General features: G+C 56.2%; 46 protein-coding genes and 3 tRNA genes (2 of these 49 cut by a window edge). 35 read left to right on the top strand and 14 right to left on the bottom strand.

The window, feature by feature from the left end; all coding sequences use genetic code 11:
- The 11 genes from ptsP to recD form a co-directional block, all read left to right on the top strand.
- Positions 1 to 799, top strand: the end of a protein-coding gene (gene ptsP, locus EA20_RS0103965) for a phosphoenolpyruvate--protein phosphotransferase (protein ID WP_024965599.1). The gene continues 1,448 nt to the left of window position 1, outside the view; only the last 799 of its 2,247 coding nucleotides appear in the window; its start codon lies beyond the left edge, outside the window; it ends in the stop codon at positions 797 to 799.
- A gap of 141 nt (positions 800 to 940) precedes the next feature.
- Complete coding sequence (gene lgt / locus EA20_RS0103960) at positions 941 to 1,822, top strand: prolipoprotein diacylglyceryl transferase (protein WP_024965598.1); 882 nt, start codon at positions 941 to 943, stop codon at positions 1,820 to 1,822.
- Positions 1,819 to 2,613: a thymidylate synthase gene (gene thyA, locus EA20_RS0103955; protein WP_024965597.1), complete on the top strand. Its 795-nt coding sequence runs from the start codon at positions 1,819 to 1,821 to the stop codon at positions 2,611 to 2,613. The genes lgt and thyA overlap by 4 nt, the downstream gene beginning before the upstream one ends.
- A gap of 423 nt (positions 2,614 to 3,036) precedes the next feature.
- Positions 3,037 to 3,498: a prepilin-type N-terminal cleavage/methylation domain-containing protein gene (locus EA20_RS0103950; protein ID WP_024965596.1), complete on the top strand. Its 462-nt coding sequence runs from the start codon at positions 3,037 to 3,039 to the stop codon at positions 3,496 to 3,498.
- Positions 3,495 to 4,034 carry a prepilin peptidase-dependent protein gene (locus tag EA20_RS0103945; protein ID WP_369699775.1) on the top strand — a complete coding sequence of 180 codons (540 nt, stop codon included), beginning with the start codon at positions 3,495 to 3,497 and terminating at the stop codon, positions 4,032 to 4,034. The genes EA20_RS0103950 and EA20_RS0103945 overlap by 4 nt, the downstream gene beginning before the upstream one ends.
- Complete coding sequence (locus EA20_RS0103940) at positions 4,031 to 4,459, top strand: DUF2509 family protein (RefSeq protein WP_024965594.1); 429 nt, start codon at positions 4,031 to 4,033, stop codon at positions 4,457 to 4,459. The genes EA20_RS0103945 and EA20_RS0103940 overlap by 4 nt, the downstream gene beginning before the upstream one ends.
- Positions 4,452 to 4,760 (top strand): prepilin-type N-terminal cleavage/methylation domain-containing protein, encoded by a 309-nt coding sequence (locus EA20_RS0103935; RefSeq protein WP_038381479.1) that lies wholly within the window; start codon positions 4,452 to 4,454, stop codon positions 4,758 to 4,760. The genes EA20_RS0103940 and EA20_RS0103935 overlap by 8 nt, the downstream gene beginning before the upstream one ends.
- An 85-nt stretch (positions 4,761 to 4,845) precedes the next feature.
- Positions 4,846 to 8,226, top strand: coding sequence for an exodeoxyribonuclease V subunit gamma (recC, locus tag EA20_RS0103930; protein WP_024965592.1), 3,381 nt, complete (start codon positions 4,846 to 4,848; stop codon positions 8,224 to 8,226).
- Between the two features lie 211 nt (positions 8,227 to 8,437).
- Entirely contained in the window at positions 8,438 to 11,326 is a 2,889-nt protein-coding gene (gene ptrA / locus EA20_RS0103925) for a pitrilysin (protein ID WP_024965591.1), read from the top strand.
- Positions 11,323 to 14,859: an exodeoxyribonuclease V subunit beta gene (gene recB / locus EA20_RS0103920; protein WP_024965590.1), complete on the top strand. Its 3,537-nt coding sequence runs from the start codon at positions 11,323 to 11,325 to the stop codon at positions 14,857 to 14,859. Before ptrA ends, recB begins: the two co-directional genes overlap by 4 nt.
- Positions 14,856 to 16,709, top strand: a complete 1,854-nt coding sequence (gene recD / locus EA20_RS0103915; protein ID WP_024965589.1) for an exodeoxyribonuclease V subunit alpha — start codon at positions 14,856 to 14,858, stop codon at positions 16,707 to 16,709. The genes recB and recD overlap by 4 nt, the downstream gene beginning before the upstream one ends.
- A 73-nt stretch (positions 16,710 to 16,782) precedes the next feature.
- Here recD and argA read toward each other — a convergent pair whose 3' ends face one another.
- Positions 16,783 to 18,126 carry an amino-acid N-acetyltransferase gene (gene argA, locus EA20_RS0103910; RefSeq protein ID WP_024965588.1) on the bottom strand — a complete coding sequence of 448 codons (1,344 nt, stop codon included), beginning with the start codon at positions 18,124 to 18,126 and terminating at the stop codon, positions 16,783 to 16,785.
- 227 nt (positions 18,127 to 18,353) lie between these two features.
- Here argA and amiC point away from each other — a divergent pair, with 227 nt between their 5' ends.
- Positions 18,354 to 19,607 carry an N-acetylmuramoyl-L-alanine amidase AmiC gene (amiC, locus tag EA20_RS0103900; protein ID WP_024965587.1) on the top strand — a complete coding sequence of 418 codons (1,254 nt, stop codon included), beginning with the start codon at positions 18,354 to 18,356 and terminating at the stop codon, positions 19,605 to 19,607.
- A 90-nt stretch (positions 19,608 to 19,697) separates the two neighbouring features.
- Here the strand turns inward: amiC and EA20_RS0103895 are convergent.
- The 3 genes from EA20_RS0103895 to EA20_RS0103885 form a co-directional block, all read right to left on the bottom strand.
- Positions 19,698 to 19,774, bottom strand: a tRNA-Met gene (locus tag EA20_RS0103895).
- A 62-nt stretch (positions 19,775 to 19,836) separates the two neighbouring features.
- Positions 19,837 to 19,913: transfer RNA gene (locus tag EA20_RS0103890), tRNA-Met, on the bottom strand.
- 64 nt (positions 19,914 to 19,977) lie between these two features.
- Positions 19,978 to 20,054 (bottom strand) — tRNA-Met (locus tag EA20_RS0103885).
- A 208-nt stretch (positions 20,055 to 20,262) separates the two neighbouring features.
- On the opposite strand from EA20_RS0103885, the gene mltA reads away from it, so the two are divergent.
- Together mltA and tcdA are read left to right on the top strand one after the other, a co-directional pair.
- Positions 20,263 to 21,405, top strand: a complete 1,143-nt coding sequence (gene mltA, locus EA20_RS0103880; protein ID WP_024965586.1) for a murein transglycosylase A — start codon at positions 20,263 to 20,265, stop codon at positions 21,403 to 21,405.
- Between the two features lie 53 nt (positions 21,406 to 21,458).
- A complete protein-coding gene (tcdA, locus tag EA20_RS0103875) occupies positions 21,459 to 22,259 on the top strand; it encodes a tRNA cyclic N6-threonylcarbamoyladenosine(37) synthase TcdA (protein WP_024965585.1) in 801 nt (266 codons plus the stop codon).
- 119 nt (positions 22,260 to 22,378) lie between these two features.
- Here tcdA and csdE read toward each other — a convergent pair whose 3' ends face one another.
- Both csdE and csdA read right to left on the bottom strand, forming a co-directional pair.
- Positions 22,379 to 22,828, bottom strand: a complete 450-nt coding sequence (csdE, locus tag EA20_RS0103870) for a cysteine desulfurase sulfur acceptor subunit CsdE (protein ID WP_369699774.1) — start codon at positions 22,826 to 22,828, stop codon at positions 22,379 to 22,381.
- Positions 22,829 to 22,830: 2 nt separating this feature from the next.
- A complete protein-coding gene (gene csdA / locus EA20_RS0103865; RefSeq protein ID WP_024965583.1) occupies positions 22,831 to 24,036 on the bottom strand; it encodes a cysteine desulfurase CsdA in 1,206 nt (401 codons plus the stop codon).
- A 214-nt stretch (positions 24,037 to 24,250) separates the two neighbouring features.
- On the opposite strand from csdA, the gene EA20_RS0103860 reads away from it, so the two are divergent.
- The 4 genes from EA20_RS0103860 to rlmM all read left to right on the top strand — a co-directional run bounded on the left by EA20_RS0103860 (position 24,251) and on the right by rlmM (position 27,280).
- Entirely contained in the window at positions 24,251 to 24,475 is a 225-nt protein-coding gene (locus EA20_RS0103860; RefSeq protein ID WP_024965582.1) for a YgdI/YgdR family lipoprotein, read from the top strand.
- A 341-nt stretch (positions 24,476 to 24,816) separates the two neighbouring features.
- Positions 24,817 to 25,734, top strand: coding sequence for a glycine cleavage system transcriptional regulator GcvA (gene gcvA, locus EA20_RS0103855; RefSeq protein WP_024965581.1), 918 nt, complete (start codon positions 24,817 to 24,819; stop codon positions 25,732 to 25,734).
- 57 nt (positions 25,735 to 25,791) lie between these two features.
- Complete coding sequence (locus tag EA20_RS0103850; RefSeq protein ID WP_024965580.1) at positions 25,792 to 26,187, top strand: DUF423 domain-containing protein; 396 nt, start codon at positions 25,792 to 25,794, stop codon at positions 26,185 to 26,187.
- Positions 26,180 to 27,280 carry a 23S rRNA (cytidine(2498)-2'-O)-methyltransferase RlmM gene (rlmM, locus tag EA20_RS0103845; RefSeq protein WP_024965579.1) on the top strand — a complete coding sequence of 367 codons (1,101 nt, stop codon included), beginning with the start codon at positions 26,180 to 26,182 and terminating at the stop codon, positions 27,278 to 27,280. The genes EA20_RS0103850 and rlmM overlap by 8 nt, the downstream gene beginning before the upstream one ends.
- Positions 27,281 to 27,348: 68 nt before the next feature.
- Here rlmM and xni read toward each other — a convergent pair whose 3' ends face one another.
- From xni to queF, 3 genes are all read right to left on the bottom strand, one after another.
- Positions 27,349 to 28,140, bottom strand: coding sequence for a flap endonuclease Xni (xni, locus tag EA20_RS0103840; protein ID WP_024965578.1), 792 nt, complete (start codon positions 28,138 to 28,140; stop codon positions 27,349 to 27,351).
- Positions 28,141 to 28,186: 46 nt separating this feature from the next.
- Positions 28,187 to 29,551, bottom strand: a complete 1,365-nt coding sequence (gene ppnN / locus EA20_RS0103835; RefSeq protein ID WP_024965577.1) for a nucleotide 5'-monophosphate nucleosidase PpnN — start codon at positions 29,549 to 29,551, stop codon at positions 28,187 to 28,189.
- A gap of 205 nt (positions 29,552 to 29,756) precedes the next feature.
- On the bottom strand, positions 29,757 to 30,605 hold the full coding sequence (gene queF, locus EA20_RS0103830) for an NADPH-dependent 7-cyano-7-deazaguanine reductase QueF (RefSeq protein ID WP_024965576.1): 849 nt from the start codon (positions 30,603 to 30,605) through the stop codon (positions 29,757 to 29,759).
- A gap of 155 nt (positions 30,606 to 30,760) precedes the next feature.
- Here queF and syd point away from each other — a divergent pair, with 155 nt between their 5' ends.
- The 4 genes from syd to EA20_RS0103810 all read left to right on the top strand — a co-directional run bounded on the left by syd (position 30,761) and on the right by EA20_RS0103810 (position 33,474).
- Positions 30,761 to 31,312 carry a SecY-interacting protein gene (gene syd, locus EA20_RS0103825; protein ID WP_024965575.1) on the top strand — a complete coding sequence of 184 codons (552 nt, stop codon included), beginning with the start codon at positions 30,761 to 30,763 and terminating at the stop codon, positions 31,310 to 31,312.
- 584 nt (positions 31,313 to 31,896) lie between these two features.
- On the top strand, positions 31,897 to 32,223 hold the full coding sequence (locus EA20_RS0103820) for a YqcC family protein (RefSeq protein WP_024965574.1): 327 nt from the start codon (positions 31,897 to 31,899) through the stop codon (positions 32,221 to 32,223).
- Positions 32,223 to 33,002: a tRNA pseudouridine(65) synthase TruC gene (gene truC / locus EA20_RS0103815; RefSeq protein ID WP_024965573.1), complete on the top strand. Its 780-nt coding sequence runs from the start codon at positions 32,223 to 32,225 to the stop codon at positions 33,000 to 33,002. Before EA20_RS0103820 ends, truC begins: the two co-directional genes overlap by 1 nt.
- 22 nt (positions 33,003 to 33,024) lie before the next feature.
- Entirely contained in the window at positions 33,025 to 33,474 is a 450-nt protein-coding gene (locus EA20_RS0103810; RefSeq protein WP_024965572.1) for a flavodoxin, read from the top strand.
- A gap of 45 nt (positions 33,475 to 33,519) precedes the next feature.
- Here the strand turns inward: EA20_RS0103810 and garD are convergent, their stop codons facing one another.
- Positions 33,520 to 35,079: a galactarate dehydratase gene (garD, locus tag EA20_RS0103805; protein WP_024965571.1), complete on the bottom strand. Its 1,560-nt coding sequence runs from the start codon at positions 35,077 to 35,079 to the stop codon at positions 33,520 to 33,522.
- Between the two features lie 533 nt (positions 35,080 to 35,612).
- On the opposite strand from garD, the gene EA20_RS0103800 reads away from it, so the two are divergent.
- The 6 genes from EA20_RS0103800 (at position 35,613) to EA20_RS0103775 (ending at position 42,595) form a co-directional block, all read left to right on the top strand.
- On the top strand, positions 35,613 to 36,959 hold the full coding sequence (locus EA20_RS0103800; RefSeq protein WP_024965570.1) for an MFS transporter: 1,347 nt from the start codon (positions 35,613 to 35,615) through the stop codon (positions 36,957 to 36,959).
- 9 nt (positions 36,960 to 36,968) lie between these two features.
- Positions 36,969 to 38,306 carry an enolase C-terminal domain-like protein gene (locus EA20_RS0103795; RefSeq protein ID WP_024965569.1) on the top strand — a complete coding sequence of 446 codons (1,338 nt, stop codon included), beginning with the start codon at positions 36,969 to 36,971 and terminating at the stop codon, positions 38,304 to 38,306.
- A 26-nt stretch (positions 38,307 to 38,332) separates the two neighbouring features.
- A complete protein-coding gene (gene gudD, locus EA20_RS0103790) occupies positions 38,333 to 39,673 on the top strand; it encodes a glucarate dehydratase (RefSeq protein WP_024965568.1) in 1,341 nt (446 codons plus the stop codon).
- A 20-nt stretch (positions 39,674 to 39,693) separates the two neighbouring features.
- Positions 39,694 to 40,464, top strand: a complete 771-nt coding sequence (garL, locus tag EA20_RS0103785) for a 2-dehydro-3-deoxyglucarate aldolase (RefSeq protein ID WP_024965567.1) — start codon at positions 39,694 to 39,696, stop codon at positions 40,462 to 40,464.
- Positions 40,465 to 40,485: 21 nt separating this feature from the next.
- Entirely contained in the window at positions 40,486 to 41,370 is an 885-nt protein-coding gene (gene garR / locus EA20_RS0103780; RefSeq protein WP_024965566.1) for a 2-hydroxy-3-oxopropionate reductase, read from the top strand.
- 76 nt (positions 41,371 to 41,446) lie between these two features.
- Positions 41,447 to 42,595, top strand: a complete 1,149-nt coding sequence (locus EA20_RS0103775; RefSeq protein WP_024965565.1) for a glycerate kinase — start codon at positions 41,447 to 41,449, stop codon at positions 42,593 to 42,595.
- A gap of 76 nt (positions 42,596 to 42,671) precedes the next feature.
- Here the strand turns inward: EA20_RS0103775 and barA are convergent, their stop codons facing one another.
- The gene (gene barA, locus EA20_RS0103770) at positions 42,672 to 45,404 is read right to left on the bottom strand and encodes a two-component sensor histidine kinase BarA (RefSeq protein WP_024965564.1); all 2,733 of its coding nucleotides are present in this window, start codon (positions 45,402 to 45,404) and stop codon (positions 42,672 to 42,674) included.
- Positions 45,405 to 45,514: 110 nt separating this feature from the next.
- Between barA and rlmD the strand changes: the two genes are divergently transcribed.
- From rlmD to eno, 5 genes are all read left to right on the top strand, one after another.
- Positions 45,515 to 46,831, top strand: a complete 1,317-nt coding sequence (gene rlmD / locus EA20_RS0103765) for a 23S rRNA (uracil(1939)-C(5))-methyltransferase RlmD (protein ID WP_024965563.1) — start codon at positions 45,515 to 45,517, stop codon at positions 46,829 to 46,831.
- Between the two features lie 32 nt (positions 46,832 to 46,863).
- The gene (gene relA / locus EA20_RS0103760; RefSeq protein WP_024965562.1) at positions 46,864 to 49,092 is read left to right on the top strand and encodes a GTP diphosphokinase; all 2,229 of its coding nucleotides are present in this window, start codon (positions 46,864 to 46,866) and stop codon (positions 49,090 to 49,092) included.
- A gap of 312 nt (positions 49,093 to 49,404) precedes the next feature.
- Complete coding sequence (gene mazG, locus EA20_RS0103750) at positions 49,405 to 50,196, top strand: nucleoside triphosphate pyrophosphohydrolase (protein ID WP_024965560.1); 792 nt, start codon at positions 49,405 to 49,407, stop codon at positions 50,194 to 50,196.
- Between the two features lie 337 nt (positions 50,197 to 50,533).
- Complete coding sequence (gene pyrG, locus EA20_RS0103745) at positions 50,534 to 52,171, top strand: glutamine hydrolyzing CTP synthase (RefSeq protein WP_024965559.1); 1,638 nt, start codon at positions 50,534 to 50,536, stop codon at positions 52,169 to 52,171.
- Positions 52,172 to 52,345: 174 nt separating this feature from the next.
- Entirely contained in the window at positions 52,346 to 53,641 is a 1,296-nt protein-coding gene (eno, locus tag EA20_RS0103740; protein WP_024965558.1) for a phosphopyruvate hydratase, read from the top strand.
- A gap of 83 nt (positions 53,642 to 53,724) precedes the next feature.
- Here eno and EA20_RS0103735 read toward each other — a convergent pair whose 3' ends face one another.
- Positions 53,725 to 55,122: an amidohydrolase family protein gene (locus EA20_RS0103735; RefSeq protein ID WP_024965557.1), complete on the bottom strand. Its 1,398-nt coding sequence runs from the start codon at positions 55,120 to 55,122 to the stop codon at positions 53,725 to 53,727.
- A gap of 194 nt (positions 55,123 to 55,316) precedes the next feature.
- Between EA20_RS0103735 and queE the strand changes: the two genes are divergently transcribed.
- Complete coding sequence (gene queE, locus EA20_RS0103730; RefSeq protein ID WP_024965556.1) at positions 55,317 to 55,988, top strand: 7-carboxy-7-deazaguanine synthase QueE; 672 nt, start codon at positions 55,317 to 55,319, stop codon at positions 55,986 to 55,988.
- On the opposite strand, the gene EA20_RS0103725 is transcribed toward queE, so the two are convergent.
- Positions 55,989 to 56,600, bottom strand: coding sequence for an inorganic diphosphatase (locus tag EA20_RS0103725; protein ID WP_024965555.1), 612 nt, complete (start codon positions 56,598 to 56,600; stop codon positions 55,989 to 55,991).
- A 106-nt stretch (positions 56,601 to 56,706) separates the two neighbouring features.
- On the bottom strand, positions 56,707 to 57,066 hold the full coding sequence (queD, locus tag EA20_RS0103720) for a 6-carboxytetrahydropterin synthase QueD (RefSeq protein ID WP_024965554.1): 360 nt from the start codon (positions 57,064 to 57,066) through the stop codon (positions 56,707 to 56,709).
- 308 nt (positions 57,067 to 57,374) lie between these two features.
- On the opposite strand from queD, the gene cysJ reads away from it, so the two are divergent.
- Positions 57,375 to 57,671, top strand: partial view of an NADPH-dependent assimilatory sulfite reductase flavoprotein subunit gene (gene cysJ / locus EA20_RS0103715; RefSeq protein ID WP_024965553.1) — the 5' end (the start) only. Its footprint extends 1,509 nt past the window's final position; only the first 297 of its 1,806 coding nucleotides appear in the window; it begins with the start codon at positions 57,375 to 57,377; its stop codon lies off the right edge, out of view.

Below are 57,671 nucleotides of genomic sequence, written 5' to 3'. Positions count from 1 at the left end.
TCAGGGGATGTTGCAGCTCTTTCTGGATAAGCCCGTCACGCTGCGTACGCTTGATATCGGCGCCGATAAGCAGCTTCCCTATATGCCTATCAGCGAAGAGAATCCCTGCCTTGGCTGGCGCGGCATTCGCCTGACGCTCGATCAGCCAGAGATCTTCCTCGTCCAGCTCAGGGCGATGCTCCGCGCTAACGTGGCCAGTAATAACCTCAGCATTCTCCTGCCGATGATCACCGGTATTGAGGAGATCGATGAGGCTAAACGGCTGATTGCTCGTGCCGCGCTGGAGGTGGAAGAGATGCTGGGATATGCCATTCCCAGGCCGCGTATTGGCGTGATGATTGAAGTGCCGTCGATGATCTTTATGATCGGCCATCTGGCGCAGCGGGTCGATTTTATCTCAGTGGGCACCAACGATCTGACGCAGTATCTGCTTGCGGTCGATCGCAACAATACGCGGGTGGCCAGCCTCTATGACAGCCTGCATCCTGCGGTGCTGCGCGCGCTGCAGATGATAGCGCAGGAAGCGGAGCGCGCGGGCGTTGAACTCTGCCTCTGCGGCGAAATGGCGGGCGATCCGATGTGCGTTCCTCTGCTTATTGGACTGGGATTCCACCATCTCAGCATGAATGGCCGCAACGTGGCGAGGGTAAAGTATTTACTCAATCGCCTCGACTGTGAAGAGGCGCAAAAGCTGGCGGAACAGAGTCTTGAGGCCAGACTGGCAGAGGATGTCCGGCAGCGGGTGGCGGCCTTTATGGAGCAGCGCGGGCTTGGCGGCCTGATTCGGGGAGGCCGCTGAGCCTCTTAATAAAGTTTACAGTTCCGGCAAACTTCGCAGATTTAGGCTGTGCTATCATGCGCGGCTTAATGCAGCGCCTCGCGCGCACTGGTTAACTCCTTGTCGCCTGCAAGTCAGGGCAGACTTAAAAAATGGTGAAAGATGACTAACGGCTATCTGGCTTTTCCTCAGTTTGACCCGGTAATTTTTTCCATCGGGCCGATCTCCCTGCACTGGTACGGCCTGATGTATCTGGTCGGTTTCCTTTTTGCCATGTGGCTCGCCGTGCGTCGTGCCAACAAACCTGGCAGCGGCTGGAAAAAAGAAGAGGTTGAAAATCTGCTCTATGCAGGCTTTCTCGGCGTTTTTCTCGGTGGCCGTATCGGCTACGTGCTGTTCTATAATTTCCCGCTGTTTCTGGATAATCCGCTCTATCTGTTCAAGGTCTGGGATGGCGGCATGTCATTCCACGGCGGTCTGATCGGGGTTATCTGCGTGATGCTCTGGTTCGCACGGCGCACCAAACGTCATTTCTTCCAGGTGGCCGATTTTATTGCGCCGCTGATCCCGTTCGGCCTGGGTGCCGGTCGCCTGGGGAATTTCATTAATGGTGAACTCTGGGGCCGCGTGGCGCCTGATGTCTCCTGGGCGATGCTCTTTCCGGGTTCGCGCGGCGAAGATGTTGCGCTGGTCGCCACCCATCCTGAATGGCAGTCACTGCTCGCCACCTATGGCGTGCTGCCGCGCCATCCGTCACAGCTTTATGAGCTGCTGCTGGAAGGGATCGTGCTGTTTATCATTCTGAATCTTTTTATCCGCAAAAAACGTCCGATGGGGGCCGTGTCCGGTCTGTTCCTGATTGGCTATGGCGCGTTCCGCATCATTGTGGAATTCTTCCGCCAGCCCGATGCGCAACTGGGCCTCTTCGATAACGCCATCAGCATGGGGCAGATCCTCTCTGTGCCCATGATTGTGGCGGGCGTCATTATGATGATTTGGGCCTACCGCCGCCGTCCGGTAGAGCCGCTTAGTGAGGGAAAATGAAACAGTATCTGGAATTAATGCAGAAAGTGCTTAGCGAGGGCACGCCGAAAAATGACCGCACCGGCACCGGCACGCTGTCGATTTTTGGCCATCAGATGCGTTTCAATCTGCAGGAAGGCTTTCCGCTGGTGACCACGAAAAAATGCCATCTGCGTTCGATTATTCATGAACTGCTGTGGTTTCTGAATGGTGACACCAATACCGCTTACCTGAAGGAAAACAAGGTCACTATCTGGGACGAATGGGCCGATGAAAATGGCGATCTCGGCCCGGTTTATGGCAAGCAGTGGCGCAGCTGGGGCGCACCGGACGGTCAGCAGATCGACCAGCTGGCAAAGGTTATTGAGCAGCTGAAAACCGATCCTGACTCGCGCCGTATCATCGTCTCTGCCTGGAATGTGGGCGAGCTTGATCAAATGGCATTAGCGCCTTGCCACGCTTTCTTCCAGTTCTATGTGGCGGACGGTAAGCTTTCCTGCCAGCTCTATCAGCGCTCCTGCGACGTTTTCCTTGGCCTGCCGTTCAATATCGCCAGCTACGCTTTGCTGGTTCATATGATGGCCCAGCAGTGCGATCTGGAAGTGGGGGATTTTGTCTGGACCGGCGGTGATACGCATCTTTACAGCAATCACCTTGAACAGACTCATCTTCAGCTGACGCGTGAACCTCGCTCGCTGCCAAAACTTGTTATCAAGCGCAAACCTGCCTCGCTTTTTGACTATCGTTTTGAAGATTTCGAGATTGAAGGTTACGATCCACACCCGCCGATTAAAGCGCCGGTGGCTATCTGACCGGTGTCGGGAGCGGAAAGCGTCCGCTCCCGCTTTTATGCCCTTAGGCATCTGTTCTGCTGCCAACCCCAAACCCCAAACCCCAAACCCCAAACCCCAAACCCCAAACCCCAAACCCCAAAACCAACGTCAACAGCCCACAGCCAGTCTCAGTTCAAATTTCAAATCGTCTGTGGCTAATGGCTATTTATCTCCAGGCACGATATGGCATTACCTGTTCCGCCATACGCTGTGCAGTTTCCTCCCTGCTCACCAGTTATGCATCGCGCCCTGGCCTGACATCCACCCTTAACACTGTGCTTTGCGAACCCGCTCGCAATGCTTTTGCCTGCCTGATTAAACAGGCCCTTTTTATCTGGAGGCTGTTCGCAACCGGCACTTTCACTGCTGGACGCTGTGCGGGCCACACGGGAGAGTAGCGCCATGAAAAAGATGCAGGGTTTTACGCTCGTGGAGTTACTTATCGTGATGGTGATAGCCGGTATTTTGTCTGTCTCTGCCGTTAGCGGCTGGCAGCGCTGGCAGCAGCAGCAGCGGCTGAATGACGTTGCCCGGCAGGTTCAGCTGTTCCTGCTGCGGCTAAGAAGTGAAGCAAACTGGCACAATGTGCCGCGCCTGTTGTGGTTACGCACGGATGCGGGAGGCTGCCTCGGCAGCGGGCCGGTTGACCGGGGGTGCGATCGCCGAAACCGGCTCTCTTTCCGTGTGCCTGAAGGCGGTATCACGCTGCGCTCGCTGACCCCGGACACCGGATTTTATGGTCGCCGCAGCGTGGCAAAACCGGGCCGGGTAGTGATTACCGGAGTAGCAGGTGAACGACACATCGTTATCTCTTCCCGCGGCAGAGTGCGGATTTGCCGGCCCGAAGAAGCGCTCTGTCAGTGAAGCAGGCCGGATTCAGCCTGGTAGAAACGCTCGTCGCCATGGCGATCGGTAGCATACTGATACTGGGTACGGCGCGTATGTTGCCGCAGATGCAGTATCATAACGTCCGAAGCCTGATGCGATTTCAACTTGTTGAAGAGATGCAGCAAATCATGAGCATACTGGAAAAATCGGTGCGGCGGGCAGGGTACTGTAACGGCACCTGTAACGGAGCTGGCCTCACGCTTCTGCGTACGGCGGCAACCTGTCTGCTGGTCAGGTGGGATGATAACAGTAACGGCAGATGGGAAGAGGCCGGTGAAAGCGAGCAATATGGTTTCCGCCTGCGAGAGGGAAATCTTGAGGCGCAGCGAGGCGTGGAAGATTGCCAGGGTGGCGGATGGGAAAAGCTTAACGACCCCTCGGTCATCGTGGTTGAGGACTTTCAGATCGTTCAGCAAGCGAAACAGTTCCGTCTGACGCTGAAAGGGAGTGCCCGGGCGTTTCCTCATTCTCCCGTTACGCTTGCGCGCTGGGTCACGGCGGTGAACCTGTGAGCCTCCATCAGCAGGGAAGCGGGGCGTTGACGGGCGTAATGATATTGCTGGCGATGTCAGCCGCGCTGTTACATGCCACTCGCGGGCAGCTTGATGCCTCGCTGGCGCTGGTTGCCGATGAGCGTCAGTTTATCCGGCAGTTTAACCTGGCGGAATCCGCGCTCGCCTGGGGAAAGCAGCTGGCGTGGTCAGGGCAGAACGCGGTCAGGGAGTGCAGAACGGAACGCGATTATGGCTGGCGAGCCTGCCTGGAGAGCATAACGGCGCAACGCGCGCTCCTGAGGGGTGACAGCGGTGCCGGGACGCTGGCTCATTATCAGTGGCTGGAAGTGAATGAAGAGACGAAAATCTGGCAAACTGCGCCCCATGGCTGGATCGATTTCTGTCCGCTTACATCCGCTGAAAGGTGTGATAAAGATGACTGAACAGCATGGCTTCAGCCTGCCGGAAATGCTGGTCGCGCTGCTGCTGTTTGCCACCGGTACGACGGCGATGATGCAATATCAGCTGGCGCTGGACAAAGGATTTCAGTTACACGCGGAGCAACGGGAAGCCTGGCGTCAGGCCTGGCAGTACCTTGATGCGCCTTTGTCGTCCGGCTGGCAGGGTACGCTGCGCGTGCAGCCCGGTCCGGCGGGATGTTCGCTGCTGGCGTCTCAGGTAACCGGGCCTGCGGGGCGAAGCGCGGGGCTGACACTGTTACGCTGCGCGCCTGCGGCGCAATAAAAGTGAAGGTTCGTTGTTTTGCAACAACGATGAGAGGGAGTAAAGTGTGCGCCAGCGCGGCACAACGCCAGAAGAAGGAGCAGACATGTTTACCGTATACCACTCAAACCAGCTGGACTTGTTGAAAACGCTGGCGGCCTGGCAGATAGAAAACCAGCCGCTGCGCGATCCCTTCCAGTCTGAGGTGGTGCTGGTACAAAGCCCCGGCATGGCGCAATGGCTGCAGATGTCTCTGGCGACGCAGTTTGGTATCGCCGCCAATATCGACTTTCCGCTGCCAGCAAGCTTTATCTGGGATATGTTTGTTCGCGTTTTGCCCGGCATTCCGAAGGAAAGCGCCTTCAATAAGGCCAGTATGAGCTGGAAGCTGATGGCCATTCTCCCGGAGATGCTGAAGCACCCTGAATTTGCCATGTTACAGCACTATCTCACCGATGATGGCGACGGCCGGAAACTCTTCCAACTGGCTTCCCGCGTAGCCGACCTGTATGACCAGTATCTGGTCTACCGTCCGGACTGGCTGAACGCCTGGGAAAGGGGCGACCGAATCGACGGGCTGGGTGAAGCGCAGCAGTGGCAGGCACCGCTCTGGGCCGCGCTGGTGGCGTACACCCATCGGCTGGGGCAACCGGAGTGGCACCGCGCCAATCTTTACGCCCGTTTTATTTCGACGCTGGAGAAGAGCACCACGCGTCCCCCCGGCCTGCCGGATCGCGTTTTTATCTGCGGCATTTCGGCGCTGCCTCCGGTCTATCTGCAGGCGCTTCAGGCGCTTGGCCGGCACATTGATATTCACCTGCTGTTCACCAATCCGTGCCGCCACTACTGGGGTGATATTCAGGATTATGCCTTTCTGGCAAAATTGCAGAACCGCCGTCGACAGCATTTTGAGCATAAGCGCGAAAGCACGCTGTTCCGTCAGGATGACGCCACCTCCCTGTTTAATGAGGCGGGCGAGCAGCAGCTCAGTAATCCGCTCCTTGCGTCATGGGGCAAGCTGGGCCGGGACAACCTCTTCTTGCTGTCACAGATGGAAAGTCGTGAAATCGATGCCTTTGTGGACATTGAACCGACAACGCTGCTGCAAAGCCTGCAGCGTGACCTGCTTGAGCTGGAAGATAACGCGGTGCTTGGTCTGAAGGCGGAAGAGTGGCAGAACAGCAGGCATAAACGCCTGCTCGATCCTGAGGACAGATCGGTCAGCCTGCATCTCTGCCACAGCCCGCAGCGTGAAGTGGAAGTGTTGCAGGATCGCCTGCTGGAGATTATGGAAAAGGATCCAGCCATCTCGCCACGCGATATTATCGTGATGGTGTCGGACATTGATGCCTATACGCCCTTTATTCAGGCCGTTTTCGGTAACGCGCCCGCTGAACGCTACCTCCCCTTTGCGATTTCCGATCGCCGCGCCAGCCAGGCTCATCCGGCGCTACAGGCCTTTCTCGCCCTGCTAAGCCTGCCGGACAGTCGCTTTCCCTGTGAAGAGGTGCTGGCGCTGCTGGAAGTCCCGGCGGTGGCGGAACGCTTTATGATTGATGAAGAAGGGCTCAAGCGACTGCGTTTCTGGGTGGGTGAAGCGGGCATCCGCTGGGGGCTGGATGATGAAACCGTCCGCAATCTGGAACTGCCGCCTACCGGGCAGCATACCTGGCATTTTGGTCTGACCCGCATGCTGCTGGGCTATGCCATGAACAGCGAGGCCGGTGACTGGCAGGGGGTGCTGCCCTACGACGAATCCAGCGGGTTGATAGCGGAGCTGACGGGGAATCTGGCTGACTTACTGATGCGGATGCGTCGCTGGCGTGAGCAGCTTTCTCTTCCCCGCCCTCTGGAGGAGTGGCTTCCGCTCTGCCGGGAACTGCTGCAGGACTTTTTTGCCGGCGATGCCGATACTGAGGTGGCGCTGGCGCTGATAGAAGAGCAGTGGCAGCAGACAATTAATTACGGTATGCAGTCGGGCTACCAGCAGGCGGTGCCGCTATCACTGTTACGTGACGAATTAACTGCCCGGCTGGATCAGGAGCGGATCAGCCAGCGCTTCCTGGCCGGACCTGTCAACTTCTGTACGCTGATGCCGATGCGCTCCATCCCTTTTAAAGTGGTATGTCTGCTGGGCATGAACGATGGCGTCTATCCGCGTACGCTGGCCCCGCTGGGGTTTGACCTGATGAGCCAGCAGCCGAAAAAAGGCGACAGAAGCCGCCGTGATGACGACCGTTATCTCTTTCTGGAAGCGCTTAATTCGGCACAGCAGCAGCTCTATATCAGCTATATCGGCCGGACAATTCAGGATAATTCGGAACGTTTCCCGTCAGTGCTGGTCAGTGAACTGGTGGAATACATCAGCCAGAGTTTCTGTCTGCCAGAGGATCGCGATCGCGACGTGGACAGCAGCGCCAAAGCGGTGGAAGCCCATCTGAAACATCTTCACAGCCGTACGCCGTTCGCGGCAGAGAACTTCACGCCGGAGGCGGAATACAGAAGCTACGCCGCGGAGTGGCTGCCTGCGGCGAAAGCCAGCGGCGTGGCGCATCCTCCTTTTATGCAGCCGCTGCCACCGCTGTCTGTCGGGGAGCTTAATCTGGAGCAGCTTACGAGTTTCTGGCGGCATCCGGTGCGGGCCTTCTTCAGCCAGCGCCTGGGCGTCAGCTTCCGGCTTGAAGAGACCGAGCTACCGGATGCAGAACCCTTTACCCTGGATAATCTCAGCCGCTACCAGGTCAATACGCTGCTGCTGAACACACTGATTGAGGGCGAGCCAGGCGAACCGCTTTATGCGCGCCAGCGGGCGGCGGGTAACCTGCCCTATGGCGCCTATGGCGAGCTGTTCTGGCAGGAGCAGCTTGAAGAAATGAGCGGGCTGGCTGAACGGGTGCGCGAACAGCGTCGGGAATCAACCAGCCGCGAAATTAATTTGCCCGTGGGCGGCATACAGCTCACGGGCTGGTTATCCCATATTCAGGAAGATGGCCTGCTGCGCTGGCGGCCTGGGCATCTTAACTACACTGACGGCCTGGCGTTATGGCTGGAACATCTGGTTTACTGCTCACTCGGCGGCAGAGGTAGCAGCAGGATGTATGGCCGTAAAGAGAGTCAGTGGTGTTTTCCTGCGCTTCCTGAAGAACAGGCTCTGGGCTGGCTTGAGCGTTATGTTTCTGGCTACCTGCAGGGAATGAGCGCGCCGCTGCTTCTGTTGCCGAAGACGGGCGGTGCCTGGCTTGATACCAGCTACGACGAAAAAAATGATGTGCTGCTGCGTGATGAAGGCACTCAGGCGAAAGCGCGGATAAAAATGATGCTCGCCTGGCAGGGAAATTATCAGATTGAGGGGGAGAGCAGCGATCCCTACCTGGCAAGGCTTTTCCGGACGCTGGATGAGGATTCTCTGCAGGAGATTAGCCGTAATGCCGAGGCCTGGCTGCTGCCGGTACTACAGATGAATGATAAATCTTCGGGTACCGGCTAGTCCGGTCTTCAGAGATGAGGCGCTCTCCGGGTCACGCAGGGACTAGGGAAATCGCCTCCTGTAGTGTTACTTTGTCACACACAGTCAGTTCTGGTTACCTCTGTCCTTCATACAGAGCTGGAAAGTGAAATTTGCAGGGCATTTATCTTTTCTTTATTGCAGAGCATCCCTCTGCACAGAGATAAGAACGTAAGATCGTCAAGGAGTTTGAATGCGTCGTTATGCAGTCTGGTTCACCACGCTTTTTATGTTTTTTTCCCTATGGAGTCCGTTAGGCCAGGCGCAGCAAGGCTGGCAGCCCATAACTGAAACCATTCGCAAAAGTGAAAAAGATCCGCGTCACTATCAGGCTATCAAACTTGATAACGGGATGACGGTATTGCTGGTTTCCGATCCTCTGGCAACGAAGTCGCTCGCTGCCCTGACGCTTCCGGTAGGCTCGCTGGAAAACCCCCGCAATCAGCAGGGCCTGGCGCACTACCTTGAGCATATGGTACTGATGGGATCAAAAAAGTATCCTGAACCGGACAACCTCGCGGAATTCCTGAAAAAACATGGCGGCAGCCACAATGCCAGCACCGCCTCATACCGCACCGCATTCTATCTTGAGGTGGAAAACGCCGCACTTAAGCCAGCGGCAGACCGCCTTGCGGATGCCATTGCTGAGCCGCTGCTGGACCCGGTGAATGCTGATCGTGAGCGGCACGCGGTTAACGCTGAGCTGACGATGGCGCGCTCCCGTGACGGTTTGCGCATGGCGCAAGTTGGCGCGGAAACGCTCAATCCGGATCACCCAAGCTCGCTTTTTGCCGGCGGTAATCTGGAAACCCTGAAGGATAAACCGGACAGCAAACTGCATGATGCACTGAAGGCGTTCTACCAGCGTTACTACTCCGCTAACCTGATGAAAGCGGTGATCTACAGCAGTAAGCCGCTGAATGAACTCCAGGAAATAGCCGTCAGCACCTTTGGGCGCGTGGAGAATCGTCATGCCAGCGTGCCAGCTATCACCGTGCCGGTGGCCACGGATAAACAGAAAGGCGTCATTATTCACTATGTGCCCGCCCAGCCGCGCAAACAGCTACGGATAGAATTCCGGATTGAGAACAACAGCGATAAGTTTCGCAGTAAAACCGATACGCTGATTGCCTATCTGATCGGCAACCGCAGTAAAAATACGCTCGCTGACTGGCTGCAAAACAACGGCCTTGCCGATTCCATTACGGCAGGTGCGGATCCGGTTATTGACCGCAACGGCGGTGTGTTCTCTATTTCCATATCACTGACGGATAAAGGCCAGGCCAGCCGCGATCGGGTTATCGCTGCTGTCTTCAGCTACCTGAACAAACTGCGCAACGATGGCATTGATAAGCGTTACTTTGATGAAGTTGCGCATGTGCTGGATCTGGATTTCCGCTATCCCTCTATCACGCGAGATATGGATTACATCGAATGGCTGGTGGATACCATGCTTCGCGTTCCGGTCGAGCATACCCTGGATGCCTCCTATATCGCTGACCGTTACGATCCGGCTGCGATCAAAGCCCGCCTTGATGGCATGACGCCGGAAGCAGCCCGTATCTGGTTTATCAGCCCGGGCGAGCCACATAATAAAGTGGCCTATTTTGTTGATGCACCCTATCAGGTGGATACCATCACTCCGCAGCGTTTTGCCACCTGGCGCGCTGAAAGCAGCAGAATCGATCTTTCCCTGCCGGTCCTTAATCCCTGGATCCCGGCTGACTTTTCACTTATCCCACCTGAAAAAGCGTACCAGCATCCGCAACAGCTGATCGATCAGCCGGGGCTGCGGGTTTTCTATATGCCGAGCCACTATTATGCCAGCGAGCCGAAAGCGAATATCACGCTTGCCCTGCGCAACGAAGCGGCGATGAGCACGGCCAGGCACCAGGTGCTTTTTGCGATCAACGACTACCTGGCCGGACTGGCGCTGGACGAGCTGAGTTCACAGGCCTCCGTTGGCGGCATCAGCTTCTCCACCCGCGAGGATGATGGCGTGACCTTTAACGCCAGCGGCTTTACCCAGCATCTCCCCGAACTGATGAAGGCGCTGGTGGCGAAGTACGCCTCTTATCAGCCAACCCAGCAGCAGCTGGAGCAGGCTAAATCCTGGTATCTTGAGCGTCTGGATGCTGCTGATAAAGGTAAAGCGTTCGAGCTGGCGATTCAGCCAGCGCAGATGCTTTCTCAGCTTCCCTATACCCAGCGCAGCGAACGTCGAAATCTGGTGCCCAGCCTGACGCTTGGCGAGCTGAACGACTATCGCAAAATGCTGCTGGAGAAATCCCTGCCCGAGCTGATGGTGGTCGGCAACATGACGGCGGAAGAGACAAAAAACCTGGCCCGTTCGCTGAAAGCGCAGCTGAGTTGTGAAGGAGAAAGTACATGGCGTAGCCGCTATATCGCGGTGGATAAGAAAGCTGCTGCAAACCTTCAGGAGAAGGGCAGCAGTACCGACTCTGCGCTGGCCGCCCTTTACGTTCCGCTCGGCTATGCGGAACATGAAAGCATGGCCAACAGCGCATTGCTGAGTCAGATAATTCAGCCCTGGTTCTATAATCAGCTGCGTACCGAAGAGCAGCTTGGCTACGCGGTTTTCTCCTTCCAGATGCCCGTTGGCCGCCAGTGGGGAATCGGTTTTCTGCTGCAAAGTAACGTGAAACAACCAGCCTACCTGCTGAGTCGTTTCCGCGCGTTTTATCCCACGGCGGAAAAACGGCTGCGTGAAATGAAACCGGAAGATTTTGCCCAGTATCAGGCGGCAATGGTCAATGAACTCAAACAGCGGCCTCAGACGCTGGATGAAGAGGCTGGCCGCTTTAACAAGGATTTCGATCGGGGAAATTACCGTTTCGACACGCGCGATAAGGTTATTGCCCAGGTTCAGGCGCTAACGCCAGAGGCGCTGGCAACATTTTTCCATAAGGCGGTTATTGCTCCACAAGGCTTAACGCTGCTATCGCAAATTTCAGGTAGCCAGCACGGTAAGGCGGATTACGCGAAGCCGGAAGGCTTTACCACCTGGCAGGAAGTGTCGAAGTTACAACAATCATTTCCGGTAAAAAGCGATAAGTCATGAAGCAAGTTGTTGCACGTCTGGACCCGCTAAGCCTGCCCTTGCAGGGAGAGAGGTTGATTGAAGCCTCGGCGGGAACAGGCAAAACGTTCACCATCGGATTACTCTATCTGCGGCTTCTGCTGGGCCTTGGCGGTGAGGCGGCTTATCACCGGCCGCTGTCGGTTGAAGAGATTCTGGTGGTGACCTTTACTGAAGCGGCGACCGCAGAACTGCGGGGACGCATCCGGGCAAACATTCACGAGTTACGTATCGCCTGTGTGCGCGGGCACGCTACCGATCCTGTGCTGTCACAGCTTCTGGCGCAGATAGCGGATCTTTCTCAGGCCGCCGCCAGGCTGCTGGCCGCAGAGCGGCAGATGGATGATGCGGGGATTTTCACCATCCACGGTTTCTGTCAGCGGATGCTGAACCTTAACGCATTTGAATCGGGAATGCTGTTTGAGCAGACGCTGATTGAGGATGAATTTCCGTTACGCCGTCAGGCGGCGGCTGATTTCTGGCGCCGGCACTGTTACCCCTTATCGTTACCTTTGGCACGGGTAATGACGCAGATGTGGCAGGGGCCTGAACAGCTGCTGACCACGCTCGCGCCCTGGCTGAACGGTGAATCGCCAGCCCTGAAATATCCTCCTGACCTCAATGAAAGTTTTGAGGAGCGGCATGAGAAACTGTTAGCGCGCCTCGACGCCCTGAAAACGGCATGGCTCGCGGTAGAGGATCTCCACGATCTGATAGCCTCATCCGGTGTGGATAAGCGCAGTTACAGTAGTAAGCACTTACCTAACTGGCTAGAGAAAATCAGTGAGTGGGCCACAGGCCCAACCGAAGATTATGCCTATCCAAAAGAACTGGAGCGGTTTGGCCAGGCGGTGCTGTTGGAGAAAACCAAAAAAGGCGAGCCTCCCCGGCATGCGCTGTTTGAGACTATCGACCGTTTTCTGGCTGAGCCGCTGTCGCTGCGCGATTTGGTGATAGCCCGCGCCCTGAGCGAAATCCGCTTCGCCACGCAAAAACAGAAGCGTCTGAACGCCCTGCTTGGCTTTGACGATCTGCTGGGACGGCTGGATGCGGCGCTGCGGCAGCCGGGAGGCGAAGCGCTGGCTGAGGCGATACGTGGCCGCTATCCGGTCGCGCTGATTGATGAATTTCAGGATACTGACCCGCAGCAATATCGCATCTTCCGCACGCTGTATCATCAGCAGCCGGGGTCGGCGCTACTGCTGATAGGCGATCCGAAGCAGGCGATTTACGCTTTTCGCGGCGCGGATATCTTCACCTATATGAAAGCGCGAAGTGAAGTTAGCGCCCACTATACGCTTGATACAAACTGGCGCTCATCTCCGGCGATGGTGAGCAGCGTAAATCAGCTCTTCTCGCGTCTGGATAACCCTTTTCTGTTCAACCAGATCCCCTTTGTCGATATTAACGCTGCCGGCCCCAATGCTTCGCTGAGTTTTAGCATCGACGGGCAGGAACAACCTGCGCTTTCCCTGTTTCTGCAGCCCGGCGAGGGCGTGGGAGTAAGTGATTACCAGCAGTTTATGGCCCGCCAGTGCGCCACTGATATCTGCCGCTGGCTTACCGCCGGGCAACAGGGTACGGCCCGCCTTGGTAAAGGCGGGCAGCAGAAGCCGGTTGAAGCCTCCGATATTACCGTGCTGGTGCGCAGCCGTGGTGAGGCTGTCATCATACGGGAAGCGCTGAACGCCCTGAATATCCCCTCCGTCTACCTGTCCAATCGTGACAGCGTTTTCGCCACTCAGGAAGCGCGGGAGATGCTCTGGTTGCTGCAGGCTGTGCTGGCGCCGGAGCAGGAGCGTGTTCTGCGCAGCGCGCTCGCCACCAGTATCTTTGGACTGGATGCGCTAACGCTGGATGCATTGAGCCAGGACGAACGGGCATGGGATGCCCTGGTCGATGAATTCGATCGCTATCGTCAGCGCTGGCTGAAGCGGGGGGTCCTGCCGATGCTGCGTGAACTGATGATCGCACGACAGATTGCTGAAAATCTGCTCGCCTCTGAGAATGGCGAACGCAGGTTAACGGATTTGCTGCATCTGGGTGAGCTGTTGCAGGAAGCGTCGGCACAGACTGATAGTGAATTTGCGCTGGTGCGCTGGCTGGCGCAGCAGATTGCCCAGCCGAACGGTCAGGCGGCCAGCCAGCAGCTCAGGCTGGAAAGCGACCGGCATCTGGTACAGATCGTCACCATTCACAAATCCAAAGGGCTTCAGTACCCGCTGGTCTGGCTGCCGTTCATTGCCAATTACCGCGAAGTAAGCCAGGCCATTTATCATGACCGGGAAAGCTTTCAGGCGCTGCTCGATTTACGGGGCGATGAAGAGAGTATTGAACTGGCGGAACAGGAGAGACTGGCCGAAGATCTGCGTCTGCTCTACGTCGCGCTCACCCGCTCGGTCTGGCACTGCAGCCTGGGGATTGCGCCGCTGGTAAAAGGAACCCGTAAAAAAGAGGGGAACAGCGATCTGCATAAAAGTGCGATCGGTTACCTGATCCAGAAAGGCGAAGCTGCCGACGCTGCTGCCCTGCGTGAACAGCTGCTGGCGATGCAAAATGAGACGATGGCGCTGATTATCCCGCAGGCGTCTGAAGCGCAGCCCTGGCAGCCAAAGCCACCGCCAGCGCAGGCGCTGAGCAGCCAGCAGATTGCGAGACAGCTGCGTGATGAATGGCGCGTCACCAGTTATTCCGGCCTTCAGCAACATGGGCATTCCGCCACTCTGGAGCTGCTGCCCCGTCTGGATGTCGATGCGGCAGGTGAAGCGCGGGCAGAGCAGGCAGCCCAGCTTACGCCGCACACGTTCCCGCGCGGCGCTTCCCCGGGTACCTTTCTGCATGGGCTCTTTGAAAACATCGATTTTACCCGGCCAATCGACGAAACCTGGCTGGCAGAGCAGCTGGCGGCTCAAGGGCATGGCGAAGCATGGCTACCGGTAATGACGCAGTGGCTGAACCTTGTGCTGAAAACGCCGCTGAACGAGACCGGCGTCAGCCTAAGCCAGCTGAGTCCCGACAAACGACAGGTTGAGCTGCAGTTTTATCTGCCCATCGCAAAAATGCTGAACGCAGAACGGCTCGATCGGTTGATGCGCCGCCATGATCCGCTCTCTGCCGGCTGTCCGCCGCTGAATTTTCAGCAGGTTCAGGGGATGCTGAAAGGCTTTATCGATCTGGTATTCTGCTGGCAGGATAAGTATTACCTGCTCGACTATAAGTCAAACTGGCTGGGTGAGTCGGGGGAAGCCTACACGCCCGAGGCAATGGCGCAGGCAATGCAGACGCACCGCTACGATTTGCAGTATCAGCTCTATACGCTGGCGCTGCACCGTTATCTGCGCCATCGCCTGGCCGATTATGACTACGAACACCATTTCGGTGGCGTGATTTATCTCTTTTTGCGCGGCGTGGAGGGGACGGCCAGCCACAACGGCATTTATCGCGCACGGCCGCAAGCGGCATTTATCAACGCGCTGGACGCGCTGTTTGCCGGCCAGCCCGGGGAGGAAGTATGAGTAATATATCCCAACTGCTGCTGACCGCATGTCAGCAAAAACTGCTGCGTTCGCTGGATGTCCAGTTCGCGCTGATGGTCGCGACGAATGAGCGTCCCTGGCTGATGCTGGCGGCGGCCTGCGTCAGCGCGGAAGCGGGAGAAGGACACGTCTGCCTGCCGCTGGCCGGGTTTACCGAAGCGTCGCTGTTTGGCGGTCGCCATCCGGAACTGGCACGCCAGCTCTGGCTGGCAGCGGGAGAGCCGGAGTGGGAAAAACGGCTGAGCGCGGAAGAGGCGGTGGGTGACGGCACCACGGCCACGCCGCTGGTGTTGCATCAGCAGCGTCTTTATCTCCACCGGATGTGGCAGTCTGAGGGACTGGTGGCCCAGTTTATCCGGCGTGAAGCCGCGCAAATCCCCTTCGCTGAACAGAAACTGCGGGCCGCGCTGGATCGGCATTTCGGCCTGGAGCCGGATAACTGGCAGAAAATCGCCGCCGCGGTGGCGATTACCCGGCAGATTTCCATTATTTCCGGCGGGCCGGGTACCGGAAAAACCACCACCGTCGCCAAACTGCTGGCCTCGCTGCTTGAGCTTTCAGGCGGAACCCTGCGTATCCGGCTGGCGGCTCCCACCGGCAAGGCGGCTGCCCGCCTGACGGAATCGTTAGGGAAAGCGCTACAGCGCCTTGAGGTTAGTGAGGATGAGAAGCGTCGTTTCCCTGCTGAAGCTACCACGTTGCATCGTCTGCTTGGCGCAGTGCCGGGCAGCCAGCGCCTGCGCTATCACGCCGGTAATCCGCTACACCTGGATTTACTGGTGGTGGATGAGGCGTCGATGGTCGATTTGCCGATGATGGCGAACCTGATTGCTGCACTGCCGTCGCATGCCAAAGTCATCTTCCTTGGCGATCGCGATCAGCTGGCATCGGTTGAAGCGGGCGCGGTGCTGGGTGATATCTGTCGCTGCGCAGAGGCGGGTTACAGCACTATCCGTGCCGCCGAACTGATGCGCCTCACCGGCTGCGAAGTGACGGCAGGTGAGCAGGAAGCGGCTCCTCAGGTCCGCGACAGTCTTTGCCTGCTGCGTAAGAGTTACCGCTTCGACGCCTCTTCGGGCATTGGACAACTGGCGCTTTCGGTTAACGCAGGTGATACGCGACAGGTTGAAAAGGTCTTTAGCGCGGGATTTGCGGATATCAGCCATTTTTCGCTGAGCAGCGGCCAGGAATATCAACAGTTACTTGACGCCTGCGTGGAAGGATACAGCGCCTATTTGCGGCTGATAGCCAGTGGGGCAGCGCCGCAGGCGGTGATTGAGGCGTTTGGTCGTTTTCAGCTGCTTTGTGCCCTGCGCGAGGGGCCATTTGGCGTGACGGGTCTGAACGAACGTATTGAAACCAGCCTTCAGCAGAAAAGGGTTCTGCACCGAGCGCCAGGACCCGCCGGTAAATGGTATGTGGGGCGACCTGTGATGATTGCCCGTAACGACAGCGCGCTGGGGCTGTTTAATGGTGACATCGGTATTGCGATGCGTGATGAAGAGGCGGCGCTCAGGGTCTTTTTCCCGCAGGCTGATGGCACTATCAGAGCCGTTCAGCCCAGCCGCCTGCCGCCTCACGAAACGGCCTTTGCGATGACGGTCCATAAATCCCAGGGTTCGGAGTTTGAGCATACGCTACTGGTTTTACCAAATCAGTTCACGCCGGTATTAACGCGGGAACTGGTCTATACCGCAATTACCCGCGCGAAGCAGCGGCTTTCGCTCTATGCGGAACGCAATGTTTTTCACAGCGCGGTGAAGATGCGCACCAGCAGACGCAGCGGGCTGGTTGAGCGGCTGGGAGAAGGCGCTCTCGCAGCCATCTGACGCGGTCTCTTCTATCCGTTAAAGCAGAATAAGGCAGCGAGGCCGTCGCGATGGCATTTACGGTGGATTGTCGCTACGCCTGTCGGGCATGGCGAAGATCCGCCATCAGCACTTTTGAGCGTCGCTGATAGTTATACATCTGCTTTTTACTTTCCGGCAGCAGTTCAATATCCACCGGCATAAAGCCGCGCTCCTGAAACCAGTGAATGCTGCGGGTCGTCAGGACAAACAGTTTTTTCAGACCCATCTGCCGGGCCTGAAGCGCCACCCGTTCCAGCAACTCTTCCCCACGCGCCGAGCTGCGGTAATCAGGGTGCACCGCCACACAGGCCATCTCCCCAATCTCTTCCTCCGGAAAAGGGTAAAGCGCCGCACAGCCGATGGTCAGATTGTCCCGTTCGATAATAGTGAATTTATCAATTTCCATCTCCAGCTGCTCGCGGGAGCGGCGTACCAGAATACCCTGTTGCTCCAGCGGACGGATCAGCTCAAGGATGCCGCCAATATCATTGATGTTGGCGCGGCGAATTTTCTCCGCGCTTTCCATGACGATTTGCGTACCGATACCATCACGTGAAAACAGCTCCTGCAACAGCGCGCCATCTTCCTGATAGCTAATCAGATGGCTGCGGCGCACGCCGCTGCGACAGGCCTTAACGGCGCCGCGCAGGAAGCGTACCGTGCCGGAGAGGTAATCATCTTCCTGCTCCAGTTCTTCAATACGCTTTTGCGCTTCATCCGGGAAAAGTTCCGAGATAACCTTGCCTTCGCTGTCGTTGACGCCCTGTTCTGAGCAAAAACCGATCATCTTCTCAGCTTTCAGCTTGATCGCCAGCTGCGTGGCCACTTCTTCTGATGTGAGATTGAAACTTTCGCCAGTCACCGAAACCGCAACCGGACCCATTAAGACAATCGCGCCGCTGTCCAGCTGACGATGAATCGCTTCTTCATCAATCCGGCGTATGCGGCCGCTGTGACAGTAGTCCACGCCATCATCCACGCCCAGCGGCTGGGCGATAATAAAGTTACCGCTGACGACATTAATATGTGCGCCCTGCAATGGCGTATTGTTGAGGCTCATCGAGAGGCGGGCAGTAATATCCAGCTGTAAGCGGCCAGCCGCCTGCTTCACCAGTTCCAGCGCCTGAGCATCCGTCACGCGGGTATGCTTATGATACAAAGGTTCCAGCTGCTGGGTGGCGAGGCTGGCATCAATCTGCGGCCTGGCGCCGTAGACAACGACCAGGCGGATGCCAAGACTATGCAGCAGGCCAATATCATTGACGATGCTGGAGAAATTCTCATGCTCTATGGCTTCCCCGCCAAGCATGATGACAAAGGTCTTACCACGGTGGGCGTTGATGTAGGGGACGGTATGACGAAACCCCTGAACCAGCTCGGTACTCCGTTCCTTCACGGCTAACCCCTATGAATGATTATTCGATAAAAATGTATTTTTATTCTTTTGGCGATCTTGTGCAAGCGGCAATTGGTGCCTTTTTTGCGGGTCTGCTGCGCTAAACCCTGAGCGACAGGCAACCTTGTTTTGCTTTAAGGGGTGACACCGCCAGAGGGATTCGTTAAAGTTTTTCACCTTGGTAGTCATTTGGCTTTTTTTTATACAGTACAGCAGACTGGAGTGGCATGACCGATTTACATTCCCCCGGCCGCCGCCGGTGGTTAAAAAGCGCCGGAGCGGTCTGGCTCCTCAGCGTCAGCAAAATTGGCCTGGCCGCCAGCAGCCACATGGTGGCCATCCGCATCTGGCCTTCTTCGACCTACTCCCGCGTGACGCTGGAGTCCAGCACTCCCCTGAAATACAGGCAATTTGCGCTGAGTAACCCGGAACGCGTGGTGGTGGATATCGATAATATCCATCTCAATCCCGTGTTGAAGTCAGTGGGCAACCTGGTCCGCAGCGACGATCCTTATATCAGAAACGCCCGCGTTGGCCAGTTTGATAAAAATACCGTGCGGCTGGTGCTTGAGCTAAAACAGAACGTCACGCCAAAGGTCTTTACTCTCGATCCCGTTGCCGGGATCAGGAATCGGCTGGTACTGGATCTCTATCCTGCCAGCGCCAGCAGCAAGCAGTATGAGGACGACCCGTTGCTGGCGCTGCTGGAAGATTACAATAAGGGAAACCTGGAAGAGAATCAGCCCGCCGCCGCACCCCGACCCGGCAAAGCAGGAAAGGATCGTCCCATTGTGGTGATGCTCGACCCTGGGCATGGCGGTGAGGATCCTGGCGCGATCGGCAAGCATAAAACGCGTGAGAAGGATATTGTGCTGAAGATTGCGCGCCGGCTGAAAGCGCTGATCGACAAAGAGCCTAATATGCGCGCCTATATGACCCGGAATGAGGATGTTTTTATTCCGCTAAAGGTGAGGGTGGCGAAAGCCCGCAAGCAGCGCGCCGATCTGTTTATCTCTATACATGCCGATGCCTTTACCAGCCGTGCGGCGCGCGGCTCCTCCGTCTTCGCGCTCTCAACCCGTGGCGCAACCAGTACGGCTGCCCGTTATCTTGCCCGAACGCAAAACGAGTCCGATCTGATCGGCGGCGTCAGCAAAAGCGGCGATCGCTATCTCGATCACACCATGTTCGATATGGTGCAGAGCCTGACCATCAACGACAGCCTGAAGTTTGGCGGCGAAGTGCTTGCGCGCATGGGGAAAATTAATCATTTGCATAAAAAGACGGTAGACCAGGCGGGGTTTGCGGTACTGAAAGCGCCCGATATCCCTTCGATACTGGTTGAAACGGCGTTTATCAGTAATCTGGAAGAGGAGCGAAAGCTGCGCACCAGCAAGTTTCAGCAGCAGGTAGCAAACTCAATCCTGGCGGGTATCAAAGCCTATTTCGCCAATGGCGCGCCGCTGGCACCGAGAAAATAATTGCAGAAAAGCGGGTGGCAAGGCCATCCGTGGTTACTCAGAGGAAAAAGTTGGCGAACGCCAGAAACAAAAAAACACCCGAAAGGGTGTTGGTTGCGGGAGCCGGATTTGAACCGACGACCTTCGGGTTATGAGCCCGACGAGCTACCAGACTGCTCCATCCCGCGTCCGTATAATACACCTGTCACTTCCGTCACGACAGTTTTTTTTCATTTTTTCCGAAGAAAAGTGGTTGCGGGAGCCGGATTTGAACCGACGACCTTCGGGTTATGAGCCCGACGAGCTACCAGGCTGCTCCATCCCGCGTCCGTATACTACCACTATCGCTTCCGTCACGACAGTTTACTGCTTTTTATTCTCCTAAGAGAATTGGTTGCGGGAGCCGGATTTGAACCGACGACCTTCGGGTTATGAGCCCGACGAGCTACCAGGCTGCTCCATCCCGCGTCCGTGGAAGCGCACTATACGCCGGATGGCTTTTGATGCAACCCCTTTTGCGATTAAAGTCATGAAAAGGTGCTCTTGTGGCTACTTTTCCCCCATCATGTTGAAAAATTACACCGAAAGGGCGGAAACTTTTCCGGCAGCACGTTTTAATCTGCTGGACGCTTTGCTATCTTCGGCCTGGAATTCCGCTTAATAGTAAGAGAGAACAATGAAAGGGTGTTGGATAAAATATGCAGTGACCGGGGCGTTCATCGCCCTGCTGGCGGGATGTTCATCAAAACCGACCGATCGCGGACAGCAATATAAAGATGGCAAGCTTGAGGTGCCGCTGGCGCTGGTGAATCAGCCTAATGCCAAAGGCCGGCCGGTTAACGGCAAAGACTTCAGTGATCAGGTGAATGAAGTGCAGTATGCCTCGCCGGCGATGTTCTCACGCCAGGCGGGCGTTTACAGCGCAATTCGAAGCTGGCTGATGGCGGGCGGCGACACGCGTCAACTGCGTCAGTTTGGCCTGAATGCTTACCAGATGGAAGGTACGGACAATTACGGTAACGTCCAGTTTACCGGTTACTACACGCCCGTCATCGAGGCGCGACGTACCCGTCAGGGCGAATTCCAGTATCCGCTTTACCGGCTGCCGCCGCGCCGTAACGGACGCCTGCCGAGCCGGGCGGAAATCTATAGTGGGGCGCTGGATGAGCGCTATGTCATTGGCTACAGCAACTCGCTAATGGATAATTTTATTATGGATGTTCAGGGCAGCGGCTACGTTGACTTTGGCGATGGCCAGCCTCTGATGTTTTTTGGCTACGGTGGCAAAAATGGCCATGCTTATCACAGCATCGGCAAGGTGCTGATCGATCGCGGCGAAGTTAAACGTGAAGATATGTCTATGCAGGCCATCCGTAAATGGGGTGAAGAGCACAGCCCGGCAGAGGTGAGAGAGCTGCTTGAACAGAATCCCTCCTTTGTCTTCTTCAAGCCGGAAAATTTTGCACCGGTACGGGGAGCCAGCGCGGTACCGCTGATTGCAAAAGCGTCTGTGGCTTCCGATCGCTCGCTGATCCCGCCGGGGACCGCCCTGCTGGCGGAAATTCCGTTGCTGGACAATAACGGTAAATTTACCGGAAAATATGAGATGCGAATGATGGTGTCGCTCGATGTAGGCGGTGCGATCAAAGGACAGCACTTTGATATCTATCAGGGTATTGGCGAGCAAGCGGGCCACATGGCCGGCTGGTTTAACCATTACGGCCGGGTCTGGGTATTAAAAACCGCGCCGGGTACGGGTGAACCCCTGTTCTCTTCTGCACAAAACAGTATGGGCAAAACGGCACTGGTAACCCGGTAGCCTTTTCCCGGCGGGCTGGATCGCCAGCCCGCGTCTTCATTCTGAGGTAAAGCATGACTTCTCTTTCTGACGCCTGGCTTCAGCGCTTTGGTGGAACCGCGCGTCTTTATGGCCAGCCCGCGCTTCAGCTGTTTGCTGACGCACATATCTGCGTGGTAGGGATCGGCGGCGTGGGCTCATGGGCGGCCGAAGCCCTGGCCCGGACCGGCATCGGTGCCATCACCCTGATTGATATGGATGATGTTTGTACCACCAACACCAACCGGCAGATCCATGCGATGAAGGGAACGGTGGGCCAGGCGAAAACCGCGGTGATGGCGGAACGCATCCTGGCGATCAATCCGGAATGTAAAGTTACCTGCATTGATGACTTTATCACGGCGGATAATACGGCTGAGCTGATGAGCGCCGGGTTCAGTTACGTGATTGATGCGATAGACAGCGTACGGCCCAAAGCGGCGCTGCTGGCCTGGTGCCGTCGCAATAAAATTCCACTGGTCACCACGGGCGGTGCCGGTGGTCAGATTGATCCCACGCAGATCCAGGTCGCCGATCTGGCAAAAACGATTCAGGATCCGCTGGCGGCAAAGCTGCGTGAACGGCTGAAGCATGACTTCAACATCGTGAAGAACAGCAAAGGTAAGCTGGGCATTGACTGTGTGTTTTCCACCGAGGCGTTGATGTATCCACAGCCTGATGGCTCGGTTTGCGCCTCACGCAGTACAGCGGAAGGGCCGAAACGCATGGATTGCGCCTCCGGGTTTGGCGCCGCAACGATGGTCACGGCCACGTTTGGTTTTGTCGCTGTCTCACACGTCCTGAAAAAGATGATGGCAAAAGCCGCACGGCGCTAGCAGACGCGCTATCCCGGTGGCGGTACGCAAGCGTTACCGGGATAGTGCGAAGCAGGTAACGCACAGGACGCGATAAATGAAGTCAGAACGGTGCTTAAGAGAACTGGCCTGAACCTGCTTCAGACGCGCTTATCCTCTCTGGCGGCGGCGCTCACGGCCCCGGCCAGGGCGTTCAATCCGGCGCTGCGCGAGGCGCTAAGCTGGCTGCGCAGCCCCAGCGCGTCAAACAGCGCCAGCGGATCGCTGTCAGTTAATGAGGCTGACGTCTGGCCTTCCACTGCCGTCAGCAATACCGCCAGCAATCCCCTTACAATACGTCCTTCACTGTCGCCATAAAAATGAAGCGTGCCATCCTCAAGCTGCTGGTGCCCCAGCCAGACACGATTTTCACAGCCGCTCAGTTCAATGTCCGGTGTTTTCAGCTCGTCGGGCAGAGCGGGCAGCTGTTTGCCTAACAGGATGAGCTGACGATAACGCTCTTCCCATTGAGTGAAGGCGGAAAATTGCTGTTTCAGGCTTTCAGCGGTAATGCGATCGCCAAAGGGATGAGGAGCAAGGAAAGTTGTCATAATTAGTCCGCTAAAAGGTCAATGGCGGTCGTAAGGCTGGTCACCAGCGCGTCGACGTCGTTAAGCGTATTATAAGGCGCAAACGAGGCACGCAGCGTGCCGTTAACGCCAAGGCGATCAAGGAGCGGCTGCGCGCAGTGCTGTCCGGCACGAAGCGCGACGCCACTCTCCGCCAGCAGCGTGACCACATCGCTGTGATGCAGGCCGGCAAGATCAAAGGCGAGTATGCTTGAACGGCTGGCCCGGAAGCTGCGAAAACCGGGCAGGGCAGCGAGACGCTCTTCGGCCAGATCGGCCAGACCGCAGCTCCAGCTCTCCGCCGCAGCCAGATCCAGATCGGTCAGCCATTTCAGCGCAGCACTCAGCCCAATCACCCCCGCGACATTGGGTGTGCCAGCCTCGAAACGCCAGGGGACCGGCTGCGGCGTAAAGCCCTCAAAGCTGACTTTACTTAACATCTTGCCGCCTCCCTGCCAGGGCTGCATCTTCTCCAGCAACGCCTTTTTGCCAAACAGCGCGCCGGTGCCCATCGGACCATAAAGCTTATGGGCAGAAAAAGCATAGAAGTCGATATCAAGCGCCGTGACGTCCGGTGGTGCGTGCACCACGCCCTGCGCCCCATCAATCATCACTTGAGCGCCGGCTTCGTGAGCCAGACGGATCGCAGTCGCCAAATCCGGCACGCCGCCGGTAACGTTGGACATCTGTCCCAGCGCCAGCAGGCGAGTCCGGGACGTCAGTAAGCCTGGTAATAGCGCCATATCTGGCAGGAGATCGTCGCCCAGCGGCCATTTAACCACGGTTGCGCCGGTCTGTGAGGCCACCATCAGCCAGGGGACAAGGTTAGCGTGATGCTCCGCTTCGCTGACGATAATCTCGTCGCCGGGCTGGAGTCGTGGGCGTAAATAACTTTGCGCCACCAGATTTATCGCTTCGGTGGTGCCCTTAGTCCAGACAATATTTTTACCCTCCGGCGCATTCAGCAGGCGGGCTACTGAGGTTCTGGCCTCCTCGTAGCGCTCCGTCAGTGCGCGAGCGGCGGCAAACTGGCTGCGGTGCACCGTACCGGCGCTGAGGCTGTAAAACTGACGGGTCGCTTCAATAACCACCTCGGGCTTAAGCGCGGTGGCGGCGCTATCCAGGTAGACGCCGGCATCTTTCAGGGCCGGGAATTGCTGGCGAAACTGAACAGGGTTAAATGACGTCATAATCTCCTCGGCTGCGCGTCGTCGTATCTGAGACAACGCTGAATTTCAGGCCCTTTTCTGGCAATGTTGGAAAAGCGCGTTATGCTGGATTATGCAAGGTTTAAACTATTACCCGCAAATATGAGACTTCCGCCCGGCAATTTACGCGTTTTTTGCCTTCAGGTCGTGCTCTTCGGGTGGTTTATCGCATTACAATCTGCAAGGAGAATTAAAGATGAAAAAACTCGCTGCTATTATGGCCGCCTGTGCCATGACTTTTACTCTGGCTGCCTGTTCCAGCAACTACGTAATGCACACTAATGATGGCCGTACTATTGTCGCCGACGGCAAGCCCGTTGTGGATGATGATACCGGCATGATCAGCTATCAGGATGCTAACGGTAATAAGCAACAGATTAACCGCTCAGATGTGAAAGAGATGGTTGAGATGGGGCAGTAAGCTTCAGGTAAAAAAAAGCACCGCAATTTGCGGTGCTATAAATACTTTGGACAGACAGGGTAAATCTACAGGAATAAGGTAGCCAGGCTACCGGATCTGAAAATCGTCAGATCAATTGCAAACACAACATCACGACCACAAGCCAAAAGCCTTTCAAAACTCTGCGTATTCGCCCAAATTTCAAACTGCTTTTCGTTCCGGCTCAGGAAGTGCGGCAACTATAGGTATTTGCTGGTGCATCCTCAACGGACAATTTATAATGTCTCGGATAAAAAAAACTAATACGTGAAGTTCCGTCAGGTTCCTCTCGTCCCGTTGTTGTCACACGCTATCCGGTAACTATGTCTAAACGCCTTCCTCCTTTAAATGCGCTGCGGGTTTTTGATGCCGCCGCCCGTCATCTCAGCTTTACCAAAGCCGCCGAAGAACTCTTTGTCACGCAGGCCGCCGTCAGCCACCAGATCAAATCCCTGGAGGATTTTCTAGGCCTTAAGCTGTTCAGGCGACGTAACCGCTCCCTGCTGCTGACCGAAGAGGGGCAGAGCTATTACCTCGATATTAAGGAAATTTTCTCCTCGCTTAACGAAGCGACCCGCAAGCTGCAGGCGCGCAGCGCCAAAGGGGCATTAACCGTCAGCCTGCTGCCCAGCTTTGCCATTCAATGGCTGGTGCCGAGGCTCTCAAGCTTTAACTCAGCTTATCCGGGGATCGATGTACGGATCCAGGCTGTGGACCGCGAGGAGGAGAAGCTTGCCGATGATGTGGATGTGGCTATTTTCTACGGACGGGGGAACTGGCCTGGCCTGCGTGTCGAAAAACTCTATGCGGAATATTTGCTTCCAGTCTGCTCTCCGCTGCTGCTGACGGGCGAGCATCCGCTTAAGACGCCGGCCGATCTGATACATCACACCTTACTGCATGACGCCTCCCGCAGAGACTGGCAGTCCTATACGCGCCAGCTTGGCGTGGCGCATATCAACGTGCAGCAGGGGCCCATTTTCAGCCACAGCGCCATGGTGTTACAGGCCGCCATTCACGGCCAGGGGGTGGCGCTGGCCAACAATGTGATGGCGCAGACTGAGATTGAGGCGGGGCGCCTGGTCTGTCCCTTTAACGATGTGTTAGTGAGTAAAAATGCTTTTTATCTGGTTTGTCATGACAGTCAGGCAGAACTGGGTAAAATAGCCGCCTTCCGGCAGTGGATTCTGGCGAAAGCCGCGAGCGAACAAGAAAAATTTCGCTTTCGCTACGATCACTGAAATTTTATTTTGTTACGCGTCGCTATTGCGGCCTGTACAACACTGAGGAGAGCGTTCATGTCGAGTCGTGCAATGCTGATATTTGCCGCCATCAGCGGCTTTATATTTGTGCTTCTGGGCGCGTTTGGCGCCCATGTTTTGAGCCACTCGCTCGGGCCGGCTGAGATGGCCTGGATGAAGACGGGCCTGGAGTACCAGGCTTTCCACACGCTGGCGATTCTGGGCCTGGCGACGGCGATGCTGCGCCGGGCGAATATCTGGTTTTACTGGAGTAGCGCTTTTCTGGCGCTGGGTACGCTTCTGTTTTGCGGCAGCTTATATTGTCTGGCGCTCTCCCACCTTAAAATGTGGGTTTATGTTACGCCAGTTGGAGGCACCTGCTTCCTGATTGGCTGGATACTGATGTTGGTTGGCGCGCTGCGTCTGAAAAAAAGGGCAGATCGCCATGAATAAAGTTTTACTCTATTGCCGTCAGGGCTTTGAGAAAGAGTGTGCTGCGGAAATTACCGCAAAAGCGGCGGAGCATCAGGTCTTTGGTTTTGCGCGGGTAAAAGAAGATTCTGGTTATGTGCTGTTTGAATGCTATCAACCGGAAGAGGCGGAAAAGCTGATCAGGGAACTTCCTTTCAGCGAGCTGATTTTCTCCCGCCAGATGATCGTTGTCGGCGAACTGCTGCGGGATTTACCGCAGGACGATCGCGTGACGCCGGTAACCGGGATGCTCACGGGCGTGGTTGAGAAGGGCGGTGAACTGCGCGTTGAGGTACCTGATACCAATGAAAGCAAAGAGTTGCTGAAGTTTTGCCGCAAGTTCACGGTTCCTCTGCGTAGCAGCCTGCGCGCCGCAGGCGTTTTGCTGAAGTATGAAAGCGCTAAGCGGCCTGTCGTCCACGTTTTCTTTATCGCACCGGGCTATTGCTATGTAGGCTATTCCCTGCCGGATAACAACTCGCCGTTTTTTATGGGCATCCCGCGCCTGAAATTCCCTGCAGATGCGCCCAGCCGCTCAACGCTGAAGCTGGAGGAGGCTTTTCATGTGTTTATCCCGGCCGATGAATGGGATGAGCGGCTTGGCAGCGGCCTCTATGCGGTCGACTTAGGGGCCTGTCCCGGTGGCTGGACCTATCAGCTGGTCAGACGCAGTATGATGGTCCATTCAGTGGATAATGGCCCGATGGCGCAGAGCCTGATGGATACCGGGCAGGTTTTCCATCACCGCGAAGACGGTTTTAAATATCGCCCAACCCGCAGCAATATTTACTGGCTGGTGTGCGATATGGTGGAAAAGCCGGTGCGGGTAGCCAACCTGATGGCCGACTGGCTGGTCAACGGCTGGTGCCGTGAAGCCATCTTCAATCTCAAACTGCCGATGAAAAAGCGGTACGAAGAGGTGTCGCAAAACCTGGCCATGATCCAGGAAAAACTTCAGGCTAACGGTATCAATGCCCAGATCCGGGCACGGCAGCTTTATCACGATCGCGAAGAGGTGACGGTACACATCCGGCGTATCTGGGGCGCAACGCCCGGCAGACGTGATGAACGCTAAGAGTAAACGTCCTGACTGCCGATCCTGAGGATGGGCGGGCCGGCGTAAGCAGGCTCGCCCGCAAAAGCCTATTGCATCTGGCCTGGCAGGCCTGTCCGGCGCTGCTGTTCCGGCAGCCTTAACGCTTTCAGATTTCCTTCCAGCACCAGATCCGTTTTAAGTGTGGCTACCCGTCGGCAGATGTCAGCCATCACCCGATGCTCGTTCAGCTTTTTCCGCCATTTATCGGGAACGGCCTCCAGATTCTGGTAGATGGCATCCAGTGAGCCGAACGTATTCAGCAACTGTGCGGCGCTTTTTGCGCCGATGCCAGCCACGCCCGGAATTTTGCTGCTGGCGATCCCGGCTAGCCCCCAGTAGTCGATAAGCTGGGCCGGCGCCACGCCAAATTCGTTTTCGATAAAGGGAACGTCCAGCCAGCGTTTCTGAAAATAGTCACGGATCAGAATGCGGGGCGCCAGGAGCTGGCAATAGCCTTTATCGGTGGAGACAATGGTGGCCTGACAGCCGTTGTCAGCCACTTTCGCGGCAAGCGTGGCGGCCAGATCGTCAGCTTCTTCCCCCTTCGCCTGCCAGCAGGCCACACCTGCCTGCTGAAAGGCACTGCGCAGTAACGGCATCTCCTGCTGTAGCGTCTCCGGCATTGGCGACCGGCCAGCCTTATAGTCCGGCAGCAGCTGATGGCGCCAGCCTTCATGGCGCTCATCATCATCGAAAACCGCCACGGCATGCGTCGGCTTACTGTGAATAATCAGCTGCTGGAGCGCGTGAAGGCAGGCGTCCTGACACGGCGACCCCTGAACCGCATGAATGCGACGGATAAGGTTCAGGGCGTCAATAATCAGTAAGTGAATCGTCATAAGTCACGCATAAAGTGGGGGCGGCCTGTTTGCCGCTCCGGTGGGGTTACTTAATGATTTCGTAGCAGGGAATATAAGCCGTACCCGGCAGCTTCATGCGGTGCTGAGCAACGAATCCCTGTAACAAATCGTCCATGCGGCGCATCATTTCCCGATCGCCTTTCAGTTTGTACGGCCCTTTTTCTTTGATCGCGCGGATACCGACATCCTTCACGTTACCGGCAACAATACCGGAAAACGCCCGGCGCAGCGCCGCGGCAAGCTCTTCCGCTGGCTGATCGGGATAGAGATTGAGGTTGGCCATATTTTCATGCGTCGGCACAAAGGGCACCTGAAGGTTCGGCGCGATGCGGATCGCCCAGTTAAAGCTGTAGGCATCGCCCGTTTCGCGACGATACTCTTTCACTTTCGGCATCGCTTTTTTCATCTGGCGCGCCACTTCGGCGGCATCATCTATGATGATGGTGTAGTGCTTGCGTGCCGCTTCACCCAGCGTGCTGACGATAAACTCATCCATCACGCGGAAATAGTCAGCGCTCTCTTTGGGGCCGGTCAGGATCAGCGGAAGCACCTGTTGCTGGTTGTGCGGGTTCATCAGGATCCCCAGCAGATAGAGCAGCTCTTCCGCCGTCCCGACGCCGCCTGGAAAGATAATGATCCCGTGCGCGATGCGGACAAACGCTTCAAGGCGTTTTTCAATGTCCGGCATAATAATCAGCTCATTAACCAGCGGATTAGGCGGTTCAGCCGCAATGATCGACGGCTCCGTCAGGCCGATAAACCGCCCTTCTTTGTATCTCTGCTGGGCGTGTCCTACGGCAGCGCCTTTCATCGGCGCCTCCATCACACCGGGCCCGCAGCCGGTGCAGATATTCAGCTCCCGCAGGCCAAGCTGGGAACCGACGTTGCGGCAGTATTGATACTCCACGGCGTTAATGGAGTGGCCGCCCCAGCAGACAACGGTATTTGGCTCTTCACCGACGTGCAGCGCCCGTGCGTTACGAAGCAGGGAAAAGACCAGATTGGTTATCTGAACGGAATCGTCGATCTGCGGACGCTGAAAATGAGCGGCATTGTCGATCTGTCCGTTCACAAAGAGGATGTCGCGCAGTACCGCAAACAGGTTCGCCTGGAGTGACCGGATAATACGGCCATCCACAAAGGCCTCTTCTGGCGGATTAATCAGCTCCAGCTTTACGCCGCGTTCGCGACGCAGGACGTTGATATCAAAACTTTCGAAGCGCGCCAGCAGCTCGTGGCTGCTGTCCGTCTGGCTCCCGGAGTTAAGTACGGCAAGAGAACAGTTGCGAAACAGTTGGTAAAGATCGCTGCTGGCCGTTTGCTTCAGCATGTCTACTTCAAGCTGGGACAGCAGATCCATTGAGCCAAGAGGGCTGATATGTGTGATCAAATTAACTCCTTTACACCCGTCCGGGTGATGGTCACTCCCCGATAAACACTGACAAATCCGGCCACGCCGGGAAAAACGCCGTGAAGAGAATAATGTCCCTGGGCGAACGGCAACGCTTTCGCCCCTTCACAGAGTAGCCCCGGCAACCCGGCTTTAACAATAGGGGAGCCGGTGCATATGCGTAGCGGCACGCAAATCGTGCTGATTACTGGCGTACCAGGCGGGAATGACCGGGCTTCCAGTCGCCGTTGTTACTGCGCCAGGGGTTAATATCCAGCCCGCCACGGCGCGTATAACGTGCATACACGCTCAGGCTTTCCGGCTGGCAGAACCGCTGGATGTCGTTAAAGATGCGTTCTACGCACTGCTCATGGAATTCATTGTGGTGGCGAAAAGAGACCAGGTAACGCAGCAGCGCCTCACGCTGGATACGTGGGCCGCGATAGCTAATTTGTACCGAGCCCCAGTCCGGCTGGTTAGTGATCAGGCAGTTCGATTTCAGCAGGTGGCTTACCAGCTGTTCTTCCACCACTTCTGGCAGCGTCGCCTGTTGCAGATATTCTGGCGTGAACTGGTAATTTTCAATCACGATATCCTGTTCGTCGATGCAGTAACCGGCAAAATGGCCGATCGGCTGCCCTTCTATTTCCTGCAGACGGAATAACGAAACGCTGACGTCTCCCGCCGCGCAGGCGCTGAGATCGCGTTCAAGCGTGGCGCGAACCTCGGCCCAGTCAGCGAATCGGGTCTGATTAAAACTGTTGAGGTAAAGCTTGAAGCTTTTCGACTCAATCAGATTAATGCTGCTGGCGTTAAGGGTCACTTCACCTACTGCCACCTGCGGCACTCCTTTTGCGTTCAGCCATGAGAGCTCGTAGAGTGTCCAGATATCGGCACCGTGGAAAGGAAGGCTGTCCGGATAGAGTCCCAGCGGTTCACGGTTCATGCTGCGCGGCACGGCCTGCAGTAAAGAGGGGTCGTAGCGATCGTGGTATTCTGTTGGTTTCCCCAACGTCAGGCCGTTTAATGCCTGATGCGGATCCTGTAAAGACATCGTAATTACCTTATAGCTTGAGCACACGGGCAGCGGCGCAATCAAATCAGTTCGTTTATGGCCTGAGCCCGACGAGAAGGGACGGCGGGGGAGCGTTCAACCCCGGCAGACATACTGGCCTTAGTGTAACTCAGGCAGCAGAGAGTGAAAAAACAATGATCGAAGAAACCACCCAGGCACTTACCGAATTTACCCGTCGCTACTGCGATCTATGGGAGCGGGAATGCGGCCATCCGCCAGCAAGCAGTGAGCTGACTGGCGTGCCATCTCCCTGTACTCAGGAAACCGTGCAGGATGAAATTTACTGGCTGCCTCAGCCGTTTACGCTGGCCAAAAATCTCGATGCCGTGGAACGGGCGCTGGATCTGCGTATTCAGCCTGCGGTCGTTGCCTGGTACACCGCGCAGTTTGCTGGTGATATGACGGCCACCCTTGCAGGACAGACCTTCACGCTTTTACAAACCTGGAGCGAAGAAGATTTCTTACGCGTTCAGGAGAATCTGATTGGCCATCTGGTGATGAAACGCCGGCTCAAGCACTCCCCCACGCTGTTTATTGCCACCACCTCCTCTGAGCTGGAGATTGTTTCCGTCTGTAACCTGAGCGGCGAAGTATTTATTGAACAGTTAGGCACATCGCAACGAACGCCGCTGGCGCCCTCGCTTGAGCAGTTTATAGCGTCGCTGACGCCTTCGCGCGGTTTGTAAGAGAATGACGGGCCTGGTTTGTGAGAGATCTCTTACACGTTATGTGAGAGATCGCTTGTTAGACGGCGGGCATGGCGCAGGTTTTATAATTTATCATGATATTAATCAATTGGTTGTTTTCAACACATCCGGCCGAAATTGATTTCAGCGCTGTCCATTGCCGCTGGCTATATTGTTAACTTCAGATATTCGGGCACACTGTGCCGTATCGGAAAGGATTCCGTGACTTATGGAATGAGTCTGGACACATCGGGAAGATGCTGCAAGGAAAGGCTTCAGGATGAAGCGAGGATATCTCAGGAAAGAGATAAGGGACACCTTCAGGATGAAGAATGTGAGCTGCCAGTATAGGTAGCGTGCGGGGACGCAAAGGACAATCACCAGTGAAGGTGAGCGTGTAGGGAACACTCAGGGACCTAGTTATCATGGATGAGCAGGGAGCACACTCGTAGCGGGATGGCTGCAAACGAACCGGGAGCACTGTTTTTACAGTGCTCCCTTTTTTTCGTGCATACTTCTTACTGACCCGCACGCGAATGTTATGCTTGCGGCCTTTTATCATAATGTATGACAGGAGACCGCTGATGGAACATGAACAACAGGTACAGATCCAGCTTACGGCAATAGTTGAAGAGTTACATGAGGCAGGCCTCTGGCAAACCTGCGCGCCCACTACGCAGGCCTTTGAAAGCCAGGAACCTTTTTGTGTGGATACCATGACACCAGAACAGTGGCTTCAGTGGGTGTTTCTGCCGCGCATGCAGGCACTGCTCGACGCCGGCTCGCCGCTGCCCGAAAAGCTGGCCATCGCACCTTATTATGAGGTTGCGCTGGAAGGTGCTCTGCCAGGGCGGGCGAAACTCCTGCACGCGCTCAATCAGCTTGATCAGCTGTTTGGGCACGACAACTGATGCTGGAGATTATTTATCAGGATGAGTGGCTGGTCGCGGTAAATAAACCTGCTGGCTGGCTGGTGCATCGTAGCTGGCTCGATCGTCATGAAAAAGTGTTCGTCATGCAGACGGTACGCGATCAGATCGGCCAGCACGTTTTTACCGTGCATCGTCTCGACCGGCCCACTTCCGGTGTTCTGCTGATGGGGCTCTCCAGTGAGGTGGGGCGCCTGCTTTCCCAGCAGTTTGAGCAGCATCAGCTCCAGAAGCGCTATCACGCCGTTGTGCGCGGCTGGCTGGAAGGTGAGGCGACGCTGGATTATCCGCTGACCGAAGAGCTCGACAAAATAGCCGATAAATTCAGCAATCCGGAAAAAGCCCCTCAGTCAGCGGTAACGCACTGGCGCGCCGTGGCAACCGCCGAGCTGCCTGTGCCGGTAAGCCGCTATGAAACCTCACGCTATACGCTTGTTGAACTGCTGCCGGAAACGGGGCGCAAACATCAGCTGCGTCGTCATATGACGCATCTGCGCCACCCTATCATCGGTGACAGCGCCCACGGCGATCTCCGGCAGAACCGCAGCGCAGCGGCCAATTTTGGTATGCGGCGCCTGATGCTGCACGCCAGCGAATTAAGCCTCACCCATCCCGTTACCGGCGAGCCGCTGCTGTTACGGGCCGGTCTGGACAGCATCTGGCAGGAGATGATGGTGCAGTTTGGCTGGCAGGATGTGCTGCCTGAGGTTCCCAGGGTTGAGTTTACGGCGGCAAGCCTTCAGGATAGTTCCCTGACGTAAGCGCAGGCTAATGGAGAACATCATGGCTCAGGTAGGTATTTTTGTAGGGACAATGTACGGCAACTCACTTCTGGTTGCTGAAGAAGCGGAGCCGTTGCTGGCTGACGCCGGTCACCAGGTCAAAATTTTTGAAGATCCCGAACTCGATGACTGGCAGCGCTATGCCGAACATGTTGTGCTGGTTGTGACCTCGACAACAGGCCAGGGGGAGCTGCCGGATAGTATCGCGCCCCTCTATCGTGCGATGAAAGATAAGCTGGGTCATCAGCCAGCCCTGCGTTATGGCCTGATTGCGCTCGGCGACAGTAGCTATGATGATTTCTGCGGCGGCGGTAAGAAATTCGATGCGCTCTTACAGGAGCATGGCGCGACGCGCGTGGGGGATGTGCTGATGATTGATGCCTCTGAGCATCCTGAACCGGAAGAAATCGCTTCGCCCTGGGTGGAAAACTGGGCCAGAGCGATAAGCTGATCTGCCTGATGTGCCCCTGTTAAACCGCTAACAGGGGCGTTGTCGTCAGGTAACCGGCGCCGGATTAAATACCGCTAGCGCATTACGAATGCCCCAGCGATCGGACCAGGTTTGCTTACGCCCGCTCGCGATATCCAGAATCAGCTCAAACAGACGCCAGCCTACCTGCTCAATACTTTCTTCCCCTGTCGCAATGGTGCCCGCATTAATATCCATCAAATCGTGCCAGCGGTCCGCCAGCGCGGTGCGCGTTGCCATTTTGATCACCGGGATTGCCGCCAGGCCGTAGGGCGTTCCCCGTCCGGTAGTAAAAACCTGAAGCGTGATGCCTGACGCCATCTGCTGGGTGCCGCAGACGAAATCGCTGGCGGGCGTGGCGGCATAGATCAGGCCACGCCGGGTAGGGCGCTGACCCGGAGAGAGCACTTCCGCGATGGCGCTGCGCCCCGATTTGGCGATGGAGCCGAGCGCTTTTTCCACCACGTTGGCCAGCCCGCCTTTTTTATTGCCCGGCGAGGGATTAGCGCTGCGGTCAGTTTTCCCCATATTGAGATAGTCATCATACCAGGCCATCTCTTCCAGCAGGCGTTTACCCACCTCTTCATCCACGACCCTCGGCGTTAAGAGATGCACGGCATCACGCACCTCCGTCACTTCTGAGAACATCACGGTAGCGCCGCAGCGCACCAGCAAATCGGAGGCGAAGCCGACGGCCGGATTGGCGGTAACGCCGGAAAACGCATCGCTACCGCCACACTGCATCCCCACCACCAGCTCAGAGGCGGGCACCGTTTCACGCTGGCGCTGATTAAGGCGTTTAAGGTGGCGTTCGGCGACCTGCAGAATGTCGCTGACCATTGATTCAAAACCGATGTGTTTTTCATCCTGCAACCTGACCACGTCCTCTTCACCCAGGGAGATCGCCTGCACGTCCGGCGTGCCTTCCAGCAGCCGCTCAGGCTGAAGTTTTTCACAGCCCAGACCCACCACCATCACCTCACCGCCGAAGTTAGGGTTCAACGCCAGGTTGTGAATGGTGCGGATCGGCACCACTGCAGCGGGTGCGTTAATCGCCACGCCGCAGCCGTAAAGATGGTTCAGCGCCACCACGCCATCCACGTTGGGATAATTGGGCAGCAGCTGACGTTCAATAATATTGACCACATAGTCGACGACGCCCGCGACGCAGTGAACGCTGGTGGTGATCGCCAGCAGGTTGCGGGTACCCACGCTGCCGTCAGCGTTGCGATAGCCCTCAAAGGTGTAACCTTCCAGCGGCGGCAGCGCAGGCGGAACCGCATTAGCCAGCGGCAGGCTGGCGAGCGCTGGCGCTTCGGGTAAGACCACCAGCGATTCATCTATCCAGCTGCCGCGTGAAATATCACGCAGGGCATAACCGATGACTTCGCCGTAACGAATAATATTGCCGCCCTGCGCTATTTCACTCAGCGCAACTTTATGCCCCTGGGGAATATGTTCTTTTAAGATTAATCCGCATGGGAATTCTGTGCCCGCTTTCAGGCCATTATTATTTACCACAATGGCGACGTTATCGTTTTCATGCACTTTTATATAAAGAGGTCGATCGTTTAAGGGAATGTTCATTGCTCAACATGTCCTGAATAAAAGGTGTTTAAAGGCGAATTTTTTCTCCCTGAGGGAGCGGCATCCTTTTTTACGCATTTCTGACGGTCATCGCTATTCTGCTGGTAACCAGTATAGAAGCGAGGCAGTGGAAACACATTATGCATCTGTCCGACATGAACGCCCGTCTGTCGCCGCGTTTTTAGGCATAAGAACAGATATCAGTGAGAGGGCTCACAAAGATAAGGTCATCTGCGGCGGAATGTGACAGATGCCGCATAACGTCAGCGAAGCGTGAGCCAGCCCGCAGCAGATTGTGCAGTTGCCAGAGAAAGGGTGAATATTAAATCATTATGTAGGGCATTTAACCGATGTGTTCCCGCAGCCCGGTTCATATACTTTTTAGCGAACAGGACGATGAGCTATTTCAAATTGGCGTACGACTATTCTGCAAAATAATCGCTACCTTAAACCCGACATCATTCTGATACCCAACGCGATGTGTATGCCGTCCAGAGTGAGTTTGCCTGACCGCTATATTTCAGGAGTGCACCATGAATTCAGTTAGCAATACTGCGGGCGCCGTGCAAAAAAGAACTAATGCCCGCTATTGGATAGTAGTGATGCTGTTTATCGTCACCTCATTTAACTACGGTGATCGTGCAACCATCGCCATTGCCGGTTCCGCCATGTCCAAAGATATCGGCCTCGATCCCGTGGGGCTGGGCTATATCTTCTCCGCGTTCTCGTGGGCTTACGTTATCGGTCAGATCCCCGGCGGCTGGCTGCTGGACCGCTTCGGTTCTAAACGTGTCTATTTCTGGAGTATTTTCCTCTGGTCGCTGTTTACATTGTTGCAGGGGTTTGTCGATCTGTTCAGTGGCTTCACCATCATAGCGGCGCTGTTCCTGCTGCGATTTATGGTCGGCCTGGCAGAAGCGCCTTCCTTCCCGGGTAACAGCCGCATCGTAGCCGCCTGGTTCCCCGCTCAGGAGCGCGGCACGGCCGTCGCTATCTTTAACTCCGCGCAGTATTTCGCGACGGTCATCTTCGCCCCAATCATGGGCTGGCTGACTTCTGAAGTGGGTTGGGCGCACGTGTTCTGGTTTATGGGCGGGCTGGGGATCATCATCAGCTTTATCTGGCTGAAAGTGATCCACGATCCGACCGATCACCCTGGCGTAAACAAAGCCGAGCTGGAATATATGGAGCAGGGCGGTGCTCTGATCAATATGGATCAGCGCAAAGTCGATGAGCGCAAGGTGCCCTGGAGCGTTAAGTTTCATCAGATCAAACAGCTGATTAGCTCGCGAATGATGCTGGGGATCTATCTTGGTCAGTACTGTATCAATGCGCTGACCTACTTCTTTATTACCTGGTTCCCGGTCTATCTGGTTCAGGACCGCGGGATGTCCATCCTTAAGGCGGGGATTATCGCCTCTGTACCGGCAATTTGTGGTTTCGTCGGCGGCGTGCTGGGCGGTGTGATTTCCGACTGGCTGATGCGCAAAACTGGCTCCCTGAATATCGCCCGTAAAACCCCGATTGTCCTCGGCATGATGCTGTCGATTTCGATGGTGATCTGTAACTACGTCGAAACCGAATGGATGGTGGTGTTCTTTATGGCGCTGGCCTTCTTCGGCAAGGGCATTGGTGCGCTGGGCTGGGCGGTTATGGCAGATACAGCACCGAAAGAGATTAGTGGCCTGAGCGGCGGGCTGTTCAATATGTTCGGTAACGCCTCCGGCATCATTACCCCGATTGCCATCGGTTACATCATCGCCACGACGGGTTCTTACAACGGCGCGCTGATTTACGTCGGTATTCATGCCTTTGTCGCTGTATTGAGCTATCTGGTGCTGGTGCGTGACATCAAGCGTATCGAACTGAAATCTTTATAAGGACGATTTATGAACACGCAGAGCAGCCCGGTCGTCACTGATATGAAAGTCATTCCCGTCGCCGGACATGACAGCATGCTGTTGAATATAGGCGGCGCACATGGTGCTTACTTCACCCGGAATATCGTGGTGCTGACCGACAGTGCCGGGCATACCGGCGTTGGAGAGGCTCCGGGCGGCGAGACGATTTACCAGACGCTGGTGAATGCGATTCCCCAGGTTAAAGGGAAAGAAGTGGCAAGAATGAATCGCCTGGTGCAGGAAGTGCACAAAGGCAATCAGTCGGCCGATTTCGACACCTTTGGTAAAGGCGCCTGGACCTTTGAGCTACGCGTCAATGCCGTCGCCGCGCTGGAAGCGGCGCTGCTTGACCTGCTGGGACAGTGCCTCAACGTACCTGTTGCGGAACTGTTAGGGCCAGGCAAGCAGCGCGATGAAGTGACGGTGCTGGGCTATCTGTTCTATATCGGCGATCGTGAGCAAACCGATCTGCCATACCTGGCCGGTGACCGGCGCGGTCACGACTGGTATCACCTGCGCCATCAAAAGGCGATGGACAGTGCTGCCGTGGTCAGGCTGGCCGAGGCTGCCCAGGATAAATATGGCTTCAAAGATTTCAAGCTGAAGGGTGGCGTACTGCCCGGCGAGCAGGAGATTGAGGCCGTTAAGGCGATGAAAAAACGCTTCCCGGAAGCGCGTATCACCGTCGATCCCAACGGCGCCTGGTATCTCGATGAAGCCATCGCGCTCTGTAAAGGGATGCAGGGCATTCTGACCTATGCCGAAGATCCCTGCGGTGCAGAACAGGGATATTCGGGCCGTGAGGTGATGGCGGAGTTTCGCCGGGCAACCGGGTTACCGGTGGCGACCAATATGATCGCCACCAACTGGCGTGAGCTTAATCATGCCGTCATGCTCAACGCCGTGGATATCCCGCTGGCCGACCCGCATTTCTGGACGTTAAGTGGCGCGGTGCGGGTTGCCCAACTCTGTGACGAGTGGGGTCTCACCTGGGGCTGCCATTCAAATAACCACTTTGATATTTCGCTGGCGATGTTCACTCATGTTGGTGCCGCTGCACCTGGCAAGCCAACCGCGATCGACACGCACTGGATCTGGCAGGAGGGCGATCAGCGCCTGACGAAAGCGCCGCTGCAAATTCACGACGGGAAAATCGCCGTCCCGGATGCGCCCGGACTGGGTGTGGAGCTGGACTGGGCGCAGGTTGAGAAAGCGCATCAGTGCTATAAATCCCTGCCAGGCGGTTCGCGCAATGATGCTGCGGCGATGCAGTATCTTATCCCCGGCTGGGCCTTCGATCGCAAACGCCCCGCCTTCGGTCGCTGAATGCCATCAGTTATAAGGAATACGTTATGAGTCAAGACCACTCAACCCCGCGCGTCACCGAGATGCAGGTCATCCCGGTGGCCGGGCACGACAGTATGCTGCTTAACCTCAGCGGTGCCCACGCGCCTTATTTCACCCGTAACATTGTTATCATCAAGGATAATTCAGGCCATACCGGCGTCGGTGAAGTGCCGGGCGGCGAGAAAATTCGCCAGACGCTGGAAGATGCTGCCGCGCTGGTCGTCGGTCACGGCCTTGGCGAATACAAAAACCTGCTCAGCCTGGTGCGCCAGACGTTCGCCGATCGCGATGCGGGTGGCCGTGGTAATCAGACTTTCGATTTGCGCACGACCATCCATGTGGTGACCGGTATTGAAGCCGCGCTGCTGGATTTACTCGGGCAGCATCTGGGCGTCAACGTCGCTTCTCTGCTTGGCGACGGGCAGCAGCGTGACCAGGTCGAAATGCTCGGCTATCTCTTCTACATCGGCGATCGCCGTAAAACCTCGCTGGATTACCAGAGCCAGAGCGACGATCCCTGCGACTGGTATCGTCTGCGGCATGAAGAAGCGCTGAGTCCGGAGAGCGTGGTCAGGCTGGCTGAAGCCGCCTATGAGAAATATGGCTTTAATGACTTCAAACTGAAGGGCGGCGTGCTGGCGGGCAGTGAGGAAGCGGAGGCCGTGACGGCGCTGGCGAAGCGCTTTCCTGAAGCCCGCATCACGCTCGATCCTAACGGCGCCTGGTCACTGAATGAGGCGATTACCCTCGGTAAGCAGCTGAAAAATGTGCTGGCCTATGCAGAAGATCCCTGTGGCGCAGAGCAGGGCTATTCAGGCCGGGAAGTGATGGCAGAGTTTCGTCGCGCGACCGGTCTGCCCACGGCCACCAATATGATCGCTACCGACTGGCGGCAGATGGGTCATACTTTATCGCTGCAGTCCGTCGATATTCCGCTGGCGGACCCCCATTTCTGGACGATGCAGGGCTCCGTCCGCGTGGCGCAAATGTGCCACGAATTTGGCCTCACCTGGGGTTCTCACTCTAATAACCATTTTGATATTTCACTGGCGATGTTTACCCACGTGGCGGCGGCTGCGCCAGGCAAAGTTACCGCCATTGATACCCACTGGATCTGGCAGGAAGGGAACCAGCGCCTGACCAAAGCGCCGCTGCAAATCAAAGGTGGCCTGGTTGAGGTGCCCACCCAGCCGGGCCTCGGCGTTGAGCTGGATATGGATCAGGTCATGAAAGCCAATGCGCTTTATCAGCAACATGGGCTGGGCGCGCGGGACGATGCGCAGGCTATGCAGTTCCTGGTACCTGAGTGGACATTCGACAATAAACGCCCCTGCCTGGTGCGCTAATTCTGTTTCTGGAGAGAGTGATGAGCTATGTAAGTAACCCAAACAGCTTCCGCCAGCGTCTGCTGGCCGGCGAAACGCTTATCGGTAGCTGGTGCGCGCTGGCCAACCCGACAACGACCGAAATTCTGGGCCTGGCGGGCTTTGACTGGCTGGTGCTTGATGGCGAACATGCGCCAAACGATATCACCACCTTTGTGCCACAGTTGATGGCGCTGAAAGGCAGCGCCAGCGCGCCAGTGGTGCGTCCGCCCTGCAATGAGCCGGTCATCATCAAGCGCCTGCTCGATATCGGCTTTTCAAACTTTTTAATTCCTTTTGTCGAGACGGAAGAAGAGGCGGTGCGGGCTGTTGCCTCTACACGCTATCCGCCGCTGGGCATCCGGGGCGTTTCCGTCTCTCACCGCAGCAACATGTACGGCACGGTGCCTGAATATAACACCACCGTTAACGACAACATTACGCTACTGGTTCAGATCGAAACCCAGCAGGCGGTAGATAACATTGATGCCATCGCGGCAGTCGAGGGCGTGGACGGCATTTTCGTCGGTCCCGGCGATCTCTCCGCAGCGTTAGGCTACCTGGGCCAGCCTGCCCACCCTGAAGTGCTCAAGGTTATCCACTATATCTTTGAGCGGGCGAAGGCAGCCGGCAAGCCGAGCGGCATTCTGGCGCCGGTGGAAGCCGATGCGCGTCGCTACCTTGAATGGGGCGCTGGCTTCGTCGCCGTAGGCAGTGATGTTGGCGTTTTCCGTGGCGCCACCCAGGCACTTTGCGATCGCTTTAAAAAATAACCCGTCGTTCAGGAGAACAGCATGAAAATTGGATTTATTGGTCTTGGCATCATGGGCAAACCCATGAGCAAAAATCTGCTGAAAGCTGGCTATTCGCTGGTGGTGCGTGACTCTCATCAGGCTAACGAAGCGGAACTGATAAGCCTGGGTGCGGTTTCCGCCCCAAGTGCGAAGGCGGTGGCCGAGCAGAGCGATGTTATCATCACTATGCTGCCCAACTCGCCCCATGTGAAAGAAGCGCTGTTGGGCGAAGAGAGCGTGATTCAGGGCGCGAAGCCCGGCACCATCGTGATCGATATGAGTTCTATCGCGCCGCTGGCCAGCCGTGAGATCCATGAAGCGCTGGCGAAGAAAGATATCGCTCTGCTTGATGCGCCGGTGAGCGGCGGTGAGCCGAAAGCCATCGAGGGAACGCTGTCAGTGATGGTGGGCGGTGATAAAGCGCTGTTCGATAAATGCTACGACATTATGAAAGCCATGGCTGGGTCGGTCGTGCATACGGGCGATATTGGCGCAGGTAACGTGACCAAGCTGGCGAATCAGGTCATCGTGGCGCTGAACATCGCGGCGATGTCGGAAGCGTTAACGCTGGCTACCAAAGCCGGAGTGAATCCGGATCTGGTCTATCAGGCGATCCGTGGCGGCCTGGCGGGTAGCACCGTGCTGGATGCTAAAGCGCCAATGGTGATGGATCGCAATTTTAAGCCGGGATTCCGCATCGATCTGCATATCAAGGATTTAGCTAATGCGCTGGAAACCTCTCATGATGTCGGCAGCCAGCTGCCGCTGACCGCAGCGGTAATGGAAATGATGCAGGCGCTGCGTGCGGACGGGCTCGGTACTGCCGACCACAGCGCGCTGGCTTGCTACTATGAAAAATTAGCGAAAGTTGAAATTACCAAGTAGCCCTTAAATCCGGCTCATCGCAGAGCCGGGATCCGCACCGCCGGCTCTGGCCGGTTCAACAGCGCCCGGATAACGTATGAGAATAGTAATCGCACCGGATTCATATAAAGAGAGTCTCTCTGCTCAGCAGGTGGCGACGCAGATCGAGTTGGGTTTTCGTGAAATCTTTCCCGATGCCCATTACGTTAAACTGCCGGTTGCTGACGGCGGTGAGGGAACGGTAGAGGCGATGGTGGCCGCCACTGACGGTCATATCGTCCGGCTGGAGGTGACCGGGCCGCTGGGCGCGAGCGTGCCCGCTTTTTATGGCCTGTCCGGTGACGGGAGCTGCGCCTATATTGAAATGGCGGCCGCCAGCGGTCTGGAGCTGGTGCCTGCCGCAAAGCGCGATCCGATGATTACCACCTCCTGGGGAACCGGCGAGCTGATCCGCAACGCGCTGGATAAAGGCGTGGCACATTTCATTATCGGCATCGGCGGCAGCGCCACCAATGACGGCGGCGCCGGGATGGTCCAGGCGCTGGGCGCTAAGCTGCTGGATAAGCAGGGACGGCAAATCGGCTATGGCGGCGGCGCGTTACCGGAAATCTGCACGATTGATATGAGCGACTTTGATGCGCGCATCCAGCATTGCCGGTTCGAAGTGGCCTGCGATGTGACAAATCCGCTGCTGGGGAAAGAGGGCGCCTCCGCGGTATTCGGGCCACAGAAAGGCGCCACGCCGGAACGGGTCACGCAGCTGGATAACGCGCTGGCGCACTTTGCGGAGATGATTAAACGCGATCTCGGTATTGATGTGCTTTCTGTTCCCGGCGGCGGCGCGGCTGGCGGGATGGGTGTTGCCCTGCACGCGTTCTGCCAGGCTGAGCTGCGGCGCGGCATTGAAATCGTTACCGAAGCGCTGGGGCTGGACGAACTGGTGCGTGACGCCACGCTGGTGATCACCGGGGAAGGACGCATCGACAGTCAGACTATTCACGGCAAAGTGCCGATTGGCGTGGCGAACGTGGCGAAGCGCTACAACAAGCCGGTGATTGGTATTGCCGGGAGCCTGACCGATGACGTCGGCGTTGTGCATCAGCATGGGCTGGACGCGGTCTTCAGCGTGCTTTACAGCATCTGTACGCTTGAGGAAGCGCTGGACAACGCAGCGGAAAATGTGCGGATGACGGCGCGGAATATCGCCGCCTCGCTGGCCATCGGCCAGCAGCTTCCCCGCCGCTGAACCCTGGCGTCTGACGGTTAACGGCCAGGCGCTTTCTTTACGCCAGCGGCCTCAGCCTGGACTGCTGGCTGCCACTTTACCGTGGCAGCGTCAGGATCTCCTTCGCCAGCCTCGTCACGTTTTCCATCTCATCCAGTAACTCGAAAAGTTCCGGCTCAACGTCGGCGATAGTGCTGCGCGCGCGCAGGCTTTTATCGAGCTGCTGGCAGAGCTGCTTGAGCCTGGGGACGCCGCTGTAGCTGGCGCTGCCGTGCAGCTTGTGAATAATATCCCGCAGCTCCGGCACGTTATCTTCCGCCATAAAGCGTTCCACCAGGGATGTCACCTCAGGCAGGAAGTCCACCAGCATTTGCAGCAGGTCGCGCGCCAGATCGGGTTTATTGGCCGCCTGACGCAGGGCAAGCTGCCAGTCGAGCGAAGGAGAAAGACCGGGAGGATGTAACCGTACCTGGGTGACGCCCGGCGTATAACACGCCAGCAGCTGTCCCAGCTTAACTTCGTCGATAGGCTTGGCCAGATAGTCGTTCATGCCCGCCTTAATCAGCTGCTCGCGTTCGCCATCCAGCGTATGCGCGGTGACGGCAATAATCGGGGTGGAAGCGTGATGCGGAAACTCGCGAATAATTTCGCTGGCGCGAATCCCGTCGATCTCCGGCATCTGAATATCCATCAGAATAATATCCAGCTCATGCGTTTTTGCCTGCTGAATGGCCGCTTCGCCGCTGTCGCATAAAATGATGGTTTCCACCTGCTCTTCCAGCAGCGCCCCGATCAGCTTCAGGTTGGCCGGGTTGTCATCCACCGCCATGACCCTGAGCGGCAGGCGCTGTCGGCGGGGAAGCACTTCACCTTCACGCGCATGGTGATCGATTAATACCGGCAGCAGGCGGGTAAGGGAGACCGGTTTGATCAGACAGGCAGTGACGCCGCGCACCTTAAGCTCTTCGGCATACACCTGCATCTGACAGGGCAGCGCCATAATCACATTATCAGCGCGCTTAAGCGCCGGCAGCAGCTGTTCTGCCGGTATCTCATGGCTCTGATGACGCGTAACGGGCAGGCCGATCAGCAGCGCATCGTAGTGCGCATCGGGCAGGCCGTCGAGCGTGCTGCTGTGGCTGATGGTCATCTGGGTGGCGTCCAGCATATCCAGCGTTGCTTTCGCCGCGCTGTCGTTGGCCTCCACATAGGCCAGGCGTTTACCCACCAGACAGTCGGTGGCGCGGGGATCGCTGGCCGCGTTCGGGTTGAGCGCCAGATTGACGTGGAACCAGAACGTGGAGCCATGATTCAGGCGGCTGTGGAACGAGATCTCGCCGCCCATCTCATTGACCAGTTTCTGCGTAATCACCAGGCCAAGTCCCGTTCCGCCATGGCGGCGCGAGATGCTGGCGTCCGCCTGACGGAAAGCCTGAAAGAGCTGTGACTGCTGCTTCTCCGAAATGCCGATGCCGGTGTCATGGATCTGCACCTCCAGATCGACCCGGTTGTTGCTCTGCGATCGTTTTTCCACGCGGATATCAATATTGCCGCGTTCGGTAAATTTAATGGCGTTACCCAGCAGGTTAACCACAATTTGCTGGATGCGCAGCGGATCGCCAATGGCGTTGTCCGGGACATCGTGCTGAATGCTGAGCGTCAGCTCCAGCCCCTTTTCATGGGCGGACTGCGCCAGCAACACCACCACCTCATCAAGCGTGGCGCGCAGCGGGAACGGAATGGTTTCCAGCACCAGCTTACCCGCCTCCAGCTTGGAGAAATCCAGCACATCATTGATAATACTCAGCAGGTTATTTGCCGATCGCTCAATGGTATGCAGGTAGTCGCGCTGGGTAATGTTCAGCGAGGTTTTCAGCGTTTGTCGGGTAAAGCCGATCACGCCGTTTAGCGGCGTGCGCAACTCGTGCGACATGTTCGCCAGGAATTCAGATTTGATGCGGGCAGCTTCCTGCGCCCGCTTTTTCGCCAGATCCAGTTCGACGTTCTGGATCTCCATCTGCTCCAGCGTTTCCCGCAGATCGGAGGTCGCCTGGTCAATATTCTGCTGCATCTCTTCATGATAGGCGGTCAGCGACATCGCCATGGAGTTGATGCCGTTTTTCAGCATATCCAGCTCGCCCAGCATATGCCCGGTGACGCGACTGTCCAGCTGGCCACGGCGAATCCGATCAACCGTACTCACCATGTCACGTATCGGACCGGTGACGTCGCGCATCAGACGATAGGCGAACAGCATGGCGATGCAGAGGCAAAAGAGTAGCAGCAGGGTGGAGATAAAAACCTCTTTATACTGCTGCAACCTGACGGATTGAAGATCTAACTCAATCGCTATATAGCCCAGCGGATTGCCGCTGGATTGGGCGCTTGTTGTCGGCGGCTCATCGGGATAATAGCTCTCTGACACGATGGGCGTGCGCAGGATCACCGAATTGCCCTTTCGTTCATAGGTAAAGGTACCGGGCAGGCGGGCGGTGTCCGGCAGGCGCAGGCCGGCGGCATTGACATGATAATTAGAGGTGACGAACAGCTGGTTTTGCGCATCAAACACGGTGATAGCACGCACAATGTCCGAGTGGCGGCGGTGTAGCAGGCTTACCAGCTGACGAACCGATTCCCGGTTGTTGAATGTCATGCCGTATTCGCTGGAGACCGCCAGCGGCTCGATAATATTGACGCCGGCATCCACCAGCTGGCGCTGTAGCTCGTTAAAGCGATGCACCACAAAGAAGGTGCTCAGCAGCAGCCCAATCATCAGGGTCGGCGCCAGAATCAAAATCATCATGCGGGCCCGCAGGCTATATTTGGTCATAGTGTTCCTGAAACGGGTAGATAACCGGCGGCGTGTCACTGGTCGAATTAATCCAGCGGCTGGTGTAGGCTACGCACGTTTTTTGCTAACAACTCTCGGGAAACTGAATAATGGCGCAATTCTACTCTGCAAAACGGCGCGTGACGACCCGCCAGAAGGTCAGGGTGACGGTAAATGATCTGGACGGGCTGGGGCAGGGCGTCGCCCGCTACAACGACAAGGCGCTTTTTGTCAGCGGCGCGCTGCCCGGCGAGCTGGCCGAGGTAGAGATTGCCGACGAGAAACGCGCTTACGCCCGGGGCAAGGCAACGCGTATTCTCACCGCCAGTCCTGAGCGCGTGCAGCCGCAGTGTGTCCATTTTTATCAGTGCGGCGGTTGCCAGCAGCAGCACGTCTCCCCGTTGTTACAGCAGAGCAGCAAAGCGAAGGCGCTGGCGCGGCTGCTGTCACAGGAAACCGGTCAGCCGGTCAGCATTGAGACCGTGATTGCGGGAGAAGCCTACGGCTACCGGCGGCGCGCCCGTCTGGGACTGAACTATCATCTGCGCAGCCAGACGCTGCAAATGGGCTTTCGCCAGGCGGGCAGTAACGATCTGATCGCCCTGACAGCGTGTCCTATACTTGTGCCCGAACTGAATGCGTTAATCCAGCCGTTGCACCAGATGCTAAGCGGGTTACAGGCCGTCAGACGCCTCGGCCATGTTGAGATGGTGCAGGCAGATAATGGCCCACTGCTGGTTTTACGCCATCTTGCTGCCCTGAGCGCGCAGGATCGACAAGAACTGGAACGCTTTTCGCATAAACACCAGCTCGCCTTGTATCTGGCGCCGGAAAGCGACACTTTGGTGCAGCTGAGTGGCGAGACGCCTTATTACCAGGTTGAAGGCCTGAAGCTCACCTTCAGTCCGCGAGACTTTATTCAGGTCAACGCGGCGCTGAATCAGCAAATGGTCAGCACGGCGCTGAACTGGCTCGATCTTCAGCCAGACGATCGGCTGCTCGATCTCTTTTGCGGTATGGGCAATTTCACGCTGCCGGCCGCGAAACAGGTTAAAAGTGTCACAGGTGTGGAGGGGGTTACAGCATTAGCGGAAAAGGGTGCGTATAATGCTGCGCAGAATAATCTTAATAATGTGGCCTTTTTCCAGGCCAACCTGGAAGAGGATGTCACCCTTCAGCCATGGGCCGCTGAAGGGTTCAACAAAGTATTACTGGATCCGGCACGTGCAGGGGCTGCGGGCGTTATGCCGCACATTATTAAACTTGCCCCCGAACGCGTGGTCTATGTTTCCTGTAATCCCACTACACTTGCCCGGGATGCGCAAAAACTTGTGTCATCTGGCTACCGGTTGGAAAGGTCCGCGCTGCTTGATATGTTTCCCCATACCGGGCATGTGGAGTCCATGGTGTTGTTTAGCCGAATATAGTCCCCGCTGCGGGAGCTACGCCAGGAGAGGTTATGGTTGCGGTAAGAAGTGCACATATGAATACGGCTGGCGAGTTTGCGCTCGACCAATGGATCAGCAGTTTGGGGATCTCAAACCCGCAATCATGTGAACGCCTGGCCGACACCTGGCGCTATTGTGAAGAAGCGACGCAGCACCATCCTGACGCCGCCCTGCTGCTGTGGCGGGGCGTTGAGATGGTCGAAATTCTCTCCATGCTCAGCATGGACAGCGAAAGCCTGCGCGCGGCGCTGCTTTTCCCCCTTGCCGATGCGGGCGTCACGCCGGAAGCCGTGCTGGAAGAAAAATTCGGTACGGCTATCGTTTCGCTGGTGCACGGCGTGCGCGATATGGACGCCATCCGGCAGCTGAAAGCCACCCATAATGATTCGATGGCCTCCGAGCAGGTCGATAACGTCAGGCGTATGCTGCTGGCGATGGTGGAAGATTTCCGCTGCGTGGTCATCAAACTGGCCGAGCGTATTGCCCACCTGCGGGAAGTGAAAGACGCGCCGGAAGATGAGCGTGTACTGGCTGCAAAAGAATGTACCAATATCTATGCGCCGCTGGCTAACCGTCTGGGTATTGGCCAGCTCAAATGGGAGCTGGAAGATTTCTGCTTCCGCTATCTGCACCCCGAAGAATATAAGCGCATCGCTAAACTCCTGCACGAGCGTCGCATCGATCGTGAGGAATATATCGACACCTTCGTTCAGTCATTGCGCACGGAGATCGTGAAAGAAGGCGTGAAGGCCGAAGTGTATGGACGGCCGAAACATATCTACAGCATCTGGCGCAAGATGCAGAAGAAAGCGCTGTCGTTCGATGAACTGTTCGACGTACGCGCGGTGCGTATCGTGGCCGAACGTCTCCAGGACTGCTACGGTGCGCTCGGCATCGTCCACACGCTCTATCGCCATCTGCCCAGCGAATTTGATGACTATGTGGCGAACCCGAAGCCGAACGGCTATCAGTCGATCCATACCGTTGTGCTTGGCCCGGATGGGAAAACCGTTGAGATCCAGATCCGTACTCGTCAGATGCATGAGGATGCGGAGCTGGGCGTGGCCGCGCACTGGAAATACAAAGAAGGTGCCAGCGGCGGCAGCGCACGTGGCGCATCGGGCCATGAAGAGCGTATCGCCTGGCTACGTAAGCTGATCGCCTGGCAGGAAGAGATGGCCGATTCCGGCGAAATGCTCGATGAGGTCCGCAGCCAGGTCTTTGACGATCGCGTTTACGTGTTTACCCCGAAAGGCGACGTGGTCGATCTGCCTGCCGGATCGACACCGCTTGATTTCGCTTACCATATTCACAGCGATATCGGCCACCGCTGCATTGGTGCCAAGGTGGGTGGCCGCATCGTGCCCTTTACCTATCAGCTCCAGATGGGCGATCAGATTGATATCATCACCCAGAAGCAGCCCAACCCAAGCCGTGACTGGCTGAACCCTAACCTCGGCTACATCACAACCAGCCGCGGGCGGTCTAAAATTCACGCCTGGTTCCGCAAACAGGATCGCGATAAGAATATCGCGGCGGGCAGACAGATCCTGGACAGCGAGCTTGATCAGCTGGATATCAGCCTGAAAGAGGCGGAAAAACTGCTGCTGCCGCGCTATAACGTCAACTCGCTTGATGAGCTGCTGGCGGCGATTGGCGGCGGCGATATTCGCCTTAATCAGATGATTAACTTCCTGCAATCGAAGCTGAACAAGCCGAGCGCCGAAGAGGAAGATCGTGAAGCCCTGCGCCAGCTTACGCAGAAATCGACCGCGCCACGCAGTAAAGAGAGTGGCCGGGTGGTGGTGGAAGGTGTCGGTAACCTGATGCACCATATTGCCCGCTGCTGTCAGCCGATCCCTGGCGATAACATCGTCGGCTTCATCACCCAGGGCCGTGGGATCTCAATCCACCGCGCCGACTGCGATCAGCTCAGCGAACTGATCTCCCACGCGCCGGAGCGTATTGTTGATGCCGTCTGGGGCGAAAGTTACTCCAGCGGCTATTCGCTGGTGGTGCGCGTGACCGCCAACGATCGTAGCGGACTGCTGCGGGATATCACCACGATTCTGGCCAATGAGAAAGTGAACGTGCTTGGCGTCTCCAGCCGCAGCGATACCAAAAAACAGCTGGCGACGATCGATATGGATATTGAAATTTATAATCATCAGGTTCTTGGCCGTGTGCTGGCCCGGTTAAACCAGGTGCCCGATATCATCGACGCCAGAAGGCTGCACTGATTCGTTCCGCTGGCGACTTACCGGCAGGTTTGCGCCGGCGTAGCGTTCACTTCTGAGTAGCGATCTGGGTCGGCCCTCAGGAAAAGATCTCCTGAGGGCCGCGCGACGTTGCTGGTGCTGGCTTCGCTCGCCATGGCACACCTTTCTGAGTTCGCGCATGGATTGCCTGACGGTGAGATAAAACCGCCTGGGCCACTGACGCTGCGTTCAGGCTGTTTACCAATCGTAAAAGCCTTCCCCATTTCCCCCATGAATTTTGCTTTATCATGCCGTATAGTCAGGGTTTATTTCTCTTCCGAAATGGACGCTGTTATGAACGCTATCGATCGCCTGCTGGGCATCATGAAAACCCTGCGCGATCCGCAAAAAGGCTGTCCCTGGGATCGTGAGCAGACCTTTGCCAGCATCGCGCCTTACACCCTTGAAGAAACCTATGAAGTGCTGGACGCCATCAGCCGCGAAGATTTTGACGATCTGCAGGGCGAACTGGGCGATCTGCTGTTTCAGGTGGTCTTTTATGCCCAGATGGCGCAGGAAGAAGGGCGCTTTGACTTTAATGCGGTTTGTCAGACCATCAGCGATAAGCTGGAGCGCCGTCATCCTCATATCTTTGGCGACGCCGAGGTCAGTGACAGTAAAGCGGTGCTGGTGAACTGGGAAGCGATTAAAACGCAGGAGCGGGCAGATAAAGCGCAGCATTCCGCGCTGGATGACATTCCCCGCGCGCTTCCCGCACTGATGCGTGCCCATAAAATTCAGAAGCGGTGCAGCAATGTTGGTTTTGACTGGACGACCCTCGGTCCGGTGCTGGATAAAGTTCATGAAGAGATCGACGAGGTGATGCACGAAGCGCGGCAGGCGGTCATCGATCCGCAAAAGCTGGAGGAAGAAATTGGCGATCTGCTGTTCGCAACGGTCAATCTTTCTCGTCACCTCGGCAGTAAAGCGGAAACCGCGTTGCAGAAGGCGAATGACAAATTTGAGCGCCGTTTCCGCGAGGTTGAGCGGATTATTGCCGCCCGGGGACTGGCAATGAAGCAGGCCACGCTTGAGCAGATGGAAGAGGCATGGCAGCAGGTCAAATCTGAAGAAGTGGGCGGCTGACAGCCAACGCAGCGTTAACAAGGTGAGCAGCAGGCGTGCATTCCCTGTGGGGCTTCATGGAGACTTTCCTTGTTGCCCATCTTTGCGCAGAAAAGCGCCATGGTAAAGTTGCATAAGCGGATTATTAGCGCGTTAAGAATAGTAAGCTGACTCGATTCAACAAAATTGTGACGTATGTCAACCTCAGGCCGCAGAGATTCCGGTAGGCTCTGGGCGGTCAGTGCGGTGGAAGGCGCAGAACCAGAAACGATTAATTGTGGCACGGCGGGGATTCCCGTATACTGTTTTCCCGTCCTGGTTATTCCATCGTCTTTAAACCTACTTTCTCAGGTTCAGCATGACAACGAACTATATTTTTGTGACCGGCGGGGTCGTATCCTCTCTGGGTAAAGGCATTGCCGCAGCCTCCCTGGCCGCCATTCTCGAAGCACGTGGTCTTAATGTGACCATCATGAAGCTGGACCCGTATATCAACGTGGATCCGGGTACCATGAGTCCAACGCAGCACGGCGAAGTGTTCGTCACCGATGACGGCGCTGAAACCGATCTGGACTTGGGTCACTATGAGCGCTTCATCCGCACCAGGATGAGCCGCCGTAACAACTTCACCACGGGCCGCATCTACTCAGAAGTCCTGCGCAAAGAGCGCCGGGGCGACTATCTGGGCGCCACCATCCAGGTGATCCCACATATCACTAACGCGATCAAAGAACGCATCATCGAAGGTGGCGAAGGCCACGACGTGGTGCTGGTTGAGATCGGCGGTACCGTCGGCGATATCGAATCCCTGCCGTTCTTGGAAGCGATTCGCCAGATGGCCGTTGACGTTGGTCGCGAGCACACCATGTATATGCACCTGACGCTGGTGCCTTATATGGCGGCAGCCGGTGAAGTTAAAACCAAACCGACCCAGCACTCTGTAAAAGAACTGCTCTCCATCGGTATTCAGCCTGATGTGCTGATCTGTCGCTCTGACCGCGCGGTGCCGGCAAACGAACGGGCGAAAATCGCGCTGTTCTGTAACGTGCCGGAAAAAGCGGTTATCTCGCTGAAAGACGTTGATTCCATTTATAAGATTCCTGGTATGTTAAAATCCCAGGGACTCGATGATTATATCTGTAAGCGCTTTAGCCTGAATGCGCCGGAAGCTAACCTGTCTGAATGGGAACAGGTGATCTATGAAGAAGCGAATCCGGGCGGCGAAGTTACCATCGGTATGGTCGGCAAATATGTTGAGCTGCCGGACGCCTATAAATCGGTGATTGAAGCGCTGAAGCATGGCGGCCTGAAAAACCGCGTTACCGTCAATATTAAGCTGATCGATTCGCAGGATGTGGAAAGCCGCGGTGTCGAAATGCTGAAAGATTTGGATGCTATCCTGATCCCGGGCGGCTTCGGCTACCGTGGCGTGGAAGGTAAGCTGCTGACCGCCCGCTATGCGCGCGAGCACAATATTCCTTATTTGGGCATCTGTTTAGGTATGCAGGTGGCGCTGATGGAATTTGCCCGCAACGTGGCCGGGATGGAAGGCGCAAACTCTACCGAATTTGTGCCAGACTGTAAGTATCCGGTGGTGGCGCTGATCACCGAATGGCGTGATGAAGAAGGCAATGTCGAACTGCGTACTGAGCAGAGCGATCTGGGCGGCACCATGCGTCTGGGTAGCCAGCAGTGTCAGCTGACCAAAGAGAGCCTGGTTCATCAGCTGTACGGCTCTGATACTATCGTTGAGCGCCATCGTCACCGTTACGAAGTGAACAATATGCTGCTGAAGCAGATTGAAGCGGCTGGTTTGCGTGTCGCAGGCCGTTCAGGGGATGACCAGCTGGTGGAGATCATTGAGATCCCTAATCACCCATGGTTTGTTGCGTGTCAGTTCCACCCGGAATTCACCTCAACGCCCCGAGATGGTCACCCGCTGTTTGCCGGCTTTGTAAAAGCCGCCAGCGAGTACCAGAAGCGTTTGGCAAAATAAGTATTTTCATAACGGCGCACGACCTCCTGACACCGTCACATTCAGACGGTCATCGGTAAATCCCCGGCGCTTGCGGGGGATGAAAGGCAGCCAGCAGGCTTGTCGATCGGAAGATGAAGGGGGCTGTGCGTAGTTTGTCTGAGTTTAAGATAACTTGTACTGAGGAAAAAACTAATGTCCAAAATCGTTAAAGTCATCGGTCGTGAAATCATCGACTCTCGCGGAAACCCGACTGTTGAAGCTGAAGTGCATCTGGAAGGCGGTTTCGTAGGTATGGCAGCGGCACCTTCAGGCGCCTCTACTGGCTCTCGCGAAGCGCTGGAACTGCGTGATGGTGACAAATCGCGTTTCCTGGGCAAAGGCGTAACCAAAGCCGTTGCAGCCGTTAACGGTCCTATCGCTGACGCGGTAACCGGTAAAGACGCAAAAGATCAGGCAAACATCGATAAGATCATGATCGATCTTGACGGTACCGAGAACAAATCCAAGTTTGGCGCCAACGCTATCCTGGCCGTTTCTCTGGCAGCAGCCAAAGCCGCTGCGGCAGCAAAAGGCATGCCGCTGTATGAGCATATCGCTGAGCTGAACGGCACCCCAGGCAAATTCTCTATGCCTCTGCCAATGATGAACATCATCAACGGTGGCGAGCACGCCGACAACAACGTTGATATCCAGGAATTCATGATCCAGCCTGTCGGCGCGAAAACGCTGAAAGAAGCGATCCGTATGGGTTCTGAAGTGTTCCACACCCTGGCAAAAGTGCTGAAGTCTAAAGGCATGGGCACCGCTGTAGGTGATGAAGGCGGCTACGCGCCAAACCTGGGTTCCAACGCTGAAGCACTGGCCGTTATCGCTGAAGCGGTAAAAGCAGCGGGCTACGAGCTGGGCAAAGATATCACCCTGGCGATGGACTGTGCAGCCTCTGAATTCTACAAAGATGGCAAATACGTGCTGGCTGGCGAAGGCAACAAAGCCTTCACTTCAGAAGAGTTCACCCACTTCCTTGAAGACCTGACCAAACAGTACCCTATCGTCTCTATCGAAGATGGCCTGGACGAGTCTGACTGGGATGGCTTCGCTTACCAGACCAAAGTGCTGGGCGACAAAATCCAGCTGGTTGGCGACGATCTGTTCGTAACCAACACCAAAATCCTGAAAGAAGGTATCGATAAAGGTATCGCTAACTCCATTCTGATCAAATTCAACCAGATCGGTTCTCTGACCGAAACTCTGGCTGCGATCAAAATGGCGAAAGATGCAGGCTATACCGCTGTCATCTCTCACCGTTCAGGCGAAACCGAAGACGCAACTATTGCCGACCTGGCAGTAGGTACCGCAGCAGGCCAGATCAAAACCGGTTCAATGAGCCGTTCTGACCGTGTTGCCAAGTACAACCAGCTGATCCGTATCGAAGAAGCGCTGGGAAGCCGTGCGCCATTCAATGGTCTGAAAGAAGTGAAAGGCCAGTAATCGCCTGATTCCCCGGCCCGCTAAGGGCCGGATAATCTGCGCTGTTAATAAGCCAGGCACCGGTTGATCCGGGCCTGGCTTTTTTACGCCTTGCTTACCGCGCCCGAGACCAGCCTGCCCTGGTGGAAAGTGGCGCGCACGTCAGAAAGACGGGCTACCGCTTCGGCAGAACAGCTGGCCGAGACCAGCATCATTTCTGCTGGCGAATTCAGGACCGGCCACTGTCGTTCGCCGGTATCGCTGAGCGGTAAAATATTCCCGGTGGCGATCGCCAGCGACCGGCTCAGGCTGAATTCGTCGATATTGCCATAAAGCTGGGCATACAGATTCGCTTTCTCCAGCATGCTGCCCGTGCCAAAGGGCGACCAGTGATCGATAACGCTGTCGGTACCGGTCATCACCAGAATCCCTTTTTCACTCAGTTGCGGTAGCGGCATCGATCTTTTGCCAATCGGCACGGTAGACGCCACGGAGAATTGCTGTTCTGCCAGCCCATTTATAACCTCTTCCAGCTCATCATCCGCCATAACGGAGAGGGCGAAGCCGTGACTCAGCGTGACCTTTCCTTTCAGCTGTGGGTTCTGCGCGACGGTTTTGATCATATATTTCACGGCGGCAATGCCGGCAGGCGAGGTTTCATGCAGATGAATATCGACGCCTTTATGCATATCCAGCGCAATGCGGAACATGGCATCCAGCGATTTTTCCATCGCGCCATCGACGTTAGTGGGATCAAGCCCACCAACATACTGCACGCCCATCTGCATCGCTTCGCGCATCAGGCCATCCACGTTGGAATGCAGCAGACCGTGCTGGGGAAAGGCGACGATCTCACAGCTGAAATCCTGCTGATGTTTTTGCAGTGCAGTCTGTAAATGCTCCAGGCTTTTCAGCCCGCTGACCGGATCGATATTGCAGTGGCTGCGGGCGACGGTGGTGCCCTTCGCCTGCAGCAGCGCGATAAGGGCTTCTGCATGCTGAACGGAATCAGGTAACAGCCGGGGAATGATCGTCTGTTCGCGGGCGATCATATCCATAATGGTTTTGCCTTTTCTGGGACGCGGGGCTTCCCAGGGGCCGCCGTAAAAGGTTTTATCCAGATGGATATGCATATCACGGGTGGCGGGCAGCAGCAGTAATCCCTGCGCGTCAAAGGCAGGTAACGTGCCCTTAAGGCGATTTTTTACCGGCTCAATGGCGGTAATTTTCCCCTGGTTAATTTCCAGATCGTAAAGCGCGGTTTTTGTCGCGATTGTCGTTTCGCCTTCACGCTCAAAGCCCTCTTCAAGACGAACATTACGCAACTGATAGTGTGAAGCGGTGATGGATCTAACGGCTGGCGCCTCCTCACAGATAGGCCGGCTACCGGTTGAGCTGGCGGTGGCAGTGCTGGCCATGCCGGAAGCTAACAACGCGCCACCGGCAGTTAACCGGGCGCTGTGAGAAAGAAAGTGTCTGCGGCTTTTTTCTGAAGTGTGCACGGTGAGTCCCTTGTTCCTGTGGCTTAGTGACTGTTCATCATAGTCAAATCAGGATTGCTAGCAATCTAATGTTTGCAGAATTGCAGCCTGTCCGGCACTTTCTCTGACGTATCCTGCCACACAAAGCGAGTTGGTAATGCCGGTCCGATCTGCCATACTCTGCGCCCTTAATTTAACTCCCGGTCGAGAAAGTGATGCAGTACCCGATTAATGAAATGTTCCAGACGTTGCAGGGCGAAGGGTTTTATACCGGCGTGCCGGCAATTTTTATCCGCCTTCAGGGATGCCCGGTGGGCTGTAGCTGGTGTGACACCAAACACACGTGGGATAAGCTGGCCGATCGGGAGACGTCGCTGGGCGATATTCTGCTGAAAACCGTGGAAACGGATGCCTGGGGAAATGCCGATGCCGCTGCGCTGTTAAGCACTATTCGCACCCACGGCTGGACGGCCCGCCACGTAGTGATCACCGGTGGTGAACCTTCTATTTACGATCTGACGCCGCTGACGCAGACGCTGGAGCAGCACGGCTTTAGCTGCCAGATTGAAACGAGCGGGACGCATGAAGTGCGCTGTAGCGAGAAAACCTGGGTAACCGTTTCACCTAAGGTAAATATGCGCGGCGGGTATGATGTACTGAACCAGGCGCTGGTACGGGCCGATGAGGTTAAGCATCCTGTCGCCCGCCAGCGGGACATTGAGGCGCTGCAGGCGCTGCTGAATACGCTTGATGACGACAAAGCGCGGATTATCGCGCTGCAGCCGATCAGCCAGAAAGAAGATGCCACCAGACTCTGCATTGAAACCTGCATCAAATATAACTGGCGGCTCTCCATGCAGACGCATAAGTACCTCAATATCGCCTGATTACGGCGTTTGCGCTGCTTTTGTTTTCCATGCCTGATAAGCAGCGCTGATTTCCGTTTTCGCGGCAGCCGTATCGTTAAACCCCGCCAGTTCGACCTTTTTACGGCCTTCCGGCAGCTGCTTATAAACGCGGAAAAAGGCTTCAAGGCGCTCCTTTTCCATTTTTGGCAGATCGTCCAGCGACTGTATATCATCGTAGGTCGGGTCGATTTTACTGGCCGGGACGGCCACGATCTTGTCATCTGACTCGCCGCCATCGATCATCTTCAGTACACCTATCGGACGCAGTTTGATTAAAGTGCCTGGGGCCAGCGGTGCGCGGGTATAAAAGATCACATCCAGCGGATCGTTATCCCCGCCCAGAGACTGGGTAATGGATCCATAGTTTGCCGGGTAAGCTACCGGCATGGACTGGAAACGGTCAGCCACGATAAAGCCGGTTTTGGCGTCGGTTTCATATTTGATCATGCTGCCGGCCGGAATTTCGGTCAGCGCATAGAATTCGTCAGGGTTATTTTCAGGCTGGGGGAAGTCCAGAATATTCATGGCGCTTGCCTGGCAGCAGGCGGCAACCAGCACGGCTGCAACGGACAGATTTTTAACCAGTTTCATTGTTGATTCTCTCGATCTTTAATGAAGGAGCCAACAACGTAGTGAAGCAGGATGACAGAAAGATGACAGAAGGGGGCGGATCGGCCCAGGCCGATCCCGAGCCGGATTAGCCTTTATAAACGCAGCCAGCCGTGCAGGTTTCTTTGATCATCACCGCGCTGAGCAACGGCAGCACCGGTTTCATCTGTTCCCAAATCCATTTCGCCAGCACTTCGCTGGTCGGATTCTCAAGCCCCGGGATCTCGTTGAGATAGTAATGATCCAAGCGATTGTAAACCGGCTTAAAGGCCGCTTTCAGCTCGGCAAAATCCATGACCCAGCCGGTATGCGCATTCACTTCGCCGGTGATTTCGAGCCGCACCAGAAAGGAGTGCCCGTGCAGACGACCGCATTTATGGCCGGCGGGAACGTTAGGCAGATGGTGGGCAGCCTCGAATTGAAAATCTTTAAACAGCGTGGTAGTCATGTGGCGGTCTCAGTATTCATTTCCTGGAAAAAGCTGGCGAAGTCTACCCGAAAATCCTTTTTTACGCATCCGTTTCCCCCTCCTGGGCGGCTGCCGCCAGCCCCCTGGCATGCTGCAAAATTTAACTCTATGAAAGTTATGGAAATAATAAATCTGTTTCGTTGTTAGGTTTTACCCGGAAAACTGTTTAGTTCTTTTGGTTATTTAATATGACCAACCCTTATTTAAGGGTTATCAGGCGAGTCGTTACCCTACGCTTACAATGCTGTCTTGACGGCCCGGCTCCCGATACTGGAATTCTCAACGCAATGACGACTCAGGTACCCCCAGGTTCACTGCTTCCGCTTAATCCGGAACAGCTTGCCCGCTTGCAGGCGGCCACCGGTGATTTTTCGACGACCCAGCTCGCCTGGCTTTCCGGCTATTTCTGGGGCATGGTCAATCAGGCGCCCGGTAGCGCTGTCGCTCAGGTGCCGGCGCAGGCTGAAGCCCCTTCGATCACGCTACTTTCCGCCTCACAAACGGGGAACGCCCGTCGTCTGGCGGAACAGCTTCGTGATGACCTGCTGGCGGCAAAGCTGAACGTGAATCTGGTCAACGCTGGC

Source organism: Pantoea sp. IMH, from assembly GCF_000599885.1.
GTDB lineage: Bacteria > Pseudomonadota > Gammaproteobacteria > Enterobacterales > Enterobacteriaceae > Erwinia.
This window is presented reverse-complemented; position numbering and strand designations above follow the sequence as displayed.

Coding starts and splice junctions, on each gene's coding strand:
- lgt (WP_024965598.1), top strand. CDS start 941: ATGACTAACGGCTATCTGGCTTTTCCTCAGTTTGACCCGGTAATTTTT.
- thyA (WP_024965597.1), top strand. CDS start 1,819: ATGAAACAGTATCTGGAATTAATGCAGAAAGTGCTTAGCGAGGGCACG.
- EA20_RS0103950 (WP_024965596.1), top strand. CDS start 3,037: ATGAAAAAGATGCAGGGTTTTACGCTCGTGGAGTTACTTATCGTGATG.
- EA20_RS0103935 (WP_038381479.1), top strand. CDS start 4,452: ATGACTGAACAGCATGGCTTCAGCCTGCCGGAAATGCTGGTCGCGCTG.
- recC (WP_024965592.1), top strand. CDS start 4,846: ATGTTTACCGTATACCACTCAAACCAGCTGGACTTGTTGAAAACGCTG.
- ptrA (WP_024965591.1), top strand. CDS start 8,438: ATGCGTCGTTATGCAGTCTGGTTCACCACGCTTTTTATGTTTTTTTCC.
- recB (WP_024965590.1), top strand. CDS start 11,323: ATGAAGCAAGTTGTTGCACGTCTGGACCCGCTAAGCCTGCCCTTGCAG.
- recD (WP_024965589.1), top strand. CDS start 14,856: ATGAGTAATATATCCCAACTGCTGCTGACCGCATGTCAGCAAAAACTG.
- amiC (WP_024965587.1), top strand. CDS start 18,354: ATGACCGATTTACATTCCCCCGGCCGCCGCCGGTGGTTAAAAAGCGCC.
- mltA (WP_024965586.1), top strand. CDS start 20,263: ATGAAAGGGTGTTGGATAAAATATGCAGTGACCGGGGCGTTCATCGCC.
- tcdA (WP_024965585.1), top strand. CDS start 21,459: ATGACTTCTCTTTCTGACGCCTGGCTTCAGCGCTTTGGTGGAACCGCG.
- csdE (WP_369699774.1), bottom strand. CDS start 22,828: ATGACAACTTTCCTTGCTCCTCATCCCTTTGGCGATCGCATTACCGCT.
- csdA (WP_024965583.1), bottom strand. CDS start 24,036: ATGACGTCATTTAACCCTGTTCAGTTTCGCCAGCAATTCCCGGCCCTG.
- EA20_RS0103860 (WP_024965582.1), top strand. CDS start 24,251: ATGAAAAAACTCGCTGCTATTATGGCCGCCTGTGCCATGACTTTTACT.
- gcvA (WP_024965581.1), top strand. CDS start 24,817: ATGTCTAAACGCCTTCCTCCTTTAAATGCGCTGCGGGTTTTTGATGCC.
- EA20_RS0103850 (WP_024965580.1), top strand. CDS start 25,792: ATGTCGAGTCGTGCAATGCTGATATTTGCCGCCATCAGCGGCTTTATA.
- rlmM (WP_024965579.1), top strand. CDS start 26,180: ATGAATAAAGTTTTACTCTATTGCCGTCAGGGCTTTGAGAAAGAGTGT.
- xni (WP_024965578.1), bottom strand. CDS start 28,140: ATGACGATTCACTTACTGATTATTGACGCCCTGAACCTTATCCGTCGC.
- queF (WP_024965576.1), bottom strand. CDS start 30,605: ATGTCTTTACAGGATCCGCATCAGGCATTAAACGGCCTGACGTTGGGG.
- syd (WP_024965575.1), top strand. CDS start 30,761: ATGATCGAAGAAACCACCCAGGCACTTACCGAATTTACCCGTCGCTAC.
- EA20_RS0103820 (WP_024965574.1), top strand. CDS start 31,897: ATGGAACATGAACAACAGGTACAGATCCAGCTTACGGCAATAGTTGAA.
- truC (WP_024965573.1), top strand. CDS start 32,223: ATGCTGGAGATTATTTATCAGGATGAGTGGCTGGTCGCGGTAAATAAA.
- EA20_RS0103810 (WP_024965572.1), top strand. CDS start 33,025: ATGGCTCAGGTAGGTATTTTTGTAGGGACAATGTACGGCAACTCACTT.
- garD (WP_024965571.1), bottom strand. CDS start 35,079: ATGAACATTCCCTTAAACGATCGACCTCTTTATATAAAAGTGCATGAA.
- EA20_RS0103800 (WP_024965570.1), top strand. CDS start 35,613: ATGAATTCAGTTAGCAATACTGCGGGCGCCGTGCAAAAAAGAACTAAT.
- EA20_RS0103795 (WP_024965569.1), top strand. CDS start 36,969: ATGAACACGCAGAGCAGCCCGGTCGTCACTGATATGAAAGTCATTCCC.
- gudD (WP_024965568.1), top strand. CDS start 38,333: ATGAGTCAAGACCACTCAACCCCGCGCGTCACCGAGATGCAGGTCATC.
- garL (WP_024965567.1), top strand. CDS start 39,694: ATGAGCTATGTAAGTAACCCAAACAGCTTCCGCCAGCGTCTGCTGGCC.
- garR (WP_024965566.1), top strand. CDS start 40,486: ATGAAAATTGGATTTATTGGTCTTGGCATCATGGGCAAACCCATGAGC.
- EA20_RS0103775 (WP_024965565.1), top strand. CDS start 41,447: ATGAGAATAGTAATCGCACCGGATTCATATAAAGAGAGTCTCTCTGCT.
- barA (WP_024965564.1), bottom strand. CDS start 45,404: ATGACCAAATATAGCCTGCGGGCCCGCATGATGATTTTGATTCTGGCG.
- rlmD (WP_024965563.1), top strand. CDS start 45,515: ATGGCGCAATTCTACTCTGCAAAACGGCGCGTGACGACCCGCCAGAAG.
- relA (WP_024965562.1), top strand. CDS start 46,864: ATGGTTGCGGTAAGAAGTGCACATATGAATACGGCTGGCGAGTTTGCG.
- mazG (WP_024965560.1), top strand. CDS start 49,405: ATGAACGCTATCGATCGCCTGCTGGGCATCATGAAAACCCTGCGCGAT.
- pyrG (WP_024965559.1), top strand. CDS start 50,534: ATGACAACGAACTATATTTTTGTGACCGGCGGGGTCGTATCCTCTCTG.
- eno (WP_024965558.1), top strand. CDS start 52,346: ATGTCCAAAATCGTTAAAGTCATCGGTCGTGAAATCATCGACTCTCGC.
- queE (WP_024965556.1), top strand. CDS start 55,317: ATGCAGTACCCGATTAATGAAATGTTCCAGACGTTGCAGGGCGAAGGG.
- EA20_RS0103725 (WP_024965555.1), bottom strand. CDS start 56,600: ATGAAACTGGTTAAAAATCTGTCCGTTGCAGCCGTGCTGGTTGCCGCC.
- queD (WP_024965554.1), bottom strand. CDS start 57,066: ATGACTACCACGCTGTTTAAAGATTTTCAATTCGAGGCTGCCCACCAT.